We start from the raw sequence: 56,520 nt of genomic DNA, 5'->3' as shown, positions 1-56,520 counted from the left end.
AGAAGCGCCATGGGACGCAAAGGAGATGCAAGGCGTGATCCGCGCGCTGGAGCGCATCATGCGGCAACACGAACCATTTCCCGCGATAGCGATGGACCGGCATTGGAATGTGTTGATGACCAATGCGGCCGCGCCGCGTTTTTTCGGGCATTTCATCGATATGAACGCGCGCACCGGGCCGCGCAATATGCTGCATCTGATGTTCGATCCGCAAGCGATGCGACCTTTTGTTCACGATTGGGAGAATGTCGCGCGCAGCCTTTTGCAGCGTGTGCATCGTGAGGCCGTTGGGCATGTGATCGATGGCAATACGCAGACGCTTCTTGATGCGTTGCTGGCGTATCCGGATGTTCCTGCCGATTGGCGCACGCATCATGCGCCGGTTTCAACGGCTGCGCTGCCAGTGATTCCTTTGGCATTCGAATGCGACGGGAAGGTGCGGCGTTATTTTTCGATGGTGACGAGCGTTGGTACGCCGCTAAGCGTCGCCGCACAGGAGCTGAGACTGGAGTCCATGTTTCCTGCGGATGAGGAGACTGAGGCGTGGCATGGGCGGGTGTTTAACGTTCTGCCGGAGCGGGCATCGTGACGTGAGAAAATGCGTCGTTCGCATTCTTTCCAAATCGTCATGCATTCTCAATGCCCGTTTGGTCCTCGCCCATCCAACGTGCAATCAAAGCAAGTCCGCCACGCTCGCGGCCAGACCTCACCTGGAGCGATGGCTCGAAAGATTGGTACGCAAGGCACACGATCTTGCTGAAATTGGTGTGCTGGCCGGCATGGCCAATGAAACCGGCACGGCTATGCGTGTGGCGGCGTGGGGCTACGGGGCAGCAAGTTCGACGGGCGGCCGCGCATGGCTGGCCGCTGCAAATTACGAGCCGGTGACGGCGAGCTATCTCAACTTGCTGAGGATGTGAAATCGCGTTCCAGCCAGGCGCACAGGCAATGTCGACACACCGGCCAGCAGAGCCCACGCATCTGCTCGCGCTCGCGTTCATTGTCGATCCGATACGTACCCGTCGAAACATCGATCCCATCGCCTAACGCGTAACGTAGCAACGCCTGATCGAACCACCACGAGTATCCGCCCCTCTCGTGCGGAAATGTCACCCTGATCGAACGCCCGCCCAGTGATGGCACATTGCGGCAAACCGCCTTTACGATCGCGGGAGAAGCCAGCGACTCACGCGAAATGCCATGTGTATTGCAGGCGTACATCGGGCGGCGTGACTCCGCGTTGTCTGCGATTGCCGATGCATCGATTGCGCGCTCGTAGGGAGTGGGTTGCTCCGGCTCCTCTCCGGAACGCACGAGCAGTTCATCGCGGCAATCCGGGCAGACCTTCTGCCATGTGGCCCGCAAGGCAGCGATCATCGGTAAATCCCGCACATGGGCCACGCCGTCGGCAACATGTGCCACACCCTTGTGCTCGTGCAGTTCCGCCCACGTCATCCAGGCTACTGCGGTGCGCTTTGGTCGGTCCAGCGAGACTCTTATCAGTTCGCCACCGGCAAATACTCCCCGTGCGCCGATGCGCGCCGCGACGCCGGGCGACGCGCTGCCGATGTACCGCAATCCGTGACGTGAGCACAGCATCATTTCACTCATCGCTGCACCACCCCAAGCGCCACCACACCGGGTCTTTCCGGACTCGCATCCTCGTGAAAAATATCGTCCAGGTACTGCGCGAGTTCATCGGCGCCCACGGAATCCGGGATCTCGAACGGCGCGCGCCTGCGCTTGCCCTCCTCGCCGATCAGGTACGCCACCCACGCGCCTTCTTTCCTGGCGATCGCCATCCGGCGACCAAATACATCGAATCGATATTCTTCCGGCATAGCGTGCACGCTCCCGCTCACGTGATGACCGTTAGACTTTAACAGTTGAGCACGCAACGTTGAACGTTTCAACGAAAACGTCCCGAGACTCACCCGATACTCACCCGGGACTCATCACAACGACAACGCCTCAGCTCACCCCACCTGACTGCGCAACGTCTTCGCCGCCAGCACCATGTTGGTCAACGCGGGAATGACTTCGGCCCACTGGCGCGTCTTCAACCCACAGTCCGGATTGACCCAGAGACGCGCAGCAGGAATACGCTCGGCCGCTTTCTGCATCAACTGCACGATGTGCTCTTGAGTCGGGATGTTCGGTGAATGAATATCGTACACGCCCGGCCCAATTTCATTCGGATACCTGAAGTTGTCGAACGCGTCGAGCAGTTCCATATCCGAGCGCGAAGTCTCGATCGTGATGACATCCGCGTCCATATCGGCGATCGACGCGATGATGTCGTTGAATTCCGAATAGCACATATGCGTGTGGATCTGCGTTTCGTCCTGCACGCCATTGGCGGTGATCCGGAACGATTCGACGGCCCACCGCAGGTACTCGCCCCACTGTGCGCGACGTAGCGGAAGCCCTTCGCGCAGCGCGGCCTCATCGATCTGGATCACGCGCACGCCAGCCTTTTCGAGGTCGATCACTTCTTCGCGGATCGCTAGCGCCAGTTGGTAGCATGACACCGAACGCGGTTGATCGTCACGCACGAACGACCAGTTCAGGATCGTCACCGGGCCGGTGAGCATGCCCTTCATCGGCTTGCGGGTGAGCGATTGCGCGTAGGTGATCCAGTCGACCGTCATCGCCTTAGGGCGGCTGATATCGCCGAACAGGATAGGCGGCTTCACGCAGCGCGAACCATACGACTGCACCCAGCCAAACTGGCTGAACGCGTAGCCGTCCAGTTGTTCGCCGAAATATTCGACCATGTCGTTACGCTCGGCTTCGCCGTGCACCAGCACGTCGAGTTCCAGCGCTTCCTGCTCGCGGACGCTGCGCGCGATTTCCTTGCGCATCGCGGCCTGGTAGCCGGCTTCGTCCAGCGCGCCGCTCTTGAACTGGCTGCGCGCGAGGCGGATCTCGCCGGTCTGCGGGAACGAGCCGATCGTGGTGGTGGGGAACGCGGGCAGGTTCAGCAGCGCGGCCTGCTTCGGCGCACGTTCTGCATAGGCGTGCTGGCGATTGCCGAGCTTCGCGTCGATGCGGGCCAGCGCAGCCTTGACCGCCGGGTTGTTCACACGCGGCGAGTTGCGACGCGCGGCGATGGCGGCGGCGTTCGCTTCCAGTTCGGCGGCCACCTTGTCGCGGCCCTGGTTGAGCGCCGTTGCCAACACCTTCACTTCATCGAGCTTTTGCAGCGCGAAAGCAAGCCACGAGCGGATTTCAGCGTCGAGCTTTGCCTCGCTCGTTAGATCGACCGGCACGTGCAGCAGCGAGCATGAAGGCGCAATCCACAGACGCTCGCCCAGTTGCTGCGCGAGCGGCGCGAGCCATTCGAGCGCGGCATTCAGGTCCGTTTTCCAGATGTTGCGGCCGTTAATCGCGCCTACCGAAAGCACGCTGGTTGCAGGCAGCTTTTGCGCGGCCTGTGCGATTTCTTCGCGGGCGTTGATCGCATCGATATGCAAACCGTCGACCGGCAGCTTCACGGCGAGTTCGAGGTTCTCCTTGAGTTCGCCGAAATACGTCGCCAGCAGCAGCTTGACGCTTCGCTCCTCGAAGCCCTCATAGGCGCGCGTGAACGCTTCGCGCCAGGCCGGTTCGAGTTCGGTCACGAGAATTGGCTCGTCGATCTGCACCCATTCCACGCCCAGCGCATTGAAGTGGCTCAGCAGCGCGCGATACACGGCCATCAGGCGCGGCAGCAGCGCGAGCTTGTCTGAATCGTCTTTCGCCTTGCCCAGCCACAGATACGTGAGTGGCCCGACGATCACCGGCTTGGCCTTCACGCCCTGCGCCTGCGCTTCTTTCAGATGTTCCGAGAGGCGCGAGAAATCCAGACTGAACTGTGTGTCGGCGGTGAACTCCGGGACGATGTAGTGGTAGTTGGTATCGAACCACTTGGTCATCTCGCCCGCCGCGACGCCGCCGCAGCAGTCTGCGTGTTCTTCCGCGCCCGCCGCCGAGCGGCCACGCGCCACGCGGAAGTAGTTGTCCAGCTTGTCGCCGTGATAGCCCCGCACACGCTCCGGCAGATTGCCGAGCGTGAAGCTCATATCGAGCACCTGGTCGTAGAACGCAAAATCGCCCACGGGCGCCAGATCGAGTTCACGCTGGTTGTTCCAGTGGCGCGCGCGCAGTTCCGCACCCAGCGCCTTCAGCTCGTCGCGCGACGATTCGCCCTTCCAGTAGCGTTCGAGGCCGAACTTCAGTTCGCGTTTAGCGCCGATGCGCGGGAAGCCGAGATTGTGTGTCGTGACCATGTGCGCTGCCATCCTGTAGTCGTTGCGGGGGATAAATGCAGGGATGGCTCTGATCATAGAGGCGCTTGACCATGAATAAAAATGGTCTTATTTCATCGATCAATTATATTTTTTCATTCTTATTTTGACTGGGCGATGCGGCGCGAGACGCCGATGCGGGGCGCGCCTGGCTTGTCAGCCGCATTTTGTCGGGGTATCAAGCTAGTCCCTTCACTACGCTGATCATCATGCGCATTCTGGATATCGTCGATTATTCGCAGCCCGCCAAAGAGACCCTTGAATGGGAGCCGAAGCCCGAAGCCGTGATTTCCGGCGTGCCACGCCAGGCTGCGCATATGCACTTCACAAGCGCGTGCGGCCAGCTTTCGACAGGCATCTGGGAAAGTGAAACCGGAAAATGGATGGTGAATTTCACCGAAAACGAGTACTGCGAAATTCTCGAAGGCGTGTCGGTGCTGCGCGACGAAGACGGTGCTGAGCGCACCGTGCGCGCGGGCGATCGATTCCTCATTCCGGCGGGCTTCAAGGGCACATGGGAAGTGGTCGAGCGCTGCAAGAAAGTGTTTGTTTCGGTCGAATTCAGGGGCTGAAATCGGCGCGGCAGTCAAAAAGCCCTGCCGTCAGGTGCGCAAGGCTTTTTGTTGCTGCGAGAATTTCGCGCAATCTCACTCCACCGGAATCCACCCCGCCGTCGCGGCCGTGCTCACGCGAAATGCCGGAAACTTCGCGCCCAGTTCGGCGATGGTATGGATATCGTTCTTCACGAGATCGTCGCGCGTAACCAGCGTGGGCTTGACCGTGATGTGATGGTCGAGCGGCTGCCCCGCCACCTCCAGCGCCGCCGCGCGCACCGACACCGCGCCCACCACCGCAGGGTTGGTCGCCGCCGTCGCCACCCAGGCGCTGTTCGGCGCGCGAATCGCTTCGATATCAGCGGTGGAAATATCGGCGCTATAGATGCGCAGCTTGCCGGAGAGATTCGCCTCGCCCGCCGCCAGGCTTGCGCCCCGCGCGAACTCGTCGTAAGGCGCGATCACCACCCGGATATCCGGATGCGCGCGATACGCCGCCGACGCCTGGTTCGCCACCGACTGCGCGATCGGGTTGTCCACGGTGCCCCAGCGCGCCTGCTCACGCACCTTCGGATGCGCACTCTTGAAGGCTTGCCACACTGCATCGCGGCGATCGAGCGGCGCGAAACCCGCCACATACACATAGCCCGCTGAGAACGCATCGCCGTTATCCTTCACCGCCTGTTGCAGCAGCAGCGAGGCCAGATCGTGATCGCTCTGCTCGATCTGCGGCACGCGCGGATTGGCCAGGTCGACGTCGAAGGCCACCACCTTGATGCCTTTGTCGAGGGCCTGCTGCACCACGTCCTTGAGCGACTCGGGCAGTCCGTGGTTGACGATGATCGCGGAGACCCCCAGGTTAATCGCCTGCTGGATCTGGTCGCGCTGCTGCGCCGCGTCCTGACGGCCTTCATAGATGCGCAGATCGATGCCGAGCGCCTTGGCCTGTTTCTGCGCGCCCGCCTCATAGGCCTGGAAAAAATCGCCTTCGGACAGGTAGTTGACCAGCGCGATCTTCACGCCGCCCTTGTCGAACGGCGCGGGCGCGCCCTTGAGTGCGCCAGCGTGCGCCACGCCCGCACCCAGCAGCGCCGCCGAACAAAGCGTGAGCGTGCCGACTACGCGGGCAAGTGCTTGACGAGGCGACAATGCGTGCTTTGCTGCCTTCATGATTCCCCTCTCCATATCATCAGGATTGCCTGGTTATTTATCTGAAACCGTCGATTGCGCCGCGCTGAACTGGCGGGCGTTAAACCCGCACGTTGCCGCGATGTCCGATGCTGAATGTGAACGCCAGCGCGACCACCAGCAACGCGCCCTTGATGAAGTCCTGCAGGTAATACGGCGCGTTGAGCATGGTCAAACCGTTGAGCAGCACGCCCACGAAAACCGCGCCGATCACCGTGCCCGGCACGTTGGGCCGCTTCACGCCCCATACGGCGTAGCCCACCAGCGCAGCCGCCACCGCGTCGAGCAGCAACGAATGGCCCGCGCTAACATCGCCGCGGCCCACACGCGCAGCGATCAGCAGTCCGCCAAGCGAAGCAATCGCACCTGAGGCCACGTATGCCGCCACGCGATAGCGCGCAGCTGGCGCACCGGCCAGGCGCGCCGCCGTTTCGTTGCCGCCGATTGCGTAAATGACGCGGCCCCAGCGCGTGAACGCCATCACCGCCGAAACCAGCAGCGTCAACACCAGCAGGAAGAGCACCGGCGCTGGCACGACCTCGAACAGACGCGCGCGGCCGAGAGCGAGAAACGCGGCCGGAAACGTGCCGCTTGCCTCGCTGCCGTCGGGCAGGATCGTGCCGGTCGCGAGCGAGCGTCCCCCCGTGGGAATCAGTTGCAGGCCCGCGAGCAGGAACAGCGTGCCGAGCGTCGCGAGTTGATCGGGCACATGCAGGCGGGTAATCAGCACGCCGTTGAAGAGGCCCGCGGCAATGCCAAGGACCAGGCAAGCCGCAGCCGCCTCCCATGCGTTGCCATGCCAGACCACCAGCACGTAGCTGGCCGCCATCTGCGCGGTGGCGGCCACGCTGCCCACCGAAAGATCGAAGCCGCCTGCCGCCAGCGTGATCGTCACGCCAATGCCGAGCAGCGCCACGATCGACACGGCCTGCAGGATGCTGAACAGGTTCTCGACGCTCACGAAGGCCGGCTCGCGCACCGCGAACAGCACGCTCATGGCGGCGAGCACGGCCAGCAGGCTCAAGCGTTCGAGCCACGCGAGCGCGGCGCGGCGGCGCGAAGGCGTGACGGCGCGATCGCGAGCTGATGCTACTGATTGAGTAGAGGGCGCGGAGTCGTTGATGAGCGTTGGCGTGCCGGATTTCACGTTGGCAGTCTCAAGTTGAAGTAAGGGTGTTGGCGGCGCGCTCGACGGTGCCGCGATCGAAATGCACGATACGATCCGCCACCTCGTGCGCCTCTTCGAGATCGCTCACGAATACCAGCGTGGCGCGCCCGGCGGCGCGGCGGCGCAGGGTCGCGGCGATATCGGCGCGCGCCCCCGCATCGACGCCCTGAAACGGTTCGTCGAGCAGCAGCACGCGCGCCGGTTCGGCGTGCCAGCGCGCGAGCAGCACCTTCTGCTGGTTGCCGCCCGAGAGGCGCGCAACACGGTCGTCGGGGCCGGTACAGCGAATGCCGAAGGTATCGATGAATTCGCGCGCGACCTCGCGTTCTTTCGCGCGTGAAACGATGCCAGCAACGCCTGCGCGACTCCAGCGCGGCAGAAACGGAAAGCCGATAGTCCCCGAGATGGAGGCGAACGGCACGGCATCGGGAAAGAGCGAACTGCGCCAGCGGTCCTCGCCCGCCAGGAAGACGCCCGCGCGAATCGCCTCGCGCGGCGTGTGAGGGCGCCACGGCTCGCCGTAGAGCCGCATCGCGCCCGCGCTCGCGCGTGTCGCGCCGAAAATCACGCGCGCAAGGCGCGATTTGCCCGCGCCCACCGGTCCAACTACGGCGACGATTTCACCTTCGCGCACGTCGAGGTCAAACGGTTCGGAATGCGAATCGAGTTGCAGGCGCCGAAGTTCGAGCGCTGGTTTGGCATGCTGCGCGACCGGGCCCTTCGCGGCAGTCGTGTCAGGGAGACGTCGGCCGATCATCGTCTCCAGCGCGGCATCGAAATCGATGGGCGCATCCTGCGCGGCCACGATGCGCCCATCGCGCACCACCACCACCCGCGACGCGAGCCTGCGCAGATCGGCCAGGCGGTGCGAAACCAGCAGCACGGCCACGCCTTCGGCGCGCAGGTCGTCGATCAAGGTGTAGAGTCGCTCGGCTTCGGCGGCGGAAAGACTGGCGGTAGGCTCGTCGAGAATCAGCAGACGTGGGCGCGTGGCCAGCGCGCGCGCCAGCACCACCCGCTGCTGCGCCGCCAGCGACAACGTGCCGAGCGGTGCCCCGGGATCGACGCCGTCCAGCCCCACGCGCGCCGCCAGTTCACGCGCCCGCGCATGACGGCGCGCGCGCGGCGTCCAGATCGCGGCAAGGCCGCCGCAGAGTTCGTCGAGAAGCAGGTTGTCCGCGATCGACAGGTCGGGCACTACGACATCCGCGATGGACTGATGCACCGTCGCCACGCCCAGGCGCTTCGCGGCCAGCGGCGAGTCGGGCGCGTAGGCTTTCCCGTCGAGCGTCATCGCACCTTCGTCTGCGGGCTGCACGCCGCTCACGATTTTCACGAGCGTGGATTTGCCCGCCCCGTTCGCGCCCATCAGCGCGACCACTTCGCCCGCGCCAATCGACAGGTCCAGCCGCGAGAGCGCAATGGTCGCGCCAAAGCGCTTTGCGATCGCATGGGCGGTCAATACGGGGGCGGACATGGCGCAGCGACTCCAGGAGAACGATGGTGAATTGCCGTCCATCGTAGCGAGCCGCCCGCACGCGCCCAACGAAGCGATGCTCATATCCATGCGAGCGCTTTTGCTAAAGCGCGACATCACGCGTATTGCCAGGCGCTCCATATGGTTATGCGAAACGCTTGGTTCTGCTGCAAGCGGGCCATCCCTAGAATCGGACAATGGCCCCAACATCCGCACGACGATTTAGTCAGCGCTGCGAATGATCGGGCAATCGCACTTTTCCACTCTTTATCCGATCGACAGCATGCAACAGAGCAGACGCAGATTTATCCGCCAGATTTCCGCAACGGCGCTAGGCGCAGCCGCCCTTCCCTCGCTCGTGACCAACGCTCACGCCGCCGACTCGCGTACCCTGCGCATCGGCTACCAGAAGTTCAACACGCTCAATATCCTCAAAGGCACCGGCAATCTGGAGCGCGCTTTGCAGCCGCTCGGCTGGAACGTGCGCTGGGCGGAATTTGCGGCGGGACCACAGCTCACGGAAGCGCTCAATGCCGAAGCGCTCGACTTCGGCCATGCCGCCGATACGCCGTCCGCCTTCGCCAACGCGGCGGGCGTGAACGCGGTCTATCTGGGCGCGGAGCAGCCCTATCCCAAGGGCATCGGCATCTTCGTGGCGGCGGATTCGCCGATCCACTCGATCCGCGAACTGAAGGGCAAGAAAGTGGCGATCGGGCGCGGCTGGAACGTGCAATATCTGCTGGTGCGCGCGCTGCGCGAGGCGGGGCTCGAATACGGCGATATCCAGCCCGTCTATCTGACGAGCGCAGCCGATGTGAGCGCGACGTATCTCTCGGGCAATGTCGATGCGGCGGGACTGTGGGATCCGTTCCTCGCGGGCCAGCAACTGGCGACCGCGCCGCGCGTGCTGCGCGATGGCACGGGCCTGTCGAACAACCGCACGTTCCATCTGGCGCGGCCCGACTTCGTCAAACAGAATCCGCAGGTCATCCGCGTGCTGTTTCAGGAACTGGCCAAAGCGAATGCGTGGACCCAGAGCCATCCGCAGGAAACCGCGAATCTGCTCGCGCCACAGCTAGGCGTGCGTCCGGACGTGCTCAAGCTATCGACCGAGCGCCGCCACTATACGACCGTGGCCGTGACGCCGGATATCGTGAAGGAACAGCAGGATATCGTCGATACCTTCCACTCGCTGGGGCTGGTGAAAGAGCGCGTCGATGTGGCGCGCTTCGTGTATACCGAGATATTCGTTTAAACGGAGGAACGACCGCTTTAAAAGCGGTAATCGAGCGCGGCAAACGTCGTCAGCTCGCGGCGGCGTTCGGTAATCGGACTGCCGCCCGCGTAGTGCTCCAGACGACCGAGCGTGGCGTTGACGGAGCCCACCCAGTGCTTCGAAAAATCGTGCGTAGCGTAGAACGTCATGTGCACGTCGCGGATGCCGGAACCGGTGGCGTACTGCGGCAGCCCCGAAGCCGCACTCTGCGCCGACGAAATGCCAAACAAGGTGCGCGTGTACACGGCATTGGCCCACGTAAGGCCAGGTCCGACCGAAAAGAGCCAGCCCTTGAGCGGCAACGAAGCATAGAGATCGGCGCTCGCCGTCGTGCCCTGACCGTTGCCAGAAATGTCCTGATAGACCGCCACTGCGCCCGTGAAAGCCCAAACCGTGTAGTCGCCGAAAATGCGCAGCTTGGGGCCGTCGTCCACATTGCCGAGACCGCGCAGATGCGGATCGTCGGAGGCCGTGCGCGACTGGAAGTCAAAGCTCAGCGACGCGCCCAGGTGATAGTTCTCGTTGGTCAGCACGTTGATGCCGAGCACGTCCGGACCCTGCGAGAAAATGCGGTCGCGATACGAGATATCGAGCGCCGGGAACGGGTACACCTTCATATGGCGCGAGCCCGGGTATTGCGGCGCAAAGTACGCGCCGGGGCCAATCGCAATCTTCCAGGGCGATTCGTCGGGCGTCGTGGCGTTGCTCGACTGCGCTGTCGTTTCGTTCGTCGCGCCGGCATCGTCGGCCCAGCTCTGCTGCGCAAACGCCAGCACAGCGGCGCAGGTCAGCGTCTTTATCGTTGTGGACTGCTTCACGCCTTCTTCCTTCCCACTGCCGCCAGTTGACGCAGACGCCTTGCAAGCGCCTTCGACACCACCGGTTGATTCTGCGCGTCGCGCGCGCCGTGCGCCACTTCGCTTTCGCGCAGGAACAGCGTGGTCTCGCGCGCGACGATCTCGCGTTCGTTGTCCGAGGTAATCATGTGATACGAATCGTCGAGCCAAAGCGTGCGCAGGAAATTCGCACCGATATTGTCAATCACATAACGCGGATTGCGCGGGCTCGAGGTTTCGTCGTCGATCGCATGGATTACCAGCGTATCGTTTTCGATTGCCGCCACGTCCTTGCGCGCGGCGCGCGCGAGACGCAAGGCCTGATGCAGCGCCGGCAGTGAGATCGTCGAAGGCCCGACTTCGCTGAACGAGTTACGCTGCATGGCGCGCGCAATCTTCTTGCGCAGCGCTTCGTTGCGCACGCCGAACGGTTCCGACTCGCGATACCGATACGTGTGACGCATCGGCGTGTAGTAGGCCCAGTCCAGCAGAAAGCGATACCACGGAATCGCCCAGCCGTCGTAGGCCAGCGTGAGCGACAGCAGCACCAGCGATTGCGCGCTGGGCCGCTCGCGGATCAAGCGCATGGCGAGCGCGCCGCCAATCGACAACCCGCAGATCGACACGCGCTCATAGCGCGCGGCAAGCGCGTCGAATTCGCGCGCGGCGGACTCGACCCATTGCTCCATCGTCTGTTCGCTGGAGCCTGCGCTATAACCTTCGATCAGCGGGGCGCAGACCGTGAAGCCCTCGTTCTGCAGATAGCGCGCGAGGTAGCGCAGTTCAATCGGCGAACTCGACAGGCCGTGCAGCAGCAGCACCGCGTGGCCATCGCCTTCGCTGAAGATCCGTGCGGGGCGCACGGTCGGGGTCTCGCGCACGACCGGTTCCATCTCGACAGTCGCCACGTCAGGCCTCCGTGCTCAAAACGAGGAAGTCGCCTGCATGCGTGGTAAAGCGTTCGCATTGGCAGTTGGTCAGGCGGAATTCGCGATCGCCCGCGTTGCGGCGCAGGCGCACCCGGTGAGCACCCGGCCAGAGCGTATTGGTAAGGCGCTGGATGTCTTCGGGATGCACGGATTCGAACAGCGGCCCTGGCGCCACCTCGGTGGCGGCCGGCAGCGCTGCGGTGCTCTGCCCCACGCTGGCGCGCTGCGCGGCGTTGCGTTCCAGCGCCTTGATCAGAATGAAGCCTTCGTGATGCTGCGCGAGATGGCGCAGCAGGCGATGCGTTTCGTCTTCGGCGCGGCGCGCGAGCACGCGTTCGTTGTCGTGACGCAGCAGCATTTCATAGCGCGACTGCGCCACCGAGGCGATCAGTTGTGCGCGAAACTGCTCGCGGCGCAGTCGCTCGATCAGCGTGATCACGAGCAGCGTGACGAGCGGGTACGACACCAGCAGCACGGCGTCGTGGAAATCGAGCACGGAAACATCGGCGTAAGGCGGCACGAACAGATAATCGGCAATGCCGAGCCCAAGCACCATGACCGTCAACGCAGGAGCGAGACCGAAGTAGTACTCGACCAGCGAAGCGGCAATGCAGAACGCGGTGCCTGGCATCATCGGACCCAGCCACGGATGCAGGCCAATGCGCACGACGCTCGCAATGGCGAGCGCTGCGGCAGCGTAGCCCCAGCGGCGCGGACCCCGGGGCGCCCAGTGACGGGCGTTACGGACTTTCATGTTTATTCAGGGCCCCGTTCTTTTGCGGGCCGATGCGAGAAGTGCGAAGGGAGCGGCCAATGGCGCTCGCTTTGTAATCAGTGTAAGGAAGGACGGCGCAAGCTGGCTGGCCGATGGCTGGCGGGTGCGGTGAGATTCCTTCGAGGCTGCGTATATTACCACTGTTTACAAACCTACCTATTCATATGACGGATTAAATCTGACAGCACCTGACGTGCCGAACTACCGGACTTCAAAACAAACTCTAATGCGCATGACGTTCACATTACGTGAAGATGAATTAACGTAAGCTTAAGTGCGCCGAAAATCGATCAAAACCGATATTCCCAATGGTCAATCGACCATCCAGGACGCCATGCGTTCACAAGAATTGGGCAGCCGCCGCATTTGTCGCACCTTGGGGGCTGCGCAGAAATGCGGGCCAGATTTCGATCTGGGCTGCGGCATTACCACTGCGCGCGCGAGGAATTCGTTGCGCCGCAAGGTTTTGTAAGCGGAATCGAAGCAGGGATCGACGCCCGCATCTCGACAGGTGGCGTCATGTATACAGCAGCGCGCAATCGCGATCTGCGCACTGCCCGCGCGCCGTGCGGCCCGCATGGTACGCGTACTCGAACGCGCCGTCGAGACAGGGCGCGTTCGACCGCGAGCAAAATAGGAATTTTCTGAAAAACTCGCGCAATAAACAGAAAGCGCGCGGCTCATTATCGAGCCGCGCGCTTTCAATCTCCTTTTAAGCGGACACCGCCTACCGGTTCACGAGTTGCTTCGGCAACGCGAGCACCAGCAACGCGCCCATCGTCAGGCAGGCCGCGAGCGTATACACGCCAAGGTCCGTCGAATGCGTCCTGTCGATGATCCAGCCGATCACATAAGGGCTCACGAAACCGGCCAGATTGCCGACCGAGTTGACCACCGCCACGCCCGTCGCCGCTGCCGCGCCGGCGAGGATCGCCGTGGGCAGGCACCAGAACTGGCACAGCGTTGTCATCACGCCCATGGTGGCGATCGTCAGACCGATCATCGCCAATGTGACGTTGCCGCTACCCGCCGCCACGGCCACGACCCAGCCCACCGTGCCAATGACGCCCGGCACCGCGACGTGCCAGCGGCGCTCGCGCCGGGCGTCCGAGCTGCGGCCCACCACGATCATCGCAACGGCCGCTGCCGCATACGGCAACGTCGTCAACATTCCGATGGTGAGCGGGTCCTTCACGCCCGAACCCTTGATGAGCGTGGGCAACCAGAAGCCCACGCCGTAGAGCCCCATGATGAAGAACAGGTAGATGGCGCTCAGCACCCAGACCATCGGCCGCGTAAAGCCGTCCTTGAACGTGTGCGAGGTGGTGGCGCTGGCATCGGCGGCGATATTGGCGCTGAGCGTGCGCTTTTCGGCATCGGTGAGCCACTTCGCCTGCTCGATGCCCTTGTCGAGCTTGAGGATGACGACCACGCCCAGCACCAGCGAGGGAATCGCTTCGAGCAAAAACAGCCACTGCCAGCCCGACAGGCCGTTCGCGCCGCTCATCGAATGGAGAATCCAGCCTGAAAGCGGACCACCCAGCACGCCCGAAATCGGGATGCCCGTCATGAAGAGCGCGATGATCTTGCCGCGCCGCTCGGACGGAAACCAGTACGTGAGATACAGGATCACGCCGGGGAAAAGCCCTGCTTCGGCAAGGCCGAGCAGAAAGCGCAAGGTGTAGAACATGGTGGGCGTGCGCACGAACATCATGCAGCCCGATATGACCGCCCAGGTAATCATCACGCGCGCGATCCACAGGCGCGCACCCACTTTGTGCAGGATGATATTACTTGGCACTTCGAATAAAAAGTAACCGATAAAGAAAATTCCCGCACCCAGACCATAAACCGTTTCGCTGAAATGCAGCTCCTTGAGCATCTGCAATTTCGCAAAACCCACGTTCACGCGATCGAGATAGGCCGCGACATAGCAAAAGAACAGCAGCGGCACGAGCCGCCATGCCACCCTGGCGTAAAGCGCGGACTGGCTCCCGTCTACGTGGGTGTCGGCATGCGTCGCGGCGTACGCGGGTCTCGACGGATTCATGGTTGTCTCCAGATGTTTTGTGCTTTGGCTACTTCGGCTACTTCTCTACGCGGACTTCAATCGAACATATCGGGCTGCGTGGCCACCAGCTGGTCCCAGATCGCCTGAAAATGCAGCCAGCCGATATATTCGCTGCCAACGTGCTCGCGGCTATAACGCGCCTTGTCTTCCGGCACGAGCTTTGGCTTCGCGCCTGCGGCCTCGATAATCAACTGCTGCTGGCAGCACCGCTCCAGCGCGATGAACCAGAACGCCGCTGCTTCGATGCTGTGGCGGCTCGCCGTCAACAAGCCGTGGTTCTGGTGAATCGCCGCTTTTACCCCCGCAAACGCATTGGCCACCTTGTGCCCCGCCTTCACTTCGACGGCGACCTGCCCCGCCTCGTCGCCGATCACGACATGATCCTCGAAGAACGCCGCGGCATCCTGGCTGATCGGATCGAGCTTCCTGCCGAGCGCAGAGAATGCCGTGCCATACACCGTATGCGCATGACACATGGCGACGATGTCCGGATGCGCCTCGTGCACCGCAGCATGCAACACGAAGCCCGCACGATTGATCGCGTGCTTTCCCTCGACCACGTTTCCCTGATGATCGGCGAGGATCAGATTCGACACCTTCACCTGCGAAAAATGAATCGCCATCGGGTTGGTCCAGTAGAGATCGGGATGCTCAGGATCACGAATCGTCAGATGACCCGCGAAGCCGTAGTCGAATCCCTGCAGCGCGAATGCGCGGCACGCCCCAACCAGGCGCTCCTTCAAATGCTGGCGATGTTCGGCATGACTGGCAAACGAAGGAATCTGGGGGAAGATCAGGCCTTGCTGCTCCGGCTGATAGATCGAGACGCGTCCTTTCAGATTGATTGCGTTGGCCGGGCCGTTCGATTTCGCCGGGGCTTCGGTGACTTCCAACATGATTGCTCCTTGCTGTATGCGCTAAACGTGAAGCTATGGTCGCGCTCCGCATCGACGTTGACAAACGAAGCTTGTTCATGGAAAGCTGAATCCCATTCACCTATCGGTAACACGGGAGGAACGGTGCGCAAGCTGCCGAACTTCGTCCTGTTGCGCGCCTTCGAAGCCGCCGCGCGCCTGCAGAGCTTTGCACTGGCCGCGCGCGAGCTTTGTCTCACGCCATCGGCCATCAGCCACCAGATCAAGGAGCTGGAAGAATATTTCGGGCGACCGCTGTTCATTCGTCGCAATCGCCGGATCGAACCCACGCCCGAAGCGCTGCGCCTGCTGGACAGCCTGAGCCGTGTGTTCGACGCGATCGAATCGGCCTGCGCCGAAGTCACGCTCGCAGCGCAAGCCCAGGTGCTCGCCGTTTATTGCCCGCCCAGTTTCGCGGTGAAATGGCTGGCACCGCGTCTCGCCGATTTCGCGCGCCATCATCCCGACATCACCTTGTGCCTCACCACGGGGCCGGAGCCGCTCGACCTCACGCGCGCACGCGAAATGGACGTGGCGATTTCCTATGGCAGCGCACTGGAACGCCCTGGCGTGGAAACGTTGCCGCTGGGCCGCGAGCCGCTGGTGCCGATGTGCGCGCCCACCCTCCTCGAACAGACGCCCACCGTCGATCGACTGATGCAGCAGGCCACGCTGATCGAGAGCCAACTGAGCCGCCTCACCTGGCGCGACTGGTTCGAAGCGAACGACATGCCGATGCCCGAACGCCCGCGGCCCTCTTTCGATCGCGCGGCGCTGGCGATCTCGGCGGCAGTCGACGGCATGGGGATCGTGCTCGAAAGCACGCGCCTTGCCGAACGCGAACTCGCGCGCGGCGAACTGGTGGAAATCGGTCGCGGACATTTCGTGCGCTTCGAGCGCGAGACGCATTTTCTGTCGTGGCGCGCCAACGAAGGCAAGCGTGCCGGGCTGGCGACGTTCCGGCAATGGATTGTCGGCCACACCAGCGGAGCGCCGGTGCACGCCGCCTGACATTCCTTAAACGATTTCTTCAGCCACGCCGCTAAGATCGAATTCGTTCGCGCGCACGCACGCATGCGCGGCAAGGCACGAAGGAGTCATGTCATGCAAAACGAAAATGCATCGAGCAATGAACGTCAGCGCAACGTGCTTGCGCGGCGGCAATGGTCTGATCAAAGCCGGCAATTGATTGTCGCGACTGAAGACATTACAAAGCCGACCGACTGGTGCTTCGAGGAAAGCTGGCATGCCGTGGTTGTGCATCTTGGCGGCCGCTTGCGGCGCATGGAGTCGGTATTTTCGCGCGGCCCTTCAAGTGCGGTTTTGCCGGCGATTGGCGATGTGTGGGTCATCCCGGCCGGGCAACGCTACGCGGCGATTGCGCAAGGCGAGCGCGCGCATTTCGCGGAATTCCATTTGCCTGCGCAAGCGTTTGATTGCGGGCGCGTCGATGCGCGTGTCGCACACCGTGATGCATTCCTTCATCAACTGGCCGATCGACTCGCGCACCTTGCCGCGCGTGAAGACGATCTCGCCGCGATGATGCGCCATACGCTGATTGAAGCGGTGTCGCTGCACTTTCGCGATGTTTATCAGCGTGGCGCCGAGCGCGCGAAGCCCTCATCACGCTCAGCGCATCCGCTCTCGGAGCGACAACGCGCAAGGCTAGATGAATTTCTCGCAGTCTCCCTGCATGAATCGATCCGGCTCGAGCACCTTGCAGTCGTGCTCGATGTCAGCGAGTCGCAGTTGACTCAGCGTTTCAAAGCGACGTTTGGCATCACGCCTTGGCAATATGTGCTGCGCGCGCGCCTCGCGGAGGCCGCGCGTCTGCTCGATACGACGGATTGGTCAGTTTCGGATATCGCGTTGCGCACGGGCTTTTCCAGCCCAAGCCATCTGGCGACCGCTTATGGAAAACATTTCGGGGCGCCGCCTTCGGGGCGGCGTGGAGCGCCAGCGTCAAGCCGCCCCGATTGAGCTTGCATCCGAAGCCCTTGCACGATGATCGCGTCCCTCAACGCGTCGTATAGCCCCCGTTAGCGAACACCGTCTGCCCCGACATCCACCACCCGTCAGTCAGCAGGAAAATCACCAGCGGCGCGATATCCTCAATATCCGTCAAACCCGTTTTCGAGTATTGCCCAAGCGCCGCCGCCGACTTGTTGTACGCGGTGGAATCCGCGGTCTCCTGCCCGTAGAAAAACGGCGTATCCATCGGTCCAGGCCCAATCGCATTCACGGAGATGCCGCGTTCGCCAAACTCTTTCGAGGCCGCGCGCGTGTAGTGCTCGACCGGCGCCTTGCTGCCAGGATAGATCGAGTAGAACGGCGTATAGGCCGCCAGCAGCGAGGTCACAATGGTGACGATGCCGCCCTCGTTCTCCAGCACCCGCCCCGCTTGCTGGATGAAGAAAAACGCAGCCTTGGAGTTGGCGTCGAAGCTACGGTCGTAGTCTGCTTCGGTAACTTCAGCAATGGGCTTCTTGATGACGACGCCTGCCGTGTTGACAGCCACATCCACGCGACCGAAATGCGCTTTGGCCTGGTCGAACATCGACGCGGCAACGCCCGAGCGCGCCAGATCGCCCTGAAACGTGACGACGTCCACGCCTTTTGCGCGTAATGCCTGCGCCGTCGCTTCTGCCGCTGCGCGCGAGCCATCGCTGTTGTAGTGCAGAAGCAGGCCGGCAACGCCCGCATCTGCCATGCGAGCGGCAATCAAGGCGCCCAGATTCTTGCCACCACCAGCGATAACGGCGACTTTTTGTTTGAGCGTACGTGCGGTCATGATGCATCTCCCGTGAGCGTTGCAAAACGAACTACGAGTCTAGGGAAATGTACCGGGACGGACTTTCAAAAAAATCGCGGACTTTCAGAATTCCCGTGCTTTTTTTCGTACACCTGCATGATGCGTTTTGTCAGACGAAATTTGACCATCCGTGCTTCTAAATTTTCAAAAATTCGAATGCGCAAAAACTGACTATCCATAGCTCATTAAATGGCGATTTCGCATTTATTTTAACCGAATCAGATAAATATCCATTTCATATTAATTTAAGCGATGGAATTTTTTTCGATTTTTGTTCGATAGGATAGTTAAACCCACTTCCGTGGGCAACGGATGGAATCAACCATGCTTAACGCGTGATTCCCATCGAATGTCAATCCATAAAAAGGAGAACTTGATGTCTGATTTTCAGCCGTTTTCTGACCGCAATGGCAATTTCAAACTGCCGCCGAATACCGATTTCCGCGCGGTCTTTTTCGCGAATGCGCTTTACCGTCAAGAGGTCAAACTTTACGTTGGCGATAGCAAGGAACCGGCATGGACTTATGCGGGTAATTCGAAAGACGAAGTGCGCGGTAAGGTTCTGAATTCCGGTGATGGCAATGTGCGTGTCGAGGTTTTCGCGAACGGCAAGCAGTCCGCCACGGACGGACGCCTCGCTCCGCTATCGAAACGCACCTGGTTTGGCATTCTCGCTTCCGAAGACGGCGCGGATGCGGATTACAACGACGCCATCGTCGTGATCCAGTGGCCTATCGGCTAAAAGCACGCTCTGCACTCGATGCATGAAAGGCTCGCGCGGCCAGCGCCCGTGTCGCGGTGGTCGCGTTTTGGCTGGGCGCTTTGGCCTGCGCGTGAATTAGGTCCCTGAAATGCGCGAAGTCTCGTCATGCTGCGCCGGATCGTGTGCAGGCGTGCGCGTGCGTACGAAGGCCCAGCCCAACGCAAAGGCGATCAGCGCGGCAATAGCCCCAAGCAGGAACGCGAGGTGATAGCCACTATTGAGCGCAGCACTGGCATCCGCGCCCGCTGCCGTAAGAGCATCGGTGCGCGCCGCAGCAAGACTCGCGAGAATGGCCAGCCCCAATGAGCCGCCCATCATGAAGGACGTGTTGACCACGCCGGAAGCCAGGCCGGATTCATCGGGCGCGACGTCGCTCATGGCCGCCAGCAATACCGGGTTAAATGCCACGCCCGCGCCAAGCCCCAGCAACACCATGCCGGGCAATACATCGAGTACATAACTTCCACCAACGGGCGCTCGCGCGAACAGAAACAAGCCGATTGCCGCCAGCAGCAATCCCAGCGCCAATGGCGCGCGTATCCCGAAGCGCATCACCAGCTTCGCCGACAAACCCAGCGAAAACGCAGCCATGATGAGGTTGGCAGGCAGAAACGCCAGTCCGACCTGCATCGCGCTGTAGTTCAACAGGCGTTGCATGTAGAGCGCGGAGATAAAGAACCACGCAAACAGCGCCGCAGCCCACAGCACGCCCACTACGTTGGCGGTCGCGACATTGCGCAGCGCGAACATATGCAGCGGCATGAGTGGATGCGAGACGTGCGATTCGATCACTAAAAACGCAATCAAAAGCGCAATGGCGAGCGCCAGCTGGATCAACGTTGACGGCGAGGTCCAGCCTGCCTCGTTGCCGTGCACGACGGCGTACACAGCCAGCATCAGCGAAGCGGTCACGGTGATGGCGCCCATCACGTCGAGTTTTGCGCGATCGGCAGTGGGCTCGCCCGCAGGCATCAGCGCCAGACAGCCGGCATACACGGCCACACCGATCGGCAGGTTGACGAGGAAAATCGAGTGCCAGCTAAGCGCGCTGGTGAGCAAACCGCCCAGCAATACGCCGATGCTGCCGCCGCCACCGCCCACGAAGCCATACACACCCATGGCTTTCGCGCGGTCGGCGGGCGAGGTGAAGAGGTTCATGATGAGCGAGAGCGACACGGCCGACACCACGGCGCCGCCCAGCCCTTGTATCGCACGCGCAGCAATCAGGATTCCTTGTGAATTAGCGAGACCACAAGCCGCCGAAGCCAGCGTGAATACCGTAATGCCCAGCAAAAACAGACGCCGATGGCCAAACAGATCGCCCAACCGGCCACCCAGCAGCAGAAAGCCGCCAAAGGTCAGCATATAGGCGTTGACCACCCAGACAAGGGAGGTTTCGGTGAAGTTCAGATCCGCGCGAATCGACGGCAGAGCGACGTTGACGATGGTCGTATCCAGCACGATCATCAACACGCCCAGACACAGGACAATCAGTGCGATCCAGCGTTTGCGTTCGTCGATACCATGCGTCATGTCGCTGTCCTGCCCGTGCGCTTTCTAGCGCTTCGAGAGATTCAGAAAATGACGGCCATGATACGCCCGAATGAATTACCTGATTCGGGCGTTCTACGCCAGGTCCCTATGTTGATTATTTTTTTGCGGATTTACGTTTGCGCGACTCTGCCTTTCGGCATAGATCGGTGAGGAGCCAGCGCGCGATTTGCTCGGGACGATTTTTGCCGTAAGTGGCGAACTTGATTTCGTTCTCGAAGTACACGATGACACTGCCGGTCATCACTCGATAAGTGCCAGCGTAGCTCACACCATCCAACTCCACACGCAAGGGATGCGTGGTCTCATATTCTGCGGAAGCCAAGTTATTGCAAAAAGTGTCAAAAGTATGACGATATCGTTTTGCCCAGCATCTGGTCAATCAAATATGCGTTTTGTTTCATATTTCGTCCCAGACACGCCCCGGCTAAGGGTTTTAAGGACTTGCGCGCTACGTCCCGGCCGGAACCGGAACGCAGCGAATGGACATCAACGATGCTCGCGGTACATCGCAGCCTGATCGAGTTCGGCCTTGGCCTGGCGCAGCAGTTCTTCGGCGCGCGAAGCGTGGCCGCCAAATTCGTCGTGATTGTCCTTACGCGCGGCTTCGATATGGCCGTAACTCTGGTCGATCAGTTGTTGGGCCTGTTCGAGGTTGGGGAAATGGCTGGTCGGGGATGCGAAAGCGGCGACGGCAGAAACAGCCAGGCCAGCGGCAACGAATGCGGAAATGCGTTTCATGGGGTTTCCTGTTTTTTTGAAAGGGGAACGTAAATGACGGGAGGCTCGCGTTGTTATCACGCCCAGCCGCTCGCCTGCGGAGGTAACGCCGCTTGCGAACGTCGAGCTGACCGCCCGGGCGCGGTCTTTGGTAACCCCTGATTACGCGATATCGGTCCGTCGCCCCTCTTCTGGAAACGCCATGTTTTCATGGCCTTAGCTTCACTTAAACGCCATTTCCAGGATGCCGCTCAGGTCGAGCCAGGCATCCCTTCAAAGCGCTCAGGCGGCCACCGACGCATCCAGCCGCTCAAGCAAAACCGTGCGCAATGGATGCGCCGCGATCTCATCGCGCCGACGCGGATGCGCCGCACCGATTTCAAAAACGCGGCTGGTGGGCCGACGCGCCGCTTCCTTCGCCGGCTCCAGCAAAACAATGCGATCGGCCAGATAAAGCGCCTCGTCGATATCGTGCGTGACCACCAGCGCCGCCATGCGATGGGACTCGACAATCGTGAGCAGCAATTGCTGTAGACGCATGCGCGTCATCGCATCCACCGCACTGAAGGGCTCGTCGAGCAACAGCAGACGCGGTTGCGCAAACACTCCGCGCGCAATCGCCACGCGCTGCGCCATGCCGCCCGATAGATGTTTTGGCCAACGCGCAGCGTCGTCGGCACGCAGGCCCACTTCGTCCAGCAAGACCTGGGCGCGGGACAGAGCAGCGCCGTTTGCCCGTTGGGGAAACGTAATGTTCTCGGCTACACGCAGCCAGGGCAGCAGACGCGGCTCCTGAAAAATCACGCCCGCCAGCGGCGACGGCCCCTGTTGCGGCAACCCATCGAGCGTCACGGTGCCCGTAAAATCCCGGTCCAGTCCCGCCGCGATGCGCAACAAGGTGCTCTTGCCACAACCGCTTGGTCCAAGCAGCGCCGTGATTTCGCCGGGCGCCAGCGTCAGGCGCAGATTGTCGAGAATCGTGCGATCGCCATACTGCTTCGCGCCAATATCGAGTTCGAGCAAGGCCGCGTGCGTCATGCGCGCTCTCCTTCCACTGCGGTATCGCGCCAGGCCAGAACGCGTGATTCGAGCGCGCGCATCGCGCTATCCGTGAGTTTGCCGAGCAGGCCCAGCAGAATGATCGCGCCGAATACGATATCGGGTCGCCCTGTCTCGCGGCCATCGCTCAGCAGATAGCCAAGCCCGCGCGTGGCCGCGATCAACTCAGCGGCGACCACGAACATCCATGACACCGCAAGACCGGTGCGCAAACCCGTGAATATCTGCGGTAAAGCGGCGGGCAAGAGAATGCGCAGAAATAGCCGCCACGGCGGCAGCCGATAAACCGCGCCCAGTTCCACGAGTTTGCGATCCACGTTGCGAATCCCGGAGACCACACTCAGATGCACCGGAAAGAATGCGCCGATGGCGACGAGCGTGATCTTCGGCGCTTCGTCGATACCCATCCAGAGCAGCAGCACGGGCACCCACGCGAGCGAGGGAATTGCACGCAAGGCCTGAAAACTGGGATCGAGCAATGCATCCAGACGGCGGCTCAAGCCCATCGCCGCGCCAATCGCGATGGCAAGCGCGGCACCGCTTCCGAATCCCACTGCCACTCGCGCGGTGCTGGCCGCGATATGGCGCAATAGATGTGCGCCGCCCAGTTGCCAGAGCGCTTCGAATATCGATGAAGGCGCGGGCACGAGGTTGTCTGGCAACACCCTCGCACGCACCAGCGCTTCGACGACCAGCAGAAAGCCAAGCGGCAGCAATGCACCGGCAATACGCCAGCCACGCGGCAGCGTCGAAGACGGTTGCGAGACGTCGTTCGCGCCCGTCTCGTGCCCTAAACGCTCATCGGTTTCAACGCCATGCGTTGGCCGCAACGCGTACACGGCGGTTTCATCCGCGCCCATCGCCTCGCTCCCTTACTGACGCTGCGCCGAAGCCAGCGCCTGCGCCGCCTGCGGATCGATCAGCGACTCGATCACGCGGTTCAGATCGGTGCCCGGCTTCACCAGTTGCTCCTGGGTGAGGATGGGCGCAGCAGCCTGGAGCGCCTTGATCTGCGTCTCGCCCGGCTCGGGCTTGCTGAAGTCGTTTCGGCTCAGTTGCAGCTTTGCGACCGCCAGCGACACCTTCGAATCCTCGGAGACGATCTGCGCGGCTTCGTCCGGATGCGCGCCAATCCACACGCGTGCGCGCTCATAGACCTTGAGCACGCGCGTGACCGCATCGGGATATTGTTTCAGGAAGTCTTCACGAACGTTCAGGAATCCCCAGGTATTGAAGTCGACATTGCGATACAGCAGACGTGCACCGTTATCGATCTGCGCGGCGGCCATATGCGGATCGAGACCTGCCCAGGCATCGATTTGTCCGTTCACTAGCGCCGTGCGGCCATCGGGATGCTGAAGGTTGACGATCTCCACATCGTCACGCGAAAGGCCCGCCGTGTGCAGGGCGCGCAGTGCGAAGAGATAGGGATCGGTGCCCTTGGTCGCGGCAATCTTCTTGCCCTTGAGATCGGCCAGCGTCTTGATCGGCGAATCCTTGCGCACGACCAGCGCCGTCCATTCGGGGCGCGAGAAGATATAGACGGTCTTGATGGGGTTGCCGTTCGCCTTGGCGAGCACCGCCGCAAGACCCGCCGTCGAGCCAATATCGATTGCACCGCTATTCAGGTACTCCAGCGCGCGATTGCTGCCCAGACTCAGCACCCAACGCACCTGCGTATGGTCCGCGGCAAAGGCCTGTTCGAGCCAGCCATTGCGTTTGATGACGAGGCTTTCCGGCGAATAATAGGCGTAGTCGAGCTTGATTTCCGCAGGTGCGGCGCCCGCGGCCCAGGCCGAAACAGCGGGCGCGATCAACAGCGCGAGCGCGGCGATCCGACGCCATAGCGCCGGTTTGGTCGTTTGGTTTTTCATCGGTTTTCCTTTTGTTATGCGTAGCGCAGCGCGTGATATGCGAGCGGCATGGCCGCGTAATCTCCGAGCTTAGAAAAATCCGCGCTGGAACAGAACCAAGATTCGCTCACATGGAAAGCAGAGAAAGCGATATCCGTATTGAAATCGCTCGTCGCTAACGCGCCATAAGCGCTAAGCAATAGCGCCGATAAGGTTTCGAGAATCCATTATTGGAACGCCGCTGCACGCCTTTCTATACTCGTCGCTCACGCCATCGGAGGCCGATTGTGGCCATCGACGAAGACAGCAGAGAGGAAGACAGCATGACCGCATCCAGACCCGACGACATCGCACTATCCACGGGCACCGATTACGAAACCCTCGCGGCGCGATTCCGGCCGATCTTCGCCGAGATCGCGAACGGCGCAGCACAGCGCGACCGCGAACGCATCCTGCCGCACGAAGCCATCGCCGCGCTCAAGGCCGCGGGCTTCGGCGCGGTGCGCATTCCCGTGCAATATGGCGGCGCGGGCGCATCGATTCCGCAACTGTTTCGCCTGCTGATCGAACTGGCCGCCGCCGATTCGAATCTGCCGCAAGCGCTGCGCGCACATTTCGCCTTTGTGGAAGACTGGCTCAATGCACCGCCCGATGCGGATCAGCGCGCCTGGTTCGACCGCTTCGCGAGCGGCCAGATCGTGGGCAGCGCATGGTCCGAAGTGGGCGACGTCGCTGTCGGCCAGACGAAGACCAAGGTCGCGCATCGTGATGGCCGCTATCTGCTGAATGGTTCGAAGTACTACAGTACTGGCAGCATTTACGCCGAATGGATCGACGTCTATGCCCAGCGCGAGGAAGACGGCAGCGACGTGATCGCAGCCGTGAGCACGCAGCAAAGCGGCGTCGTGCGCGAGGACGACTGGGACGGCTTCGGCCAGACCACCACCGGCAGCGGCACCACCGTGTTCAAGGACGCCGTGGTCGACGCGCGCAATATCATCGACTTTGCGCGTCGCTTTAAATATCAGACCGCGTTCTATCAACTGTTTCACGTCGCCACGCTTGCGGGCATCGCCCAAGCCGTCAAGCGCGATGCCGCCACGCTGGTGCGCAATCGTAAGCGCGTCTATAGCCACGGCAACGCGCCGCATGTGAGCGAAGACGCGCAAATCCAGCAGGTGGTAGGCGAGATCGCTTCGTGGGCTTACGCCGCCGAAGCGGTCGCCCTGCAATCCGCCGAACCCGCGCAGCGCGCTTACGTCGCGCGCTTCGGCGGCAATGACGAAGTCGAACACGCAGTCAATGTAGAAGCGGAAATCGCGTCGTCGCAAAGCCAGCTCGTGACATCGGAACTCGCGCTGCGCGCGGCGACGCATCTATTCGATGCGCTTGGCGCATCGGCCATCAGCAAGCGCCTTGGGCTCGACCGTCACTGGCGCAACGCGCGCACGGTCTCGTCGCACAATCCACTTGTCTACAAGGCGCGCATCGTGGGCGACTGGAACATCAACGGCACCGAGCCGCCCTTCGTCTGGCAGATCGGCAACGGCCCCGGCCGTGGAGGCAAGTGAGCGCCATGAGCAAAACCATCCGTTTCAATGCCTTCGAAATGAACTGCGTGGGCCATCAGTCGCCCGGTTTGTGGCGACATCCGCGCGATCGCTCGTGGCAATACAAGGACCTGGAATACTGGACCGATCTCGCGAAAATTCTTGAGCGCGGCATTTTCGATGCGATTTTTATCGCCGATGTAATTGGCTATTACGACGTCTATAAGGGTGGCAATTATCACGCGCTGCATCAGGCCGCGCAGATCCCCGTCAACGATCCGCTCCAGCTTGCCGCGCCGCTTGCGCTGGCGACCGAACACCTGGGCATCGGCATTACCGCGTCGACGAGCTTCGAGCATCCGTACACGTTCGCGCGCCGCCTCTCCACTGCCGATCATCACACCAAGGGGCGTCTCGCCTGGAACGTGGTGACGTCCTACCTCGAAAGCGGCGCGAAGAACGTTGGCCAGGGCGGTCTCGCCGATCACAACAACCGCTACGAAGTGGCCGCCGAGTACGTGGAAGTGCTCTACAAGCTGTTCGAAGGCAGCTGGGAAGATGGCGCGGTCGTGCGCGACCGCGAAAAAGGCGTGTTCACGCATCCGGAAAAGGTGCATGAGATCGGCCACAAGGGCAAATACTTCGAAGTACCAGGTTATCACCTGTGCGAACCGTCGCCACAACGCACGCCGGTGCTGTTTCAGGCTGGCGCGTCCGGTCCCGGCAAGACCTTCGCGGCCCAGCACGCGGAATGCGTGTTCGTTGCCGCGCCCACGCAGACGCTGCTGCGCGACTACGTGGCCGAGGTGCGCCGCCAGGCCGCGCTCGCGGGCCGCGATCCGCGCAAGCTGCTGATCTACAACCTGGTCACGGTGATCGTCGACGAAACCGACGAGAAGGCGCAGGCGAAGTTCGAGGAATACCAGCGCCACGTGTCCTATGACGGCTCGCTCGTCTTCATGTCCGGCTGGACCGGCATCGATTTCGGCCAGTATCTGCCGACCGATACGGTGCGCCGCGTAGAGACCAACGCGATCGTTTCCGCCGTCGAGCATCTCGCGGGCGGCGACAAGGCGTGGACCATCGAGGAACTGGCCCGCTGGGGCGGTGTTGGGGGGCTCGGCCCGGTTTTCGTCGGCTCGGCTGCGACGGTGGCAGATATCCTGCAACAGTGGGTCGAGCACACCGATGTCGACGGCTTCAACCTGGCCTATGCAATTGCGCACGAAACCTTCGAGGACGTCGTGCACCATCTCGTGCCGGAGTTGCAGCGTCGCGGCGTCTATGCGAAGGAATACACGCCCGGCACCTTGCGCGAAAAGTTGTTCGGCAACGGCGCAACGCTGCCCGACGACCACCCCGCCGCGCAATTCCGCGACATCGAACGCGTGAAGCGTGAAGCCGCGCAAGCCGTGGAAGCCGCCGAAACGGCCTGACGTCATTGATCCCGCGCCGCAGCGCCGGCGCGGGACTGCTTCTTCCTTTTCTCTCTCTTTCTTCCGGACAAAACACATGACCGAACTCGCCGCCCAGGCGGGAGACGGCGGCGCACTGCGTCGCGGTTATCTTTCGCTATCCGAACTGATTGCACAATCGATTGGTCTTGTCGGCGCGGCCGGCGGCGCGGGCCTGCTGATTCCCGCCGTCTTCGCCACGGCGGGCAACGGCACCTGGCTCGCCTATCTGCTCGCCACCATCGGACTGCTGTTCGCCTCGTGGAGCATCACGCAATTCGCCAAACGCACGGCGTCGCCCGGTGCACTCTACACTTACGCGGCACGCGGCCTCGGTCCCATCTGGGGCGTGATTGCGGGCTGGTCGCTGCTGATTGCCTATGGCATCGGCGCGGCTGGCATCCTGCAGGGCACCGTCAACGAAGTCGTCGTGCTCTTCAAGGATGTGGGCGTGGGCGCGGCAGGTACGGGGCTGGTTGCATCGGTTGCGATCACCGTCGCCGTGACGATTGGCGCGTGGTTCATTACCTGGCGCGATATCCGCCTGTCCACGCGCACCACGCTCTGGATCGAGTTGAGCACCGTCGTGCTGATCCTGTTCGTGATTGGCGCAGCGTTGTTCCTGCATCATCGCTGGGTCGACCGGCAGCAACTGGCGCTGGCCGCCGTCAAGCCCGACCAGCTTCGCCTGGGCATGGTGCTGGCCTTCTTCAGCTTCACGGGTTTCGAAAGCGTCACCGCGCTGGGCGTCGAGGCGCGCGAGCCGTTCCGACTGATCCCGCGCGCCGTGATCGTCAGCATTCTTGGCCCGGCGGCGCTGTTTCTGGCCGCGTCGTATGGGCTCGTCGCCTTGTTCCAGGGCGCGGCCACGCCGCTCGACCAGGCCAACGCACCGCTTTCCGCCGTGGCGCACGGCATCCATCTGGGCGCGCTAGGCGTGCTGATCGATGCCGGCGTAGCGCTAAGCTTCTTTGCGGCGTTCTTCTCGTCGATCAACGCCGCTGCGCGACTGCTCTACACCTTCGCACGCCAGGGTTTGCTGCACTCAGCGACGGGCCGCGCACACGCAGGCAATGCTACGCCGCACGTGGCCGTCACGCTGATCGCCCTACTTTCGCTGGTTGTAGGGGTGGTTTTTCAACTGCGCGGCACGTCACTCTTCGACGCTTATGGCTACCTGAGCACGATTGCGACTTTCGGCTTCCTGCTGACCTATGTGATCGTGGCCGTCGCTGCGCCCGTGTTCTTGCGCCGTCGTGGCGAACTCAAGCCACTGCATATTGCGATCAGCGTGATTGCCGTCGTGCTGATCGGCATTCCGTTCGTCGGCAGTATCTATCCGGCCGCGCCGGGCGCGTACGCCGTGCTGCCGTATGTGTTCGCGGCGCTGCTGGCTGCGGGTTTTGCGTGGTTCGTCGCGTTGCGCATTTTCGCGCCGCATCGGCTGCACGATATCGAAGCCGAACTGGCTGACGACGGCGCTGAGCAACGCATCGACACCGCGCCGGTGGTGCAACCGGCATCAGCCGTGTAACACCTCAGGCCGCGATACGCGATTCCTGCTGAACGTCCTGAATATCCAGTACGTCCGGAACGTCGTGCGCCCTGTTCGCCGCCTCGAACGGGTGCACGACGGCGTCCGTTGCTCGCCACGCAAATCGGCGCAGCAGTTCGCCGTAGCCGCCACGAATCACGAAATGCCCACTCTTCTGCGCATACGCCTCGCGGCGCAGACGCCACGCACGCGGCAGGCAATACCAGGGCAGCGCGGGAAGATCGTGGTGAACGAGGTGGTAGTTATTGTTGAGAAACAGCAGACGCATCAGGAAACCGGCCTCATTGATGACGATGCGGGCCTTCGGTTCGGGCGCGGCGCGATGCTCGTAGAGCGAGCGGATCGCGGCAATCGCCAGCGCGGGCCAGGTGACGGCCAGCAGGTAGTACCACCAGGGCACGCCAGCCCAGACGTCGAGCCCATACAGCAGCACCACGACGCTGATACCATGCGCGATCCACATCGGCGCATAACGGCGATTGCCGGTGCGCAGCGCCTTCCACGCTGCGCCAAGCACAGCGGCTGCGCTCATCGGCGGCCCCACCAGCATGCGGCCGACAAAGCGCTTGCGCGCCTGCCAAAATGCGCGACGCCATGCGGGCCAACGCTGCCAGCGCCCGGCCGGCACATAGTTGCTTTCGGGATCGAGTCCGGGCAGCGTGAGCGCTTCGTCGCGATGATGTTCGAGGTGCGTGTCGCGATAGAGCGTGTAGGGAAACCAGATCGCCAACGGTGGATAGCCCAGAAATTTGTTTAGCCATGCCAGGCGTGTGGGATGGCCGTGCAGCAGTTCGTGCTGCATCGACATATGCCATGTGCAGAGCAGCACGAATAGCGGCGTCGCGCCAGCCAGCGAGAGGACGTGGCGATGCACCGCCCAGACGGTGCATGCCCAGCCGCCATAAACGGCGGCGATCAACAGCCACGTGGGCCACTCGGTGCGGGCGGCAAGGCCCGCTTGCAGCGCGGTAACGTCCCGCGCGTGTTCGGCATCGATATATTCAGCCATGATTCCCTGCGCGAGCGCGCTTTCCACAAACGTCCACGATCGCCCGCCATTGCCCGTAATTGTCTAAACTGTCGCCATGAGCCGCTGGATCGCCGCCCTGCCGATGTACAACGTCACGCCGCAGCACGACGCGCTGTGGCGCGCTCTCCTGCGCGATACGCTCGCGGCCTTTTCTCAGGCAGGCGGCCCGCGCGAAGTGGACCTGCCCGCCGCCCTTCCCGACGACCTGCTCACGCTCTGGCGTCGCCCCGATCTGCTGCTCTCGCAGACCTGCGGTTTTCCTTACCGCATGCTGGGCGTCGCGGATTCGGTTCATCTGCTCGCTACGCCCGCTTTCGACGCCGACGGTTGCGAAGGCGCTTGCTATCGCAGCACGATCGTTGTCTCGGCGCGCGCGTGGGACGCGGGTGCGGTGTCGCTCGCGGCCTGCCGGGGTTTGCGCGCGGCCTGCAACGGCCCGGACTCGCATAGCGGCATGAACGCCCTGCGCCACGCGGTCGCGCCGCTCGCGCGTGACGAGCGGTTCTTCTCATCGGTTGTGTGGGTTGGCTCGCACCTCAACGCGTTGCGCGCGCTGGGCGCGGGCGAAGCAGAAGTGGCCGCCATCGATTGCATAACGCTGGCCTATGTGCGCGACGCGCTACCGGAACGACTGCGCGACATCCGCACGATCGGCATGAGCGCCCCCGCACCAGGCCTGCCTTTCGTCGCTTCGCGCAGCTTGCCGGACCAGCAGGCCGCCTTGCTGCGCGATGCGCTCGATACCGCCGTTGCCGCCGATCCCCAGCGCGCCCAGACCTTGCGGCTGCGGGGTTTCGTGCGCCTCGCTGCGTCCGATTACGCGCGCATCGAGCACTACGCCGACGAGGCCCGCTCGCTCGGCTATCCCGAACTACGCTAAAACTGCGCCGGACACAGCACCTCGGCGCAGTATAAAAACGCTGCGCGCACGCCTCCAATAACGAATCGGCAGATCGATATAACCAGCACACGCGCAGGCCCGCCACGCGGCGATTTGCGCCGCTATATCGTCAATTCGGGAAAGCAACGCAGCGATCGATATAAGGGCCGCGCGAGCGCCCGATAAAATGGAACGCCAGCGCGGCCCAGCCGCCATTTCACGATTTCATCGAACAGACCACTCGGGGACCACCATGACAGCAATCGGGCGCGCCGTGCGCCTCATCGGCGCGGGCATCGTCGCCGGCGCAGCATTTGCCGCGCCGCTCGCACATGCGGACGTCTCGCTGCTCAACGTTTCGTACGACGTCACGCGCGAGCTTTATAAGGACATCGACGCGAGCTTTATCGCCGACTACAAGCAAAAGAGCGGCGAAACTGTATCGATTCGCCAGTCACATGGTGCGTCGAGCGCCCAGGCGCTCTCGGTCCTGCAAGGTCTGCAGGCCGACGTCGTCACCATGAACCAGCCCAACGACATCGACCTGCTCGCCGAACGCGGCCAGCTCGTGCCCGCCGACTGGCGCGCGCGCCTGCCGGACGCCAGCGCGCCCTACACCACCACGATGGTGTTTCTGGTGCGCAAGGGCAACCCGAAGCACATCAAGGACTGGGACGATCTGACCAAGGGCGGCGTGCAGGTGGTGATCGCCAATCCGAAGACTTCGGGCAATGGCCGCTATGCCTATCTGGCCGCCTGGGGCTATCGCAAACTGCAAGGGGCGAGCGATGCGCAGGCACTCGATTTCGAGCGCGCGCTGCTCAAGAACGTCCCGGTGCTCGATGCAGGCGGACGCGGCGCGACCACCACGTTCACGCAGCGCGGCATCGGCGATGTGCTCGTCACCTTCGAAAACGAAGTGGGTCTGATCGAAACGGGCGCGAATGCTCAGGATTTCGAAGCAGTCTATCCTTCGGTGAGCCTGCTCGCCGAACCGCCCGTGGCCGTCGTCGACAAGGTCGTGGACAAGCGCGGCACGCGCAAGGAAGCCCAGGCTTACCTCACGTATCTGTACACGCCAGCGGCGCAGGAGATTATCGCGAAGCATCATCTGCGGCCGCGCGACAAGACCGTGCTCGCAAAACACGCCGACGAATTCAAGCCACTCAAGACCTTTACGGTCGAACAGGTGTTTGGCAGCTGGCAAAAGGCGCAAGCTGCACATTTCGCCGATGGTGGCACGTTCGATCAGATTTACGCGGATCGCAAGTAACCTGAATGACGCAACTTGAAGCATAAAAAAGCGGGACGGACGCTCAGGCGCCGTCCCGCTTCTGCATTTATCGGTCTCTTTAGATCGCGCTTAATTCCAGGCGTGGCGCGCAGGTTTCACGCCGTTCAGATAGTAATTACCGACGAGGTGATATTTCCAGCGCACCGGATCGTGCAGCGTATGCGTGCGCGCATTGCGCCAGTGTCGGTCGAGATTGTGCGCGGCCAACGTCGATTGCGTGCCCGCCAGTTCGAACAGTTTTTCGCCCGCCAGCAGCGAAGCTTCGGTCGTGAGCACTTTTGCCTCGCCCACGGCCACGGAGGCGCGCGCCACATCGTCCTCGCTCACCGTTTGCTGTGCGGCGATATCGTCGAGCACTTGCGCCGCGCGTTCGAGCAACGCCTCGGCCGCGTGCAACTGGATATACAGGCGGCCGATTTCCCGTACCGTCAAGGGATCTTCACTCGCGCGTTCGACGCCGCTATCAACCCACGGCCGCGAGCGCTCGCGCACGAAAGCGAGCGTATCGTCGATAGCCGCTTGCGCGATGCCCGCGTCGATGGCCGCCTGAATGATCTGCGAAACCGGCCCGTTGAGCGTGGGTTGATCGGAGACGCGATACGCGGGCAGCACATGCGATGCGCTCACGCGTACGTTTTCCAGCGTGACCGTACCGCTCGCCGTGGTGCGTTGACCGAAGCCCGACCAGTCGTCGGTGATCGTCAGCCCCGGCGTGCCCTGCGGAATATAGGCAAGCCAGCCGCGCTTTTCTTCATCGAGACCGAGCACCGGCACGAAATGAGCGAACAGCGCGCCCGTCGAATAGAACTTGGTGCCGTCCACCACGTAGTCGTCGCCGTCGCGGAGTACACGCGTCTTCAGATCGAGCACGTTTTTCGTGCCCTTTTCGGAAAAGCCATTTCCAAAGCGCTTGCCCGCCAGCACTTGTGCGAAGAAATGACGTTTCTGCTCCTCGGTTCCCGTGAGCGTGATCACATCGACGAGCCCGAAGTGATTCTGCGGCAACTGACCGATGGACGAATCGGCGGCGGAAATCAGCTTGACGACCTCAGTGAGCGTGACGAACGACACACCCGCGCCGCCATAGGCCTTCGGCACCGTGATGCCCCACAGGCCCGATTGCGAGAACCATTCGATCTCTTCGCGCGGCAGACGCCGATCGCGGTCGCGTTCGGCTGCGCCCTGGGCGAGACGCGCGGCAAGCTCCCGCGCAACAGCGATGGCCTCGTCATCGTCGACGATCACGCGCACGCTCGCGTGCTGGCCCTGCTCTCCGGTCTCTGCCATGATTTTCTCCGCATCAATGAAGGTGCGGACAATCTAGCAACGAACACGACGCGCGCCAAACGAGCGATTGGTAGATCGATATTCCATGGCGTGGCACGTTGCAGCGGTTATATTCGTGTTTCGACAGAGACATACGAGAGCACAAGCGGGACATGACCGGCACGCCCACGCACCAGCCTGAAACTGCAAAGACGCCTTCGCGCATCGATCCTCGCGTATGGAAAGTGGCGCTCGTGGTTTCGATCGGCTCGTTCATGGCGCAGATGGATTCGACGCTCGTGAACGTGTCGCTTTCGACCATCGGCCACACGCTGGGTGCGCCCATCGCAACAACGCAATGGATTGTGAGCGGTTATCTGCTGGCGATGGCGCTGATGCTGCCGCTCAACGGCTGGCTGGTCGACCGCGTGGGCGCCAGACGTCTCTATCTGTTTTGCTTCGCCGCGTTTACCTGCGCTTCGGCGCTTTGCGGCGCGGCGCGCAGTATCGAAGCGCTGATCGGCGCGCGGCTTCTGCAAGGGTTGGTGGCGGGCGTACTCGCGCCGATGGCGCAGATGATGATCGGGCGCGTTGGCGGCCAGAACATGCAGCGCGTGATGGGCTATACCACGCTGCCGATTCTGCTCGGCCCGATTGTTGGGCCGGTGCTGGCCGGGGCGATACTTGCGCATGCGCCGTGGCCGTGGCTCTTTTTCGTCAACGTGCCGATCGGCGTGCTCGGCGTGACACTCGCCGTACGGATGCTGCCGCACGATACGGCGCCCGCTCAGCCGCGCGCGTTCGATCTTGCGGGCTTCGCGCTGATTTCACCGGGTCTCGTCGCGCTGATCTATGGCTTGCAGAGCAGTATGGTGTCTTTTTGCGCAGGCCTCGCCCTGCTTGCCGCATTCGTGCTTCACGCATGGCATAAAGGCGAACGCGCGTTGATCGATATAAGGATCTTCCAGACGCGCACTTTCCGGTTTGCCGCGTTCGCGCAGTTCTTCGCCAACGGCATCATGTTCGGCCGTCAGCTTGCCGTGCCGCTTTTTCTGATCGCGGGCTGCGGACTCTCTGCTGCGCATGCCGGTGCGCTGGTTGCCGTGATCGGTATCGGCATGATGATTTCGTTCGCTATCCTTGGCTTTTTGACCGATCGGTTCGGCTGCCGCCCGGTCGTTGCGGGTGGCGCGCTGCTGGCGCTGCTCGGTACGCTTGCGTTCGTGTGGATATCGCTCGGCAACTGGTCGCCCGAGCTCGCCGTGGCGAGCCTCTTTCTCGCGGGAGTGGGGCAAGGCACGATCAGCGTACCGTCGATCGCAGCCGCGTATGCGTCGCTGCCGAAGGCGCGTCTGCCCGTGGCGAATACCGCGCTCAATATCGCGCAGCGCATTGGCGGTCCGTTCGCGACCACACTCGTTTCAATGGCGCTCGCCATGTCGATGAATCATGCGTCGGGCGAGCAGCCGCATCCATTTGCCGCGGCCTTCGTCGTGCTCGCGCTGCTGCATGCCTTGTGCCTCGTCTCGACGCTCTGGTTGCCGATGCGTATCGACCGCGCGATGCAGGATTAATACATCAGGCAGGCCTGGGTAGCGGGGGTTTGCCACGCGATCCAGGAAGGGATCGCGTGGTTTGTGTGGTCCAGACGGCGGCTGGCAGTTAGTTGCAATACGGTGATGAAAAGTCATGCAGCGCCCTCTCACGCGCCCGCGCTAGAGCACGTGAGAAAGCAACCACGAACTATTTCGAACCGCTCACGAAGACGGGCCCGTGCCCCTCGGCTTCCACCACGCCGAACCAGTTGCCGCCATCAAAGCCTGGCGCCTGCAATTGCGCCTTAAAAGGCTGCGCGGTAACGACGGTGTGCGCAGACAGATCGATCGACAGAAGCTGGCTGCTGGTCTTCTCGCCCTTGCAGACATCGGCAAAGACCTTCAGAGCGCCGCCATCGACTGCCGCCACGTTGAGCTTGCAGAACGGCTCCGCTTTCACCGCGAAGGTGGAAGAGATCTTGCCGACGCGATCGACCGTCGTGACCGACAACGCGCCCGACGATGCCGAGGCGACCAGATAGGTATTGCCGTCCGTGGCCGACAGCGCCCCCTTCGTCGAGCGCAGGTCGACCGGAACATACGTCGACCAGAGGTAGCGCTTCCTGGCGTAATCGACTTTCGACACGGCGTAGCCCTTGTGCCCCTCGCCTTTGTTCGGGAAGAACTCGCCCGTCACCCGCAGAAGATCGCCGTCGAACGACGCCGCCGAATCAGAATCGAACGCGCCGCTCGCGAGCTGGGTAACGCCAGCAGGCGTCAGGTCGGGCTTGAACCGGGCGACAAAGCTGCCGAACGGCCCGTCCATCTGCGTGCTCCCGCTCGTGCTACCCGCCACTGCGACATCGCTGGCACTCACCGCTAGCGAATAGAACCAGTTGTCGAAGCCAGCGGGAATCCTTTGCTGCTTTTCCAGTTTGCCTGCGGCCGAGAAGCGGTTCACCACGACGAAGTGCTGTTTGAGCGCCTCGCTGGACTGCGTGCTTTCCACCGTGACCGCATAAATCGAGTGCCCGTCGCTGCCGCACGCCGCCGCCGTATTGCCCACATCGTCGTGCGGATAGGGAACCGGCGCGCGCCACAGCACGCGACGAGCACGCGTGTCGACCATCACGACCATCGCGGTCCAGGTCGGCCCCGTGTCATCAAACAGGCTTCCGCTGATGCAATACCGGCCATCGCCGAGCGCATCGATCCGATTCGCACTGAAACCCTCCGGCGTGCCAAGCGCAATACCGCCCGCCTGCGCCCATGCCAGCGAACCTTGTAGCAGCATTGCGCCTGCGCCAAACCTCATCCAGCGCTTGATCCGTTTGATTGGCGATCCCGCTCGCATTGAAAGCACCATGTAATAAATAACGAAGAATCGACGATTTTAAGGGCCTTATCTATTCGCGGCCTCGAAGTGGGCCATGAAGCCGCCAGTAAGCGCCCGCCTGCCTGACTGAAAAGCAAATGCGTCAATAACCGGCAAAAAGGCCCAAACCGCCCGCGAAAGCTTCGCGCACCACCGCTTACAGGCGATAATCGGCGACCGGCAATCGATTTGAAATGCGGACTTGAAGAGCGGAGAAGGAATGAGCAAGCAAGGCTTCACCACCAGCATCGTTCACGGCGACAGGATTTCGGGCAGCGAGCACGGCGGCGTGCGTCAGCCGATTCACACGTCGGTGCAATATGGTTTCGAACGCGTCGAGGATCTGATCGGCGTATTTCAGGGCACGAAAAAAGGCGGCTTCAATTACGCGCGCCAGGGCACGCCCACCACCGCTGCGCTGGAGCGCAAGATCACGAGCCTCGAAGACGGTGTCGGCTCGATCTGTTTCAGCACCGGTATGGCCGCGATCACGGCAACTTTCCTCACGCTGCTGCGCGCGGGCGATCATCTGGTGGCAAGCCGTTATGTGTTCGGCAACACCAACAGCCTGTTCGGCACGCTGCGCACGCTCGGCGTCGAAGTCACGACCGTCGACGCCTGCGATGCCGAAGAAGTGAAGAACGCGATTCGTCCGAATACGCGCATGGTGTTCGTCGAAACCATCGCGAACCCCGGCACGCAGATTCCCGATCTGCAAGGCATCGGCGACGTGTGCCGCGAACACGGCCTCGCTTATGTGGTCGACAACACCATCACCTCGGCTGCCTTGTTCAAGCCGAAGGCGGTGGGCGCGAGCCTGGTGATCAACTCGCTGACGAAGACCATCGCGGGCCACGGCGCAGCGCTGGGCGGCGCGGTGACCGACACCGGCCTGTTCGACTGGAGCGCCTACCCGAACATCGCCGACGACTATCGCCGTTCGGCTGCGAAGGATCAGGGCCTGTTGCAGATCCGCAAGAAAGGCCTGCGCGATATGGGCGCGGCGCTGTCCTCGGAACAGGCGCACTCGATCGCGCTGGGCGCCGAAACACTCGCGCTGCGCGTCAAGCAAAGCAGCGACAATGCACTCGCGCTGGCGCAGTTTCTCGAAGGGCACGCGGCTATCGGCAAGGTGTTTTATCCGGGCCTGAAAAGCCATCCGCAATACGAGATTGCGCAGAAGCTGTTCAAGGGCGCGTCGTGGCTGCTCTCGTTCGAACTGCTCAACACCGACCGCATGATCGACGTGGTCAACGCGCTGCAATTGCCGATCAAGGCAACCGGGCTTGGCGACACGCGCACGCTGATCATTCCGGTTGCGCCGACCATCTTCTATGAAGCGGGTGCTGAGACGCGCAAGGCAATGGGCATTTCCGACGGGATGCTGCGCCTTTCCGCCGGTATCGAAGATATCGACGATCTGATTGCGGACTTCTCGCAGGCGCTCGAACTGGCCGCCTGATACGCGTAGCTTGTGCATTGCGTTCCGGATTCAACCGGGACGCAATCTTCATTCGCCTCACGTCAAACGCGAGCGTGCCCTTTGCGCCTACGCTCGCGCACCTCGCAAATGCCCGCCAGACGGGGCTTCGCGCCCGGCTAGCCGCACGCCGCAATGCGAGTATTCGAATGCGCACGCTTCTCTTATTCTGTTCTCACTGAACGGCACGGCATCGGGTCGTCGCCACTGCAAATGAGACAGACCATGAGCGATACAAGCGAGCACGTCATTCAAGCCATGAAGCTCAATCACCTGAGCTTTCCTTCCGCCGATACCGAAGCAACCGCGGCTTTCTTCGAGCAATATCTGGGTTTCACGATCGCGGGTACGTGGGACCGCTCGTATATTCTCAAGCGTCCGGGCTATGACGTCGTGATCGACTACGCGGGAAGCGACGCACCCGTATGGCCGAAGCATTTTCACCTCGGTTTTGAGCTGCCGGATCTCGAAGCCGTGCAGGCGCTTTATACACGCTTCAAGGCCGAAGGCGTGCAGATGGAAACGGAGATATTCAATAACGGACGCGGCTCGCGTTTCTTTTGTCGCGCGCCGGGCGGCGTGATGTTCGAGATGAATACGCGCAAGGATGCTGCGGACGAATATCAAGGGACATTTGATAATTGAACGAAGTCGCGCACTGTCCCGGTACGCGGCTGATGCCCTGTTATTCGGCGGCCGTTGCGTCCGCCGATTCCGCTTCCGGCACGAACATATAGCCGCGCGTTCTCACGGTTTGAATCACGCGCGGTTGTTCGGCATTGATTTCGATGATGCGTCTGAGCCGCAAAATCGCGACATAGATACTGCGCGTGCACGAGCTGCCGCTGCGCGCTTCGAGCAAACGCACCAGCGCTTCGCGGCTGATCACCTGCATCGGACGAGACGCAAGGTGCGCGAGTATCAGCAGTTCGCTCTCGCCGATCTTGACGGGCACGCCGTCCTTGAACAAGGTCTGTCTCGACAGCGTAAGTTCGAAGCGCCCAAAGCGGATGCGGTCCGGTGCGGCGCTCATAGGCCGCGTGTTTTGCGCACTGCCAAAGCGAAGGACGGCGTGAATGCGCGCGAGCAGTTCGCGCGGCAAAAAGGGCTTGCCGACGTAATCGTCCGCGCCCATTTCCAGGCCGACGATGCGCTCGGTTTCGTCCGCGAGCGCGGTGAGCATGATGACGGGGGTGGTCTTGTCGTGCTCGCGCAGACGTCTGAGCGCCGTGAGGCCGTCCACGCGCGGCAGCATGAGATCGAGCACGACGATGGATGGCCGCAGATTGTCGATCGCGCTTTCCAGGTGATCGGCACTATGCACCGCCGTGAATCGCACACCGCGCGACGCGAAGAAGCTGCCTAGCACTTGACACACGACTTCGTCATCGTCGACGTGCAGGACGTGTAGGTCGGACTTTTGCATAGACGCGGATTGAAGCATGAAGCAGGCAGACCCAAATCGAAAGTCAGATGATGCGATAAAGACCGCGACACTGGCTTACTGATTATTTCCGCGCCTTTCTTCCGCGCTTTCGCAGCGTGCCTGCAGCGGAACTCAGTGGCACGCCAACGCGCAATAAATGGTCGACACGGTGGCCGTTATACCCAGTCCGGCGCCAAGTGCGATATTGCCCAGCGTCGATGCACACCCTTGCAGCAGGGCCATGCCGGCTAGCGCACCGGCAGCCATCGCAACGCGCGCCACCCGGGCGAATGTGAAGCCAGAGCCCATTGGAAATGCCTTAGAACCATTCAAATATCCGGCACATTTTCCCATGAATTTCCGGCTGCTCCCATGCCTCGAAGCCGCTGGAGCATTACCGATCCTTCCCTTGCAGACCCGTATTTTTTCGGGCAATCAAGCGGGCAGCGTAACGTAGTGATTCAATGCGCCCGTGAGCTGATGGACGGCCTGGCCCAGATCGTCATCGGCGGGCTTTGAGGTTTGCAGCGGAGTTTGCACTGGCGTTCGCGTCGCGAGCGTTTGTAGCAACTGGGCGGTCGTCGCATCGTAGGCATCGGCTCGCTCGCGATCTGCCGTGCGCGGTTCTTCATCGCGCAGCACTTCGACCACTGCAGCCGTTCCGCAAACGACCCGTAAAGACACGATGACTTCGCGCAGGCGCTCCAACCCCGCCGATCGCCAGCGTCCTTCCAGCAGCAGACGCTCGCGTGCGGTTTCAAGCCGCGTGCTGGCCATTCCCGCTTCCCGTTGCAGACGATCGAGATCGGAAATCGAAACGCTATGCGTGCGCAATGCGGCCGATGCAAAATTCATGTTGGCGGAAATCGCGGCCTTGATCGCCGCATTGAGCACATCGTCGTTACGTCCTGGCCAGAGCAGAAAACTGGCCGCCACGCCCACGCAAGCGCCGATGATTTCATTGAAAAAGCGTGCCGCGATCAAGCCGCCCGTCGGATGAATGAAGTCCGAAATCAGCATGAACATCGGACAGAGAAACACCACGAAAAAGCCGTAGCTCACCAACCGGCAAGCAATCGCCACTGCGGCGAGCGGCAAGATCGCCAGCGTCATTGCGCCGGGACCAGGAAGCGTCGCCAGCAGCGCGGCCGCGATCAATCCGCCAATAATACTGCCGCATGCGCGCTCCAGAATGCGCAGCCACGTGTTCGACGCAATGGGTTGCGTGACAATGATGGCCGCGAGTGCGCCCCAATAGGCAAGCGCTACATTCAGCCACGTGCCAATCGCAAATGCGACGACCGTTGCGAGCGCAACTCTTATCGCATGACGCCAGACCAGCGTGTCGATGCCAGGCGTGGCAGGCGCGGGCGCGACCGGTATTTGTCCGCTGCCGGCGTCCGGCACGGCGTCGCGTGCGGAAAGGCGCACCACCGCGTTCGCCGCGAATTTCACGCAACGTGCGATCCCATTGTCCTGCTTCGCGGTCTCCTGCAAGAGCGCTGTCGATTGCGCAACCAGCGCATCGGGCAGCGGACCATCCAGCAGGGGATGATCGCCCAGCGCCAGCAGAAGTTGCTGCAACGCTTGCAGCAAGCGGCGCGAGGGCTCGCTCGCTGCGGCTGACGCATTGCGGCGCGTCTGGCCGATGGCAATCAGCGCGGAAAAGATTCTGCCAGCCGCATCGATATACGCGCCCAGCCGCAATCCATTACAGGTGTCGAGCGCCGCCAGCGCGCGCCCCCGTTCGATCGACATGCGCACGCCTCTGCGGTGGACGAGATCGAAGGTCTGCCAGGCATCGGCTTGAGGACTGGACTCCAGCATGTTGACGAACGCGGCCATACTCTCCAGCCTGCCGAAGATCGCCGCCAGCATGAGATTGCCGGATTGCCGAAAGGGAATCGGCACGAGGAACACACAGAACAGCATGGCCCACACGGAGCCCAGCAAGAAGTAGCCGCCCAGTTCGAGCGCGCCCGCCAAAGGACGAGCCGAGGCAATGCCGATTACAACCGCCAGCGAAGCAATGAACCCCGCCTGGGCAGGCATCGGTCCCAATGCGGCTTTGTAGCTTCGCGTCAGTCCGCACAGGAATACGAGTGCGAACAGTATGACCAGACGCGCCATATAGCCCCAATTCGCGCCCCAAGAAGCGAGCGTCAGGACCACGACGCCCATCACCGTGAAATTGACCATTGCCTTCAGGCGCGCGGCCTTGCCGCCCTGCGGGTCGCACAGACAGTTCCAGAAAGCCGCCACTGCGCCCAGCGCAATTTCGGGTCGCGCCAACAGCGTTGCGGCGACCATCAGCGGCGCCATCGCCAGCGCTGCGCGTACGCCCTCGGCAATGCCCACGCGCTCGGGGGTGACGGCAAACACGTGACCTTCCGCCCTGAAGGTGCTGCGGCTGACAACCGATACCAGTTTGGCGAGGCTGTACATGGCGTTTGCGCGTTGCGCAGGTGTTGAGCTAGTCGAACTGTACAAGTGCGGCGGGAAACGGGGCGTCGGCGTGCCGCAGGATCGATTGGCTTTGATACGACGAATCCTCCGGCTAGCCGTCCTTTAACGCCAATCCGATGATGCACACCGCTATTTCCCCCACACGAAATACGTAGCAGAAATACTTCGAAGCGATTCGTTGACCGCGCCGCGACTCGCCACGCATCATGCGCGTTCGCCGTGCATGCACGCTTGAGCAAACTCCTTCTGGGCCACATTACGATGTCGAATTCCCTGCACGATCGCCGGGGCGCGAATGACACGCGCCGTCTGCTTCTCAAAGCCGGCGCGGCCGGCGCTTTGCGCGGCGTGACCGCGACGGCGGGTGCGCTCGCAGCTGCGCTTGGCAGCACCGCGGCGCGTGCGGACGACAGCAAGGTTCTGCGCGTGGGCTATCAGAAGTATGGAAACTTCGTGGTCCTGAAATCGCAGAAGACGCTGGAGAAGCGGCTGGCTTCCTCCGGCGTGAGTGTGCAGTGGCTTGAATTCCCGGGCGGCCCGCAATTGCTCGAAGGTCTCAATGCAGGCGCTGTCGATGTGGGCACCGTGGGCGAAACGCCGCCGATCTTCGCGCAGGCGGGCGGGGTCGACTTCGTCTATATCGGCAGCGAGCCGCCCGCGCCGCGCGCCGAAGCCATCGTCGTGCAGCACGATTCGCCGATCCGCAGCGTGGCTGAACTGCGCGGCAAACGCGTGGCGCTCAATCGCGGTTCGAACGTGCACTATCTGCTGGTGGAAGCGCTCAAAAAGGCCAATCTGCGCTACGAAGATATCCAGCCCGTCTATCTCGCGCCCGCCGATGCACGCGCCGCCTTCACGAGCAACAGCGTGGACGCCTGGGCAATCTGGGACCCCTACTTCGCCGCCATCGAGCGCCAGGCCAATGCGCGCGTGATCGCCACCGGCGAAGGCCTCGTGAACAACACGCAGTACTATCTCGCGGGCCGCAAATTCGCAGCCGCACATGCACCTGTGGTGCATGCGCTGCTCGACGAAATTGCCGCCGTGGATAACTATGCGCGCGCCAATATCCGTGGCGTCGCGGCGCAGCTCTCGCCGCTGGTGGGACTCGACGCCGGTACGCTTGAAGTCGCGCTCAAACGCACGACGTTCGGCGTGCGTCCGCTCGATCAGGCCACCTTCGCGTATCAGCAACAGATCGCCGACACCTTCACCGATCTCAAGCTGATTCCGAAGAAGCTGGTCGTCGCCGATGCACGTTGGGACGCTGCCTGATTCTTTGTCCGTCGCTCAGGATTTGACGCGCGGAAAACGCGCGTTTTCTTCGAGCGAGTCGAGATCCAGATGACTGCGGATATAGCGCTCGCTCGCGGCTGCGCGCGGCTGCCAGTCCCAATGTTCGATGCGACCGTGGCGTGTGGCGCGAAAATGGAAACTGCGGCGACGCTGGCTTGCGAGCACGGCCTCGTGCAGGGCATCGAGATTCCATCGGCGCGCCACTTCCGCGCGGAATTCCGCACAGCGTTGCTCATGCGCAGGATCGCCCGCGAGATTGCGCAACTCCAGCGGATCGTCGCGCAGATCGAATAGTTGCTCCGGGTCCACTGGCGAAAAGAGGTACTTGTAGCGCTCGCGGCGGATCATCACGATTGGCGCGAGCGCACCCTCGCCCAGATATTCGCCGATGGCTTCGTCATGTGCGCGTGATCCCGATTGCGCTTGCAGATGCGGCACAAGGCTGCGTCCATCGATCGCATCAGGCCATGCACTGCGGCGCTCGCCCGTGGCCATTTCCACCAGCGTGGGCAGCAGATCGACATGCGAAACCGAAGCCTTCACGCGCGCGGGTTCGAAACGCCCCGGCGCATGCACGACCAGCGGCACGCGCGCGGCGCCCTCAAAAAACGTCATCTTGTACCAGAGACCACGCTCGCCCAGCATGTCGCCGTGATCGGCGGTGAAGATCACGATGGTGTTATCGGCGAGACCGGTGGCGTTTAGCGTGTCGAGAATGGCGCCAAATTGCGCGTCCAGATAAGCAAGCGAGCCGTAATAAGCGCGACGCGCGCGACGCACGTGATCGGCAGTAATGGGCTCGCGATCGATTTCGCACGCTTCGCGCAGACGGCGCGAATGCGGGTCGCTTTCCTCATAGCCGAGCGTCACATTCGGTAAATCGATCTCCTCGCCTTCATAAAGATCCCAGTATTCATGCGTAATCGCATAAGGATCGTGCGGGTGTGTAAACGACGCCACCGTCATGAACGGCCGCGCGTCCTTGCCGCTTGCCTGGTCGCGCGCAACGTCGAACAGATGCTGGCGCACCGTATAGCCCACTTCGTCGTCGAAATCGAGCTGGTTCGTGCGCACGCACGGCCCCGCGTCGAACACGGAACTCATGTTGTGATACCAGCTCTGGCGGCGCTGCGGATCGGACCAGTCGGGCACCCAGCCGAAATCGGCGGGATAGATGTCGGTGGTGAGACGGGTTTCGAAGCCGTGCAACTGATCGGGACCGCAGAAATGCATCTTGCCCGAGAGCGCCGTGCGGTAGCCTGCTTCGCGCAGATAGTGCGCGAACGTCAACGTCTGCGCCGGCAGTTCCGCCGCGTTGTCATACGCGCCGATACGCGAGGGCAGGCTGCCCGCCATCAGCGCATAGCGCGAGGGCGCGCACAAGGGGCTCGCGCAGTAGGCGGAATCGAACACAACGCCGTCGCGTGCGAGCGCGTCGATATGCGGCGTTTTCGATACCGTGTTGCCGTAGGCGCGCAGCGCAGCGGGCGTGACCTGATCGCCCATCAGGATAAGGATATTCGGTTTCGCGTTATGAGCCATGAGCGGGCGTCGATAGAATGAACGATTACGATTGCAGGACGCGCGCTGCGGCTGATCTTGTTGCCGATGCAGCATCGCGTCGTCTGTTCCTGTGACACCTTAGGTCAGCGGGCACGACGGCGTGAACCCCTTGCGCGCTTATGAGGACATAAGCAATGGAGATCGACGCATACATGAGCGCCGCCCGCTGCGCATTACCGGATGCCCCATGAATATCGCCATCGACATGACCGCGAATCTCGCCCAGCCTTTGCGCACCGCGCGCGCCACGGCGCAAGACCGTCTGCCGCCCATGCAGGCGCTGCTCGCGTTCGAATCGGCGGCGCGGCTCAAGAGCTTTACCGCCGCTGCACGCGAACTGGGCACCACGCAGCCGGCTGTGAGCCAGCGCATCGTGCAGCTTGAGGCCGATCTGGGCGCGCCGCTCTTCGCGCGCGGCCATCGCGGCGTGACGCTGACCGCCGAAGGCGAACGGCTCTTCGATACCGTGCGCACGAGCCTGGACACCATTCGCACCACCGCTGCCGGAATTCGCGCGAGCCGCACCGACAACGCGCTGACGATACTCACCGATCCCGGTTTCGCGGCCTACTGGCTGATGCCGCGCCTGGCGTCTCTCAAACATGCGATGCCCACGCTCGACGTCAATATCGTCACCTCGCAGGCCGTCTACGATCCGCAGCACGATCGCGCCGACGTGGCCATTGCATTCGGCGATGGCAACTGGAAGCCGTGCACGTCCACCCGCCTGTTTGCGGAACAGGTCACGCCGGTGTGCTCGCCCGCTTTCGCGCAGGCACATCGCGGGGTTGCACAGCCGGGCGATCTGGCCGCCTTGCCCCTGCTGCACGTTCATGCTCCGCAACCTTCGCGCTGGCTCTCTTGGGATGCGTGGTTTGCGGCACACGCGCTGCCGCCGCCCGAAGCATCGTGCAGCGCCACGTTCAACAGCTATTCGCTGGTGATTCAGGCTGCGCTTCTAGGGCATGGCGTGGCACTGGGATGGACGCCGCTCGTCGACGATCTGATCGACAAAGGTCTGCTGGTGCATCTGCTCGATGCGCCCGTCTCCACCGAGCGCGGCTACTTTCTCGTGCGCCCGCCTGCGCGCCCGGAAGCGCCCGCGGTGCAGCGCTTCAGGCGCTGGCTGTTCAGCGTCTGCGAAACCGAAGCGCTTGCATAAGCCCCCGTTATGACCGAATAACGGGGCGGTGTCTTCACGGGCGCAACACCCGTGGGCGATAGTGGCGGCTCGCATCACAGCACGGCCACGCACAATAGTTCGGATTGCAAATCACTCATTGGAATACGCTTATTCCATGCACTGATAAAGCCGTTCGATATACCGCGATGGCGTTCCGGCCCACCCACGCGCCCACATCATGCAAACAAGAAAAACGATTCCTTTCTCGCCCGCTCTACGCGGCATGGCTGCCCTGCTGGCACTCTCCTGCGCGCCGCTCGCTCACGCGCAAAGCAGCGTAACGCTTTACGGCATTCTCGATGCAGGCGTGACTTACGTGAGCAATAGCGGCGGCTCGCATCTGGTCGAATTCGGCGATGGCGTGTCCTATGGCAACCGCTGGGGCATCAAAGGCACCGAAGACCTGGGCGGCGGCCTTTCAGCGGTATTCGTGCTGGAAAGCGGCTTTCATCTGGGCAATGGTCAGCTCGGCTTTGGTGGCGCGGAATTCGGCCGCCAGGCCTATGTGGGATTGTCGAATCAATGGGGCACGCTGTCGTTCGGCGACCAGCTCGATATGACGGCGGAAATGGCCTACGCCTACAACATTTCCGCATGGGGCAGCGGCTATGCCATTCACCAAGGCGACTTCGACCGCTTCAATGGCGATCGCCTGCCGAATTCGGTCAAATTTCTCTCGAAGGATTTTGGCGGTTTTACGTTCGGCGGCATGTGGTCGTTCGGCAACGTGGCAGGCAACTTCCACGAGAACAGCGCCTATAGCGTAGGGGCGCATTTCGTGCGCGGCGGCTTCACGATAGGCGCGGCGTATACGCAGTTGAACAATCCCAGCGGCATCTACGCATTCGACCCTTACGCGATGATCGGCACGCGCACGTTCCTGGGTCAACCGACCGTGAGCGTGAACGCCGCCACCGGCGCGGTCACCGATCTCTACTCCAGCAGCAGTTTCCCGGTCGATCGTCAGGGCACTTTCGGCGTGGGCACAAGTTACGCAATCGGCACCGTCACGCTGATGGGCAACTACACCTATACGACCATCAAAGCCTTCGGAAACAGTTCGCATATGCAGGTTGCGGAAGGCGGCGCGGACTGGCAGATCACGCCCGCCTTCAGCGCGATCGGCGGCTACCAGTACACGCACTTCGAGGGGCATCACTGGAACCAGCTTTCGGCGGGCCTGCATTATCTGCTGTCCAAGCGCACCGATGTCTATATCTCGGGCGACTGGCTCAAGGCCTCGCAAGGTGTGGATGCCGTGATCGGCTATAGCTTCGCGCCGTCGAGCACGTCCACGCAGGCCGATGTCCGTATCGGCATGCGTCATTCGTTCTAACGCGCCAGCGCATATGCAATGCAGGTTTGCTTCGTTCGTGGCGCGCTACACCGACGCTAAGCTGTCCACATCTCTTATCGAACAACACCACGAACAACACCGCGATCGACATCCGCAAACAACATACGGGACGCTATCAAACATGAAACTCAAACGACTCATTCAGGCCGTCGCCGCGCCTGCTGCGCTCGCCCTCATCGTCGCGCACGGCACGGCTGCACGCGCGGAAACCGTCAATATTGCCTATCAGTACGGCGCAGATCCCGCCAAGCTCGCGCAGGCCAGCGCCGCATACGAAAAGGCCACGGGCTGGACCATCAACTGGCGACGCTTCGACACCGGTGCAGATATCGTAGCCGCGCTGGCTTCCGGCGACATCCAGATCGGCGATGTGGGTTCGAGCCCGTTTGCCGCCGCGGTGAGCCGTGGCGTGCCGGTCGAGGCCGTTGTCCTCAATGCGCTCACGGGCGGCTCGGAAGCGCTCGTCGTGCGCAACAGCGCCCATATCGAGAAGCCGCAGGATCTGATCGGCAAGACCATCGCCACACCGTTCGTGTCGACTGCGCATTACAGCCTGCTCGCCGCGCTCAAGCATTGGGGCATCAAGCCGGATCAGGTGCATATCGTCAATCTGGGGCCGACCGAAACGGTCGCGGCCTGGTCGCGCGGCGAGATCGATGCGGCCTATACGTGGGATCCGGCGCTCGGCAAGGCGCGCGAAAGCGGTCACGTACTGGTGGATTCCGCGCAGGTCGGAAAATGGGGCTCACCGACCTTCGATATCTGGGCTGTGCGCAAGGATTTCGCGCAGGCGCACCCTGATTTCGTGCAGAAGTTCGTGGGCGTGACGCTCAGCGCGATTTCGGACTATCGCGCCAACGGCAAGTCGTGGACGCCTGCTTCTTCGCAGGTGGCGGCCATCGCGAAGCTCTCCGGCGCCAGTCCTGCCGACGTACCGCAACTGCTCGCGGGCAATCAGTATCCCGATGCAGCGGAACAGCGCTCTCCGGCGCTGCTCGGCGGCGGCACTGCGAAGGCTGTGGCTGCGACCGCGCACTTCCTGGAAGAACAGAAGAAGATCGATCAGGCGCTGCCCGATTACAGCGCGTCGGTCACACCGCGCTATGTCGCCGCGGCCAGGTAATTCGGTGTACGTATGAATGGCGCGCCTCGCGCGCGCCCAGGGAGTCGAATATGGCGGAACTGAAAGCAGAACGCGTTAGCGTCGTGTACGAAAGTGCACGCGGCGCGCTCACGGCGTTGCAGGATGTGTCGGTGTCGATAAAAAGCGGCGAGATCGTGGTGGCGCTCGGCGCATCGGGCTGCGGCAAAAGCACCTTGCTTTCGCTGCTCGCCGGCTTCCAGCAGCCCACGTCAGGTACGGTCACGCTGGACGGTGCGAGCGTCGACGGACCGCATGCAAGCCGCGGCGTCGTCTTCCAGGACGACGCGCTGATGCCGTGGCTCAACGTGATCGACAACGTTTCGTTCGGGCTGCGCATGCAAGGCGCGAGCCGCGCCCAACGCGAACGTCGCGCGGCCGAAGTGCTCGATCTGGTGAAGCTCGGCGGATTCGAGCGTCACCGCATCGGCGAGATTTCGGGCGGTATGCGCCAGCGCGTCGGTCTCGCACGCGCACTGGCCGCCGATCCGGCTTTTCTGCTGATGGACGAACCGCTGGGCGCGCTCGATGCGCTCACGCGCGAGCGCATGCAAAGCCTGTTGCTCGATGTGTGGAAGCAAACCAGCAAGGGCATTTTTCTCATCACGCACAGCATTGAAGAAGCCGTGCTGCTGTCGACCGAATTGCTGATTCTCTCGCCCCGCCCTGGCCGCGTGGTCGCGCGGCATCGGCTCGATTTCGCGCGCCGTTATGCGCAAGGGGAATCGCTGCGCTCGATCCGCAGCGACCCGGCATTCACCGCCATCCATCTGGAATTGCTCGACCAGTTGATGCGCGAAACCGAAGGAGCCTGATATGGCGCTCAACGACTCCCCCACCGCGACGCTTGCCGCTGGCGCTGCGCCTCAGGAAACCGGCGCGCGGCCGCGGGCGCGCAACGATGCACCGCGATTTCACGCCGGCCACGCCGCCACTGCAGCGACGCTCGGCTCACTACTGGCGCTCTGGTGGCTCGCCAGCCATCTGCAATGGCTGCCGCCGGTATTGCTGCCCACGCCCGAGGCCGTGTTGCGCAAACTCGTGCGGCTCTATACCGACGGCTTCGACGATGCCACGCTCACGCAGCATCTCGCCGCCAGTCTCTCGCGCATCGCGCTGGCATTCGCGCTTGCGCTTGTCACCGCGATTCCGGCTGGCATCGCCATCGCCACGAGCCGCATCGCGCGCGGCGTGCTCGATCCCATCATCGAGTTCTATCGGCCTGTGCCGCCGCTCGCCTATCTGCCGTTGATGGTGATCTGGTTCGGCATCGGCGAATTGTCGAAAGTACTCCTGATCTATTTCACGATCTTCGCGCCGCTGACGATCGCCACGGCTGCCGGAGCGAATCGCGTGGCGAAGAGCCGTCTGCTCGCGGCGCAATCACTGGGCGCGACGCGCTTCCAGTTGCTTGCGCATGTGGTACTGCCCAGCGCGCTGCCGGAAATCCTCACCGGCGTGCGCATCGCGCTGGGCGCGGGCTGGTCCACGCTGGTAGCCGCCGAACTGATTGCCGCCACCCGTGGTCTGGGATTCATGGTGTATTCCGCGTCGCGTTTTCTCGTCACCGATGTAGTGATTGCCGGCATCCTGTTGATCGGCGCGATTGCACTCGTGCTGGAACTGGGACTGCGCGCGCTGCAGCGCAAGCTCACCCCATGGCACGCTGAAGGCTGAAGACAGACCCATCGCTCTCATTCCCCTCCCGCGCGCGACGTAAAACTCGCGCGCGCGTCGCTTCATATCCTTCCCAGTATTGCTTGGTTGCCCCGGAACAGGACGAGTCCTAGTCTGGTCTTTTCACCGCTCTGGAGAGACCTCGCCATGTCCTTGCCGCTCGACCACGTCGTCATTCGCGTTGCCGATCTCGAACAGGCTATCGCCGATTTCAGCGAGACCGGCTTCACCGTGCAGCGCGGCGGCATCCATGCGGACGGCGCCACGCATCATGCGTTGATTGGCTTCGACGATGGGCGCTTTCTCGACCTCGCGGCTGCATTGCCTGGATTGCGCCATGCGCGCGAATCGCGATTGCCACGAGGCGTTACATCGCTAGCTGAGGGTTTCAGCGATTTCGCTTTGCTCTCTACGACGATAACGGATTCCATCGACGCCGCGCGCACGCGCGGGCTGCACTACGAAGGCCCGATTCCTGGCGGGCGCATCCGCCCCGATGGCACCCGCATCGAATGGCAAACCGCCGATCCCGCTACACGCGATCTACCCTTGCTATGCAGCGATCTCACGCCGCGGTTTTTGCGCGTGGCCGTGGGCGACGCGCGGCGGCATGCGAATGGCGCGCTGGGTATCGCCAGCGTGGCAATCGTCGTGAGGGATCTGGAGGCGAGCATCAAGCGCTATCGGGCGCTGCTTGGTGGCGAGTTCGATGCACATGTGGTGGCGTTGCCGAGTCACGCTGTGCGGCTCGCGACCTTTGCCAGTGGCACGGCTACGCTGGTTCTGCTTGCGCCGCGCGGCGCGCCGGAGCAGGACGACGACGATACGCTGGCCGCCGATCTACGCGCCTTCCTGGCCGCCAGCGGCGAAGGCGTGTTTGGCGTAACACTTGCTACGGCGCACCCGAGTCATGCCCGGAAGTTGTCGCGCGCGCTTACGCATGGGGCATCGCTGGAGCTGGTTGCTTGATCAGGATAGCGAACTGAAAATGAACAATAAAAAAGCCGGGAAATCTCCCGGCTTTTCTGTATGTTGGCAACGTTGGGATCAGAACCCGAGTTCTGGCCCACCGGGCGCACCACCCGCCGTCGCCGCCGCAGGCCTGGGTGCTTCATGCACCGTCGCATCCGTCGTCAGCAGCAGCCCCGCCACCGAAGCCGCGTTCTGCAGCGCCGTGCGCGTCACCTTGGTCGGATCGAGCACGCCTTTTTCCACCAGATCGCCATACTGCCCCGTCGCCGCATCATAGCCAAAATTGCCCGAGCCTTCCGCGACTTTCGCCGCCACCACGCTTGCTTCTTCGCCCGCGTTGGTCACGATCTGGCGCAACGGTTCTTCCAGCGCACGCAGCACGATCTTCACGCCCGCCGTCTGATCGGCATTGATGCCCTTGAGGTCGAGAATCGCCTGACGCACGCGGATCAGCGCGACGCCGCCGCCCGGAACGATGCCCTCTTCCACTGCCGCGCGCGTTGCATGCAGCGCGTCATCCACGCGGTCTTTCTTTTCCTTCACTTCGATTTCGGTTGCGCCGCCTACCTTGATGACGGCCACGCCGCCCGCCAGTTTCGCCACGCGTTCCTGCAACTTCTCGCGATCGTAGTCGGAAGTCGCTTCTTCGATCTGCAGGCGAATCTGCTTCACGCGCGCTTCGATCGCCACAGCTTCGCCTGCGCCGTCGATCACCGTGGTGTTCTCTTTGCCCACCTCGATGCGTTTGGCCTGACCCAGTTCCGCAAGCGTGGCTTTTTCGAGCGTGAGGCCGGTTTCCTCGGCGATCACCTGGCCGCCCGTGAGAATGGCGATATCTTCGAGCAACGCCTTGCGACGGTCGCCAAAGCCCGGCGCTTTCACCGCCACGGTCTTGAGCACGCCGCGAATGTTGTTGACGACGAGCGTGGCCAGCGCCTCGCCTTCGATATCCTCGGCGATCAGCAGCAGCGGACGCCCTGCCTTCGCCACCTGCTCCAGCACCGGCAGCAGATCGCGGATATTCGAAATCTTTTTGTCGAACAGCAGGATGAACGGATTGTCGAGTTCGGCGATCTGCTTGTCCTGGTTGTTGATGAAATACGGCGAGAGATAGCCGCGATCGAATTGCAGCCCTTCCACCACGTCGAGTTCGTCCGCAAGCGACTTGCCGTCTTCCACGGTAATCACGCCTTCCTTGCCCACGCGGTCGATGGCTTCCGCAATGCGCTGGCCAATCGATTCCTCGCCATTGGCCGAGATAGTCGCAACCTGTGCGATCTCCTTGCTCGTGGTGGTCGGCTTGCTGATCTTTTTGAGTTCCTCGATAGCGGCCGTCACGGCCTTATCGATACCGCGCTTCAGATCGAGCGGGTTCAGGCCTGCCGCCACGTATTTCTGCCCTTCGCGCACGATGGCCTGCGCGAGCACGGTGGCCGTGGTCGTGCCGTCGCCGGCGGCGTCGCTGGTTTTCGAGGCGACTTCCTTGACGATCTGCGCGCCGATATTCTGGAGCTTGTCAGCCAGTTCCACTTCCTTCGCTACCGACACGCCGTCCTTGGTGACAATGGGTGCGCCAAAGCTGCGTTCGAGCACGACATTGCGGCCCTTGGGACCGAGCGTGACCTTGACGGCGTCGGCGAGAATATTGACGCCTTCGATCAGTTTGGTGCGGGCGATATCGCCAAATACGATTTCTTTGGATGCCATGATGGTTGCCTCTCAGGCGCTAAAACAGCGTTATTGATTCACGACGGCGACGATGTCTTCTTCGCGCAGCACGAGTAATTCATTGCCATCGACTTTCACGGTCTGGCCTGCGTATTTGCCGAACAGCACGCGATCGCCCACGCTCAGGTCCGGGGCGATGCGGCGGCCGTCGTTGTCGCGTCGGCCCGGTCCCACGGCGAGCACTTCGCCCTGGTCGGGTTTTTCGGCGGCGCTATCGGGAATCACAATGCCCGATGCGGTGCGGGTTTCCTGGTCGAGGCGTTTGACGATCACGCGATCGTGCAATGGGCGCAGGCTCATGGGCGTCTTTCCTTTTGCTATTGCGGCTTGTGTGTCAATCTTTGTCGATCTCTGGCACTCGTCTCATTCGAGTGCTGATCGGAAAGCCGAGTATAGGAAGACGCCGCGCCGCGCTCCAATAACGGATTGGCACAACGATATGAGCGATGTATGGGCTATCGATATCGCACCGGGCGATTAAAACTGTGCCGGCAGATTCTCCTGCATATAAATCGAAATGGGCGTCTGCAAGGGCAGCCCCGATGGCGTGCCGCGGTTGTAGTGACCCAATATGACTTCCACCGCGCGCACGGCCTCCACAAACGGGCTTTGATCGAGCACGGCGTCCATGACGCCCTCGATCAGCAACGCGCGGCTCACCGGCGTAAGTTCATGACCGATCAGCACGGTTTCCTGCTCACGTTTCAGGGCCTTGAGCGCGCGCGCTACGCCTTCGTCGCCCACGGAGATGTTGTAGATGCCGCGCAATTGCGGATATCTGGAGAAGGCATCGCGCGTGAGGCGTTCGGTCGAACGCGCGTCCTCGCGGCTTTCAACGGTCGCCACCACGTCGCATGAGGGAAAGCGCCGTCGCAGCACGGAGCGAAACGCGCCGTCACGCTCTTCATGGCCCAGATAGGTGCGCAACCCTGCGATCACCACGATCTGCCCGCCTTCGCGGCCCACGAAGCGGCCCATCAGTTCGCCCGCGATGCGCCCGGCGCAGCGATTGTCCAGCCCCACGTACGCCAGCCGCCCGCTATCGGGCAGATCGCTCGCCACCGTCACCACGGGCATTTTCTTCGCCACGCGCGCAACCGCATCGACCACCAGTGGATGTTCGTACGCTACGACGATCATCGCGTCCGCTTTCTGCGCGGCGCGCTCAATCACGCGCGCAAGCGAATGCGCTTCAAGGTCTTCGAAGAAGGTCACGCTGCACAGCACGCGCCAGGTTTCGAAAGTCTTCTGCGCCAGTTCGAAACCCTGTTGCAGCGCCGCGTAATAAGGCGAGGCCGAAGCCGGGTTCTGCGTGACGATGGCGATGCGCAGCCAGCGCACCGAGACCTCGTGCAATGCGCGGTCGATCTTGAGCTGGCGCGCCGCGTCCAGCACGCTCGCCTCCTTGGCGCGCGACACGCCGCCGCGCCCGTTCAGCACCCGCTCCACGGTGGCGTAACTCACGCCTGCCGCCTTCGCTACGTCCTCCATGGTGGGCTTTCTTCTTGCCGTCATGCACACCCCAAGGTCATGAGTGAGGATCGGGAGATTGAGGAAAAGTCCTCAAGAATCCGTTTGAGAGCCGCAATTCCATCAACTACATTCTATTCGTCATTCGCAGCCCGACGCTGCAAGAAATAGCGATGACGGCACACGACAAAACCCAGGAGACAGCATCATGAACAGGAACGGTTCAGGCCGCGCCCGGCGCTCGCTCGCCGCGCTCACGGCGCTTGCCGCAGTCGCGCTCGGCACGGCATTCGGCGCACTCGATTCGAGCAGCGCGGCGGCGCAGGAGCGCTTCGTGATGGTGAGTCACGGCTCGGATTCGAATGTCTGGTGGAATACCGTCAAGAACGGCATGCGCGACGCGAGCGAGGACTTCAACGTGCCGGTCGATTACCGCAATCCGCCCACGGGCGATACCGGCGACATGGTGCGCATTCTCGAACAGGCCGCCGCACGCAACTATGCGGGCGTGATTACGACGGTGCCCAACTTCGAGATGATCCAGAAAGGCCTGGGCGGCGTGCGAGCCAAGCACATTCCACTCATGACGATCAACGGCGGCCCCGCCGACGGCATGAAACTGGGCGCGATCCTGCACGTCGGGCAGCCCGAATACGAAGCGGGCAAGGCCGCGGGCGAGCGCGCGAAAGCAGCGGGCATCCACAATTTCCTGTGCGTCAATCATGGCGCCGATATTCAGGCACTGTGGGACCGCTGCAAGGGTTTCGCCGATGCGATCGGCGCGGATTACAAAAAATCGACGATGGATAGCGGCGAAGATCCCACCATCATCCAGAGCAAGGTGGCGGCGTATCTGCGCTCGCATCCCGACACGCAGGCGATTCTCGCGCTCGGCCCCGATCAGGCGATGGGTGTGTTGCGCGGCGTGAACGATGCGGGCAAGGCCGGCAAGCTCTACCTCGCGACCTTCGATCTTTCGCCCGATATTCTCAAGGCGATCCAATCTGGGCAGATTGCCTTCGCAATCGATCAGCAGCCCTATTTGCAGGGGTATTTGTCGGTGGCGGCCATGGCGATTGCCGTGCGCGACAAGACCAGTGACCCGGCGCATATCGTCGCTGCGCTCAAGTCCGACAAGAAGGTGGCGGCACGGCTTGACAAATATGGGCTCAAGCCCGTCTATACCGGCTCGACCGTCAGTTCGGGACCGAGTTTCGTCACGCGCGAAAACCTGGCCGTGGTGCAGCAGTACGCCGGTTCGTATCGATAACCTGGAGTCAGACAATGAATATCGACATGCAGTCCTGGTATCGCGTAGACATCGACCGCAAGACGCTCAAGGCGCTTTCCGCCCGCTCGGATGTCCCGGGACTCGTGCAGGCGGGCGGCTTCTTCGCGCTGGTGATCGCGACGGGCGCGCTGGCGTGGTGGTCTCTGGGCACGGTCTGGGCGATCCCGGCCTTCCTGCTCTACGGCACGGTGTTCGCATTCAGCGAGGCCGCCGCGCACGAACTTGGCCACGGCACCGCGTTCAAGACACGCTGGATCAATGAAGCGGTGTACGGGGTCATCTGCTTTATGTCGTGGCGTGAGCAGGTCTACAGCCGCTGGCTGCACGCGAAACACCATACCTATACGCATCTGACCACCGAACGTTATCAGGACCCCGAACTGGCGTTCAAGCGCCCGCTCAGCTACTTGAAGCTGGTGACGGATTTCGTGCGTATCTCGCATGGCATCCAGTTTCTCGGTGCGATCGTGCTGCATAGCTTCGGCATCGTCACGAAAGGCGCAAAAGCGGTCGTGCCCGCCAGCGAATACCGGAAAATGCGCAACAACTCGCGCGTGCTGCTGGCCTGTTATATCGGCGTGTTTGCGTGGGCTTTTTTCGCGCATAGCTGGCTGCCAATTGTGTTTCTGTTCGTGGCGCGCGCTTATGGCACCTGGCTGCACGAGCTGTGCGCGCTGACCCAACACACCGGACTAAAGGAGAACGTGCTCGATCATCGTGTGTCGAGCCGCACCGTGATGCTCAACCCCCTCGTGCGCTTTCTCTACTGGAACATGAATTACCACATCGAACATCACATGTTCCCCAGTGTGCCATTCCATGCCCTGCCACAATTTCATGCGACGGTTGCAGCGCAAATGCCGACGCCTTATGCCGGTTTGTGGCCCGCGTGGCGCGAGATTCTTGCGATCTTTGCGAAACAGCAGCGCGATCCCGAATATGTCGTCGTACGCGAATTGCCGCCAGGTCAGCGCGGCGACGCGGTTGCGTGAATTCAGGAAATTAACCGGAAGAGACATTGTCATGAATATCCTGCAATGGCACCACGTCTGCGCTGCCGACGAGATCGACGAAGAAGACGTCATCGAATTCGCGCATGAAGGCAAGCTCTACGCGGTCTATCACACGCCCTCAGGCTTCTACGCGACGGCGGGCTTCTGTACGCACGAAGAGGCGCGCCTTGCGGATGGCTTCGTGTTCGGCGAGATCATCGAATGTCCCATGCATATGGGCCGTTTCGATATTCCGAGCGGCAAGGCACAAGGCGCGCCCGTCTGCGTCAATCTCGCGACGCAT

Annotated in this window: 52 protein-coding genes (2 of these 52 running past the window's edge); 25 read left to right on the top strand and 27 right to left on the bottom strand. The window is 62.2% G+C overall.

Annotation, left to right across the window (positions count from 1 at the left end):
- Positions 1-589, top strand: the 3' portion of a protein-coding gene (locus tag F3J17_RS03000) for a helix-turn-helix transcriptional regulator (protein ID WP_167054472.1). It extends 233 nt beyond the left edge of the window; 589 of the gene's 822 nt are visible here — the last part of the coding sequence; the start codon falls outside the window, past its left edge; it ends in the stop codon at positions 587-589.
- Between the two features lies 1 nt (position 590).
- A complete protein-coding gene (locus tag F3J17_RS02995) occupies positions 591-920 on the top strand; it encodes a hypothetical protein (RefSeq protein ID WP_167053612.1) in 330 nt (109 codons plus the stop codon).
- On the opposite strand, the gene F3J17_RS02990 is transcribed toward F3J17_RS02995, so the two are convergent.
- The 3 genes from F3J17_RS02990 to metE form a co-directional block, all read right to left on the bottom strand.
- Complete coding sequence (locus F3J17_RS02990; RefSeq protein ID WP_167053611.1) at positions 901-1,611, bottom strand: hypothetical protein; 711 nt, start codon at positions 1,609-1,611, stop codon at positions 901-903. The genes F3J17_RS02995 and F3J17_RS02990 overlap by 20 nt on opposite strands.
- Positions 1,608-1,841, bottom strand: coding sequence for a hypothetical protein (locus F3J17_RS02985; protein ID WP_167053609.1), 234 nt, complete (start codon positions 1,839-1,841; stop codon positions 1,608-1,610). Before F3J17_RS02985 ends, F3J17_RS02990 begins: the two co-directional genes overlap by 4 nt.
- 135 nt (positions 1,842-1,976) lie before the next feature.
- The gene (gene metE / locus F3J17_RS02980; protein WP_167053607.1) at positions 1,977-4,271 is read right to left on the bottom strand and encodes a 5-methyltetrahydropteroyltriglutamate--homocysteine S-methyltransferase; all 2,295 of its coding nucleotides are present in this window, start codon (positions 4,269-4,271) and stop codon (positions 1,977-1,979) included.
- 227 nt (positions 4,272-4,498) lie between these two features.
- Here metE and F3J17_RS02975 point away from each other — a divergent pair, with 227 nt between their 5' ends.
- A complete protein-coding gene (locus F3J17_RS02975) occupies positions 4,499-4,861 on the top strand; it encodes a cupin domain-containing protein (RefSeq protein WP_167053605.1) in 363 nt (120 codons plus the stop codon).
- Between the two features lie 75 nt (positions 4,862-4,936).
- On the opposite strand, the gene F3J17_RS02970 is transcribed toward F3J17_RS02975, so the two are convergent.
- The 3 genes from F3J17_RS02970 to F3J17_RS02960 form a co-directional block, all read right to left on the bottom strand.
- Positions 4,937-6,013, bottom strand: coding sequence for a substrate-binding domain-containing protein (locus F3J17_RS02970; RefSeq protein WP_167053603.1), 1,077 nt, complete (start codon positions 6,011-6,013; stop codon positions 4,937-4,939).
- A gap of 79 nt (positions 6,014-6,092) precedes the next feature.
- The gene (locus F3J17_RS02965; RefSeq protein ID WP_167054470.1) at positions 6,093-7,028 is read right to left on the bottom strand and encodes an ABC transporter permease; all 936 of its coding nucleotides are present in this window, start codon (positions 7,026-7,028) and stop codon (positions 6,093-6,095) included.
- Between the two features lie 160 nt (positions 7,029-7,188).
- Positions 7,189-8,676: a sugar ABC transporter ATP-binding protein gene (locus F3J17_RS02960; protein ID WP_167053601.1), complete on the bottom strand. Its 1,488-nt coding sequence runs from the start codon at positions 8,674-8,676 to the stop codon at positions 7,189-7,191.
- A 283-nt stretch (positions 8,677-8,959) separates the two neighbouring features.
- Between F3J17_RS02960 and F3J17_RS02955 the strand changes: the two genes are divergently transcribed.
- Positions 8,960-9,931 (top strand): aliphatic sulfonate ABC transporter substrate-binding protein, encoded by a 972-nt coding sequence (locus F3J17_RS02955; RefSeq protein WP_167053599.1) that lies wholly within the window; start codon positions 8,960-8,962, stop codon positions 9,929-9,931.
- Between the two features lie 17 nt (positions 9,932-9,948).
- Here F3J17_RS02955 and F3J17_RS02950 read toward each other — a convergent pair whose 3' ends face one another.
- From F3J17_RS02950 to F3J17_RS02930, 5 genes are all read right to left on the bottom strand, one after another.
- Entirely contained in the window at positions 9,949-10,770 is an 822-nt protein-coding gene (locus F3J17_RS02950; protein ID WP_345891119.1) for a MipA/OmpV family protein, read from the bottom strand.
- Entirely contained in the window at positions 10,767-11,681 is a 915-nt protein-coding gene (locus F3J17_RS02945) for an alpha/beta fold hydrolase (protein WP_167054466.1), read from the bottom strand. The genes F3J17_RS02950 and F3J17_RS02945 overlap by 4 nt, the downstream gene beginning before the upstream one ends.
- Before the next feature lie 16 nt (positions 11,682-11,697).
- The gene (locus F3J17_RS02940) at positions 11,698-12,471 is read right to left on the bottom strand and encodes a DUF4118 domain-containing protein (protein ID WP_167053597.1); all 774 of its coding nucleotides are present in this window, start codon (positions 12,469-12,471) and stop codon (positions 11,698-11,700) included.
- A 748-nt stretch (positions 12,472-13,219) separates the two neighbouring features.
- Positions 13,220-14,542, bottom strand: coding sequence for an MFS transporter (locus F3J17_RS02935; RefSeq protein ID WP_167053595.1), 1,323 nt, complete (start codon positions 14,540-14,542; stop codon positions 13,220-13,222).
- A gap of 56 nt (positions 14,543-14,598) precedes the next feature.
- Positions 14,599-15,459 (bottom strand): class II aldolase/adducin family protein, encoded by an 861-nt coding sequence (locus tag F3J17_RS02930; protein ID WP_167053593.1) that lies wholly within the window; start codon positions 15,457-15,459, stop codon positions 14,599-14,601.
- Between the two features lie 123 nt (positions 15,460-15,582).
- On the opposite strand from F3J17_RS02930, the gene F3J17_RS02925 reads away from it, so the two are divergent.
- Entirely contained in the window at positions 15,583-16,488 is a 906-nt protein-coding gene (locus F3J17_RS02925) for a LysR substrate-binding domain-containing protein (RefSeq protein WP_167053591.1), read from the top strand.
- A 93-nt stretch (positions 16,489-16,581) separates the two neighbouring features.
- On the top strand, positions 16,582-17,457 hold the full coding sequence (locus F3J17_RS02920) for an AraC family transcriptional regulator (RefSeq protein WP_167053589.1): 876 nt from the start codon (positions 16,582-16,584) through the stop codon (positions 17,455-17,457).
- Between the two features lie 37 nt (positions 17,458-17,494).
- Here F3J17_RS02920 and F3J17_RS02915 read toward each other — a convergent pair whose 3' ends face one another.
- Entirely contained in the window at positions 17,495-18,268 is a 774-nt protein-coding gene (locus F3J17_RS02915) for an SDR family oxidoreductase (RefSeq protein WP_167053587.1), read from the bottom strand.
- 397 nt (positions 18,269-18,665) lie between these two features.
- On the opposite strand from F3J17_RS02915, the gene F3J17_RS02910 reads away from it, so the two are divergent.
- The gene (locus F3J17_RS02910; protein ID WP_167053585.1) at positions 18,666-19,031 is read left to right on the top strand and encodes a fucose-binding lectin II; all 366 of its coding nucleotides are present in this window, start codon (positions 18,666-18,668) and stop codon (positions 19,029-19,031) included.
- A gap of 96 nt (positions 19,032-19,127) precedes the next feature.
- Here the strand turns inward: F3J17_RS02910 and F3J17_RS02905 are convergent, their stop codons facing one another.
- From F3J17_RS02905 to F3J17_RS02880, 6 genes are all read right to left on the bottom strand, one after another.
- Entirely contained in the window at positions 19,128-20,585 is a 1,458-nt protein-coding gene (locus F3J17_RS02905) for a DHA2 family efflux MFS transporter permease subunit (RefSeq protein ID WP_167053583.1), read from the bottom strand.
- 115 nt (positions 20,586-20,700) lie between these two features.
- Positions 20,701-20,874, bottom strand: a complete 174-nt coding sequence (locus F3J17_RS02900) for a hypothetical protein (protein ID WP_240160813.1) — start codon at positions 20,872-20,874, stop codon at positions 20,701-20,703.
- 218 nt (positions 20,875-21,092) lie between these two features.
- Positions 21,093-21,344 carry a hypothetical protein gene (locus F3J17_RS02895; protein ID WP_167053579.1) on the bottom strand — a complete coding sequence of 84 codons (252 nt, stop codon included), beginning with the start codon at positions 21,342-21,344 and terminating at the stop codon, positions 21,093-21,095.
- A gap of 261 nt (positions 21,345-21,605) precedes the next feature.
- A complete protein-coding gene (locus F3J17_RS02890; protein ID WP_167053577.1) occupies positions 21,606-22,361 on the bottom strand; it encodes an ABC transporter ATP-binding protein in 756 nt (251 codons plus the stop codon).
- Entirely contained in the window at positions 22,358-23,242 is an 885-nt protein-coding gene (locus F3J17_RS02885) for an ABC transporter permease (RefSeq protein ID WP_167053574.1), read from the bottom strand. The genes F3J17_RS02890 and F3J17_RS02885 overlap by 4 nt, the downstream gene beginning before the upstream one ends.
- 12 nt (positions 23,243-23,254) lie before the next feature.
- Positions 23,255-24,256, bottom strand: a complete 1,002-nt coding sequence (locus F3J17_RS02880; RefSeq protein ID WP_167053572.1) for an aliphatic sulfonate ABC transporter substrate-binding protein — start codon at positions 24,254-24,256, stop codon at positions 23,255-23,257.
- Positions 24,257-24,558: 302 nt separating this feature from the next.
- On the opposite strand from F3J17_RS02880, the gene F3J17_RS02875 reads away from it, so the two are divergent.
- From F3J17_RS02875 to F3J17_RS02865, 3 genes are all read left to right on the top strand, one after another.
- Positions 24,559-25,806: an acyl-CoA dehydrogenase family protein gene (locus F3J17_RS02875; RefSeq protein WP_167053570.1), complete on the top strand. Its 1,248-nt coding sequence runs from the start codon at positions 24,559-24,561 to the stop codon at positions 25,804-25,806.
- A 5-nt stretch (positions 25,807-25,811) separates the two neighbouring features.
- Positions 25,812-27,221 carry an LLM class flavin-dependent oxidoreductase gene (locus tag F3J17_RS02870; RefSeq protein ID WP_167053568.1) on the top strand — a complete coding sequence of 470 codons (1,410 nt, stop codon included), beginning with the start codon at positions 25,812-25,814 and terminating at the stop codon, positions 27,219-27,221.
- A gap of 76 nt (positions 27,222-27,297) precedes the next feature.
- Positions 27,298-28,773, top strand: a complete 1,476-nt coding sequence (locus tag F3J17_RS02865) for an APC family permease (RefSeq protein WP_167053567.1) — start codon at positions 27,298-27,300, stop codon at positions 28,771-28,773.
- Positions 28,774-28,777: 4 nt separating this feature from the next.
- Here F3J17_RS02865 and F3J17_RS02860 read toward each other — a convergent pair whose 3' ends face one another.
- Complete coding sequence (locus F3J17_RS02860; RefSeq protein WP_167053565.1) at positions 28,778-29,803, bottom strand: fatty acid desaturase; 1,026 nt, start codon at positions 29,801-29,803, stop codon at positions 28,778-28,780.
- Positions 29,804-29,879: 76 nt separating this feature from the next.
- Here F3J17_RS02860 and F3J17_RS02855 point away from each other — a divergent pair, with 76 nt between their 5' ends.
- Together F3J17_RS02855 and F3J17_RS02850 are read left to right on the top strand one after the other, a co-directional pair.
- A complete protein-coding gene (locus tag F3J17_RS02855) occupies positions 29,880-30,704 on the top strand; it encodes a PhnD/SsuA/transferrin family substrate-binding protein (RefSeq protein ID WP_167053563.1) in 825 nt (274 codons plus the stop codon).
- 253 nt (positions 30,705-30,957) lie between these two features.
- The gene (locus F3J17_RS02850) at positions 30,958-31,977 is read left to right on the top strand and encodes a sulfate ABC transporter substrate-binding protein (protein ID WP_240160733.1); all 1,020 of its coding nucleotides are present in this window, start codon (positions 30,958-30,960) and stop codon (positions 31,975-31,977) included.
- Positions 31,978-32,067: 90 nt separating this feature from the next.
- Here the strand turns inward: F3J17_RS02850 and F3J17_RS02845 are convergent, their stop codons facing one another.
- Positions 32,068-33,285, bottom strand: a complete 1,218-nt coding sequence (locus F3J17_RS02845) for an SfnB family sulfur acquisition oxidoreductase (protein WP_167053559.1) — start codon at positions 33,283-33,285, stop codon at positions 32,068-32,070.
- A gap of 152 nt (positions 33,286-33,437) precedes the next feature.
- On the opposite strand from F3J17_RS02845, the gene F3J17_RS02840 reads away from it, so the two are divergent.
- Positions 33,438-34,838 (top strand): DHA2 family efflux MFS transporter permease subunit, encoded by a 1,401-nt coding sequence (locus tag F3J17_RS02840; protein WP_167053557.1) that lies wholly within the window; start codon positions 33,438-33,440, stop codon positions 34,836-34,838.
- A 169-nt stretch (positions 34,839-35,007) separates the two neighbouring features.
- On the opposite strand, the gene F3J17_RS02835 is transcribed toward F3J17_RS02840, so the two are convergent.
- A complete protein-coding gene (locus tag F3J17_RS02835) occupies positions 35,008-36,093 on the bottom strand; it encodes a hypothetical protein (protein ID WP_167053555.1) in 1,086 nt (361 codons plus the stop codon).
- A gap of 301 nt (positions 36,094-36,394) precedes the next feature.
- Between F3J17_RS02835 and F3J17_RS02830 the strand changes: the two genes are divergently transcribed.
- Together F3J17_RS02830 and F3J17_RS02825 are read left to right on the top strand one after the other, a co-directional pair.
- Positions 36,395-37,636: a cystathionine gamma-synthase family protein gene (locus F3J17_RS02830; protein ID WP_167053553.1), complete on the top strand. Its 1,242-nt coding sequence runs from the start codon at positions 36,395-36,397 to the stop codon at positions 37,634-37,636.
- Between the two features lie 243 nt (positions 37,637-37,879).
- A complete protein-coding gene (locus tag F3J17_RS02825) occupies positions 37,880-38,299 on the top strand; it encodes a VOC family protein (protein WP_205194596.1) in 420 nt (139 codons plus the stop codon).
- Positions 38,300-38,339: 40 nt separating this feature from the next.
- Here F3J17_RS02825 and F3J17_RS02820 read toward each other — a convergent pair whose 3' ends face one another.
- Together F3J17_RS02820 and F3J17_RS02815 are read right to left on the bottom strand one after the other, a co-directional pair.
- Entirely contained in the window at positions 38,340-39,080 is a 741-nt protein-coding gene (locus F3J17_RS02820; RefSeq protein WP_167053551.1) for a response regulator, read from the bottom strand.
- A gap of 435 nt (positions 39,081-39,515) precedes the next feature.
- Positions 39,516-41,525 (bottom strand): FUSC family protein, encoded by a 2,010-nt coding sequence (locus F3J17_RS02815; protein WP_205194595.1) that lies wholly within the window; start codon positions 41,523-41,525, stop codon positions 39,516-39,518.
- Positions 41,526-41,807: 282 nt separating this feature from the next.
- Between F3J17_RS02815 and F3J17_RS02810 the strand changes: the two genes are divergently transcribed.
- A complete protein-coding gene (locus F3J17_RS02810) occupies positions 41,808-42,821 on the top strand; it encodes a sulfonate ABC transporter substrate-binding protein (protein ID WP_167054462.1) in 1,014 nt (337 codons plus the stop codon).
- Between the two features lie 15 nt (positions 42,822-42,836).
- Here F3J17_RS02810 and betC read toward each other — a convergent pair whose 3' ends face one another.
- Complete coding sequence (gene betC / locus F3J17_RS02805; protein ID WP_167053547.1) at positions 42,837-44,384, bottom strand: choline-sulfatase; 1,548 nt, start codon at positions 44,382-44,384, stop codon at positions 42,837-42,839.
- A gap of 226 nt (positions 44,385-44,610) precedes the next feature.
- Between betC and F3J17_RS02800 the strand changes: the two genes are divergently transcribed.
- The 6 genes from F3J17_RS02800 to F3J17_RS02775 all read left to right on the top strand — a co-directional run bounded on the left by F3J17_RS02800 (position 44,611) and on the right by F3J17_RS02775 (position 50,732).
- A complete protein-coding gene (locus tag F3J17_RS02800) occupies positions 44,611-45,567 on the top strand; it encodes a LysR substrate-binding domain-containing protein (RefSeq protein WP_240160791.1) in 957 nt (318 codons plus the stop codon).
- Between the two features lie 244 nt (positions 45,568-45,811).
- The gene (locus F3J17_RS02795; protein WP_167054458.1) at positions 45,812-46,924 is read left to right on the top strand and encodes a porin; all 1,113 of its coding nucleotides are present in this window, start codon (positions 45,812-45,814) and stop codon (positions 46,922-46,924) included.
- Positions 46,925-47,066: 142 nt separating this feature from the next.
- A complete protein-coding gene (gene tauA, locus F3J17_RS02790; RefSeq protein ID WP_167053545.1) occupies positions 47,067-48,068 on the top strand; it encodes a taurine ABC transporter substrate-binding protein in 1,002 nt (333 codons plus the stop codon).
- A 50-nt stretch (positions 48,069-48,118) separates the two neighbouring features.
- Positions 48,119-48,901, top strand: coding sequence for an ATP-binding cassette domain-containing protein (locus tag F3J17_RS02785; RefSeq protein WP_167053543.1), 783 nt, complete (start codon positions 48,119-48,121; stop codon positions 48,899-48,901).
- 1 nt (position 48,902) lies between these two features.
- On the top strand, positions 48,903-49,763 hold the full coding sequence (gene tauC, locus F3J17_RS02780) for a taurine ABC transporter permease TauC (RefSeq protein WP_167053541.1): 861 nt from the start codon (positions 48,903-48,905) through the stop codon (positions 49,761-49,763).
- Positions 49,764-49,910: 147 nt separating this feature from the next.
- Entirely contained in the window at positions 49,911-50,732 is an 822-nt protein-coding gene (locus F3J17_RS02775; protein ID WP_167053538.1) for a VOC family protein, read from the top strand.
- A 78-nt stretch (positions 50,733-50,810) separates the two neighbouring features.
- Here F3J17_RS02775 and groL read toward each other — a convergent pair whose 3' ends face one another.
- The 3 genes from groL to F3J17_RS02760 form a co-directional block, all read right to left on the bottom strand.
- Complete coding sequence (gene groL / locus F3J17_RS02770) at positions 50,811-52,442, bottom strand: chaperonin GroEL (protein ID WP_167053536.1); 1,632 nt, start codon at positions 52,440-52,442, stop codon at positions 50,811-50,813.
- A gap of 30 nt (positions 52,443-52,472) precedes the next feature.
- Complete coding sequence (locus F3J17_RS02765) at positions 52,473-52,763, bottom strand: co-chaperone GroES (RefSeq protein WP_167053534.1); 291 nt, start codon at positions 52,761-52,763, stop codon at positions 52,473-52,475.
- A gap of 177 nt (positions 52,764-52,940) precedes the next feature.
- Complete coding sequence (locus F3J17_RS02760; RefSeq protein ID WP_240160732.1) at positions 52,941-53,954, bottom strand: LacI family DNA-binding transcriptional regulator; 1,014 nt, start codon at positions 53,952-53,954, stop codon at positions 52,941-52,943.
- Between the two features lie 187 nt (positions 53,955-54,141).
- Between F3J17_RS02760 and F3J17_RS02755 the strand changes: the two genes are divergently transcribed.
- The 3 genes in view from F3J17_RS02755 to F3J17_RS02745 are tightly spaced (at most 31 nt apart) and all read left to right on the top strand, a layout consistent with a single transcriptional unit that may run on beyond the window.
- Positions 54,142-55,203, top strand: a complete 1,062-nt coding sequence (locus tag F3J17_RS02755; protein WP_205194593.1) for a sugar ABC transporter substrate-binding protein — start codon at positions 54,142-54,144, stop codon at positions 55,201-55,203.
- Positions 55,204-55,217: 14 nt separating this feature from the next.
- On the top strand, positions 55,218-56,216 hold the full coding sequence (locus F3J17_RS02750) for a fatty acid desaturase (protein ID WP_167053530.1): 999 nt from the start codon (positions 55,218-55,220) through the stop codon (positions 56,214-56,216).
- Positions 56,217-56,247: 31 nt separating this feature from the next.
- Positions 56,248-56,520: the 5' portion of a Rieske 2Fe-2S domain-containing protein gene (locus F3J17_RS02745; protein WP_167053528.1), read on the top strand. 51 nt of this gene lie beyond the right edge of the window; only the first 273 of its 324 coding nucleotides appear in the window; its start codon is at positions 56,248-56,250; the stop codon falls past the right edge of the window.

Origin of the sequence: Burkholderia sp. Ax-1719 (genome assembly GCF_011753055.1) — a bacterium.
Taxonomy (GTDB): Bacteria; Pseudomonadota; Gammaproteobacteria; order Burkholderiales; family Burkholderiaceae; genus Paraburkholderia.
The sequence above is the reverse complement of the archived record's forward strand: the minus strand, read 5'-3'. Positions and strand labels throughout refer to the sequence as shown.

Bases quoted from the DNA above. Each gene is read 5' to 3' on its own strand.
- F3J17_RS02795 (WP_167054458.1), top strand. From the start codon at position 45,812: ATGGCTGCCCTGCTGGCACTCTCCTGCGCGCCGCTCGCTCACGCGCAA.
- F3J17_RS02860 (WP_167053565.1), bottom strand. From the start codon at position 29,803: ATGGCTGAATATATCGATGCCGAACACGCGCGGGACGTTACCGCGCTG.
- F3J17_RS02840 (WP_167053557.1), top strand. From the start codon at position 33,438: ATGACCGGCACGCCCACGCACCAGCCTGAAACTGCAAAGACGCCTTCG.
- F3J17_RS02815 (WP_205194595.1), bottom strand. From the start codon at position 41,525: ATGTACAGCCTCGCCAAACTGGTATCGGTTGTCAGCCGCAGCACCTTC.
- F3J17_RS02940 (WP_167053597.1), bottom strand. From the start codon at position 12,471: ATGAAAGTCCGTAACGCCCGTCACTGGGCGCCCCGGGGTCCGCGCCGC.
- F3J17_RS02985 (WP_167053609.1), bottom strand. From the start codon at position 1,841: ATGCCGGAAGAATATCGATTCGATGTATTTGGTCGCCGGATGGCGATC.
- F3J17_RS02970 (WP_167053603.1), bottom strand. From the start codon at position 6,013: ATGAAGGCAGCAAAGCACGCATTGTCGCCTCGTCAAGCACTTGCCCGC.
- F3J17_RS02975 (WP_167053605.1), top strand. From the start codon at position 4,499: ATGCGCATTCTGGATATCGTCGATTATTCGCAGCCCGCCAAAGAGACC.
- F3J17_RS02865 (WP_167053567.1), top strand. From the start codon at position 27,298: ATGACCGAACTCGCCGCCCAGGCGGGAGACGGCGGCGCACTGCGTCGC.
- F3J17_RS02885 (WP_167053574.1), bottom strand. From the start codon at position 23,242: ATGGGCGCGGATGAAACCGCCGTGTACGCGTTGCGGCCAACGCATGGC.
- F3J17_RS02870 (WP_167053568.1), top strand. From the start codon at position 25,812: ATGAGCAAAACCATCCGTTTCAATGCCTTCGAAATGAACTGCGTGGGC.
- F3J17_RS02915 (WP_167053587.1), bottom strand. From the start codon at position 18,268: ATGACCGCACGTACGCTCAAACAAAAAGTCGCCGTTATCGCTGGTGGT.
- tauC (WP_167053541.1), top strand. From the start codon at position 48,903: ATGGCGCTCAACGACTCCCCCACCGCGACGCTTGCCGCTGGCGCTGCG.
- F3J17_RS02930 (WP_167053593.1), bottom strand. From the start codon at position 15,459: ATGTTGGAAGTCACCGAAGCCCCGGCGAAATCGAACGGCCCGGCCAAC.
- F3J17_RS02965 (WP_167054470.1), bottom strand. From the start codon at position 7,028: ATGAGCGTGCTGTTCGCGGTGCGCGAGCCGGCCTTCGTGAGCGTCGAG.
- F3J17_RS02990 (WP_167053611.1), bottom strand. From the start codon at position 1,611: ATGAGTGAAATGATGCTGTGCTCACGTCACGGATTGCGGTACATCGGC.
- tauA (WP_167053545.1), top strand. From the start codon at position 47,067: ATGAAACTCAAACGACTCATTCAGGCCGTCGCCGCGCCTGCTGCGCTC.
- F3J17_RS02955 (WP_167053599.1), top strand. From the start codon at position 8,960: ATGCAACAGAGCAGACGCAGATTTATCCGCCAGATTTCCGCAACGGCG.
- F3J17_RS02845 (WP_167053559.1), bottom strand. From the start codon at position 33,285: ATGGCAGAGACCGGAGAGCAGGGCCAGCACGCGAGCGTGCGCGTGATC.
- F3J17_RS02810 (WP_167054462.1), top strand. From the start codon at position 41,808: ATGTCGAATTCCCTGCACGATCGCCGGGGCGCGAATGACACGCGCCGT.
- F3J17_RS02820 (WP_167053551.1), bottom strand. From the start codon at position 39,080: ATGCAAAAGTCCGACCTACACGTCCTGCACGTCGACGATGACGAAGTC.
- F3J17_RS02800 (WP_240160791.1), top strand. From the start codon at position 44,611: ATGACCGCGAATCTCGCCCAGCCTTTGCGCACCGCGCGCGCCACGGCG.
- F3J17_RS02945 (WP_167054466.1), bottom strand. From the start codon at position 11,681: ATGGAACCGGTCGTGCGCGAGACCCCGACCGTGCGCCCCGCACGGATC.
- F3J17_RS02785 (WP_167053543.1), top strand. From the start codon at position 48,119: ATGGCGGAACTGAAAGCAGAACGCGTTAGCGTCGTGTACGAAAGTGCA.
- F3J17_RS02835 (WP_167053555.1), bottom strand. From the start codon at position 36,093: ATGCTGCTACAAGGTTCGCTGGCATGGGCGCAGGCGGGCGGTATTGCG.
- F3J17_RS02765 (WP_167053534.1), bottom strand. From the start codon at position 52,763: ATGAGCCTGCGCCCATTGCACGATCGCGTGATCGTCAAACGCCTCGAC.
- F3J17_RS02750 (WP_167053530.1), top strand. From the start codon at position 55,218: ATGAATATCGACATGCAGTCCTGGTATCGCGTAGACATCGACCGCAAG.
- betC (WP_167053547.1), bottom strand. From the start codon at position 44,384: ATGGCTCATAACGCGAAACCGAATATCCTTATCCTGATGGGCGATCAG.
- F3J17_RS02880 (WP_167053572.1), bottom strand. From the start codon at position 24,256: ATGAAAAACCAAACGACCAAACCGGCGCTATGGCGTCGGATCGCCGCG.
- F3J17_RS02755 (WP_205194593.1), top strand. From the start codon at position 54,142: ATGAACAGGAACGGTTCAGGCCGCGCCCGGCGCTCGCTCGCCGCGCTC.
- F3J17_RS02935 (WP_167053595.1), bottom strand. From the start codon at position 14,542: ATGAATCCGTCGAGACCCGCGTACGCCGCGACGCATGCCGACACCCAC.
- F3J17_RS02825 (WP_205194596.1), top strand. From the start codon at position 37,880: ATGAGCGATACAAGCGAGCACGTCATTCAAGCCATGAAGCTCAATCAC.
- F3J17_RS02905 (WP_167053583.1), bottom strand. From the start codon at position 20,585: ATGACGCATGGTATCGACGAACGCAAACGCTGGATCGCACTGATTGTC.
- F3J17_RS02850 (WP_240160733.1), top strand. From the start codon at position 30,958: ATGACAGCAATCGGGCGCGCCGTGCGCCTCATCGGCGCGGGCATCGTC.
- F3J17_RS02910 (WP_167053585.1), top strand. From the start codon at position 18,666: ATGTCTGATTTTCAGCCGTTTTCTGACCGCAATGGCAATTTCAAACTG.
- F3J17_RS02920 (WP_167053589.1), top strand. From the start codon at position 16,582: ATGCAAAACGAAAATGCATCGAGCAATGAACGTCAGCGCAACGTGCTT.
- F3J17_RS02775 (WP_167053538.1), top strand. From the start codon at position 49,911: ATGTCCTTGCCGCTCGACCACGTCGTCATTCGCGTTGCCGATCTCGAA.
- F3J17_RS02830 (WP_167053553.1), top strand. From the start codon at position 36,395: ATGAGCAAGCAAGGCTTCACCACCAGCATCGTTCACGGCGACAGGATT.
- F3J17_RS02895 (WP_167053579.1), bottom strand. From the start codon at position 21,344: ATGAAACGCATTTCCGCATTCGTTGCCGCTGGCCTGGCTGTTTCTGCC.
- F3J17_RS02890 (WP_167053577.1), bottom strand. From the start codon at position 22,361: ATGACGCACGCGGCCTTGCTCGAACTCGATATTGGCGCGAAGCAGTAT.
- metE (WP_167053607.1), bottom strand. From the start codon at position 4,271: ATGGTCACGACACACAATCTCGGCTTCCCGCGCATCGGCGCTAAACGC.
- F3J17_RS02855 (WP_167053563.1), top strand. From the start codon at position 29,880: ATGAGCCGCTGGATCGCCGCCCTGCCGATGTACAACGTCACGCCGCAG.
- groL (WP_167053536.1), bottom strand. From the start codon at position 52,442: ATGGCATCCAAAGAAATCGTATTTGGCGATATCGCCCGCACCAAACTG.
- F3J17_RS02760 (WP_240160732.1), bottom strand. From the start codon at position 53,954: ATGGAGGACGTAGCGAAGGCGGCAGGCGTGAGTTACGCCACCGTGGAG.
- F3J17_RS02875 (WP_167053570.1), top strand. From the start codon at position 24,559: ATGACCGCATCCAGACCCGACGACATCGCACTATCCACGGGCACCGAT.
- F3J17_RS02960 (WP_167053601.1), bottom strand. From the start codon at position 8,676: ATGTCCGCCCCCGTATTGACCGCCCATGCGATCGCAAAGCGCTTTGGC.